At 73.4% G+C, this 55,825-nt stretch carries 49 protein-coding genes and 1 riboswitch (1 of these 50 running past the window's edge); of the genes, 31 read left to right on the forward strand and 18 right to left on the reverse strand.

Going from position 1 to position 55,825, the window contains the following annotated elements; all coding sequences use genetic code 11:
- The first annotated feature begins 103 nt into the window (after window positions 1–103).
- The 4 genes from E7744_RS12700 to E7744_RS12715 are packed head-to-tail and all read left to right on the forward strand — an operon-like array spanning window position 104 to window position 3,447.
- A complete protein-coding gene (locus tag E7744_RS12700) occupies window positions 104–856 on the forward strand; it encodes a CoA transferase subunit A (protein ID WP_137774421.1) in 753 nt (250 codons plus the stop codon).
- A 2-nt stretch (window positions 857–858) separates the two neighbouring features.
- On the forward strand, window positions 859–1,536 hold the full coding sequence (locus E7744_RS12705; protein WP_137774422.1) for a 3-oxoacid CoA-transferase subunit B: 678 nt from the start codon (window positions 859–861) through the stop codon (window positions 1,534–1,536).
- Complete coding sequence (locus tag E7744_RS12710; RefSeq protein ID WP_137774423.1) at window positions 1,533–2,480, forward strand: amidohydrolase family protein; 948 nt, start codon at window positions 1,533–1,535, stop codon at window positions 2,478–2,480. The genes E7744_RS12705 and E7744_RS12710 overlap by 4 nt, the downstream gene beginning before the upstream one ends.
- A gap of 55 nt (window positions 2,481–2,535) precedes the next feature.
- Window positions 2,536–3,447 carry an SDR family oxidoreductase gene (locus E7744_RS12715; RefSeq protein ID WP_137774424.1) on the forward strand — a complete coding sequence of 304 codons (912 nt, stop codon included), beginning with the start codon at window positions 2,536–2,538 and terminating at the stop codon, window positions 3,445–3,447.
- Window positions 3,448–3,453: 6 nt separating this feature from the next.
- On the opposite strand, the gene E7744_RS16250 is transcribed toward E7744_RS12715, so the two are convergent.
- Both E7744_RS16250 and E7744_RS12725 read right to left on the reverse strand, forming a co-directional pair.
- A complete protein-coding gene (locus E7744_RS16250; RefSeq protein WP_137774425.1) occupies window positions 3,454–4,389 on the reverse strand; it encodes an SDR family NAD(P)-dependent oxidoreductase in 936 nt (311 codons plus the stop codon).
- Window positions 4,389–5,309 carry an SDR family NAD(P)-dependent oxidoreductase gene (locus tag E7744_RS12725; protein WP_137774426.1) on the reverse strand — a complete coding sequence of 307 codons (921 nt, stop codon included), beginning with the start codon at window positions 5,307–5,309 and terminating at the stop codon, window positions 4,389–4,391. Before E7744_RS12725 ends, E7744_RS16250 begins: the two co-directional genes overlap by 1 nt.
- 260 nt (window positions 5,310–5,569) lie before the next feature.
- Between E7744_RS12725 and E7744_RS12730 the strand changes: the two genes are divergently transcribed.
- The 9 genes from E7744_RS12730 to E7744_RS16525 all read left to right on the forward strand — a co-directional run bounded on the left by E7744_RS12730 (window position 5,570) and on the right by E7744_RS16525 (window position 14,120).
- Entirely contained in the window at window positions 5,570–6,427 is an 858-nt protein-coding gene (locus tag E7744_RS12730) for an IclR family transcriptional regulator (protein ID WP_137774427.1), read from the forward strand.
- Complete coding sequence (mftG, locus tag E7744_RS12735; protein WP_137774428.1) at window positions 6,424–8,019, forward strand: mycofactocin system GMC family oxidoreductase MftG; 1,596 nt, start codon at window positions 6,424–6,426, stop codon at window positions 8,017–8,019. The genes E7744_RS12730 and mftG overlap by 4 nt, the downstream gene beginning before the upstream one ends.
- Before the next feature lie 62 nt (window positions 8,020–8,081).
- Window positions 8,082–8,198 carry a mycofactocin precursor MftA gene (gene mftA, locus E7744_RS12740; protein WP_210417117.1) on the forward strand — a complete coding sequence of 39 codons (117 nt, stop codon included), beginning with the start codon at window positions 8,082–8,084 and terminating at the stop codon, window positions 8,196–8,198.
- Window positions 8,198–8,500: a mycofactocin biosynthesis chaperone MftB gene (mftB, locus tag E7744_RS12745; RefSeq protein WP_137774430.1), complete on the forward strand. Its 303-nt coding sequence runs from the start codon at window positions 8,198–8,200 to the stop codon at window positions 8,498–8,500. Before mftA ends, mftB begins: the two co-directional genes overlap by 1 nt.
- Window positions 8,501–8,504: 4 nt before the next feature.
- Window positions 8,505–9,731, forward strand: a complete 1,227-nt coding sequence (gene mftC, locus E7744_RS12750) for a mycofactocin radical SAM maturase (RefSeq protein WP_137774431.1) — start codon at window positions 8,505–8,507, stop codon at window positions 9,729–9,731.
- A gap of 73 nt (window positions 9,732–9,804) precedes the next feature.
- Window positions 9,805–10,998 carry a pre-mycofactocin synthase MftD gene (mftD, locus tag E7744_RS12755; RefSeq protein ID WP_137774432.1) on the forward strand — a complete coding sequence of 398 codons (1,194 nt, stop codon included), beginning with the start codon at window positions 9,805–9,807 and terminating at the stop codon, window positions 10,996–10,998.
- The gene (gene mftE, locus E7744_RS12760) at window positions 10,995–11,723 is read left to right on the forward strand and encodes a mycofactocin biosynthesis peptidyl-dipeptidase MftE (RefSeq protein WP_210417118.1); all 729 of its coding nucleotides are present in this window, start codon (window positions 10,995–10,997) and stop codon (window positions 11,721–11,723) included. The genes mftD and mftE overlap by 4 nt, the downstream gene beginning before the upstream one ends.
- A complete protein-coding gene (locus E7744_RS12765) occupies window positions 11,720–13,261 on the forward strand; it encodes a glycosyltransferase (protein ID WP_137774433.1) in 1,542 nt (513 codons plus the stop codon). Before mftE ends, E7744_RS12765 begins: the two co-directional genes overlap by 4 nt.
- A 79-nt stretch (window positions 13,262–13,340) precedes the next feature.
- Window positions 13,341–14,120 (forward strand): IclR family transcriptional regulator, encoded by a 780-nt coding sequence (locus E7744_RS16525; RefSeq protein WP_137774434.1) that lies wholly within the window; start codon window positions 13,341–13,343, stop codon window positions 14,118–14,120.
- A gap of 72 nt (window positions 14,121–14,192) precedes the next feature.
- Here E7744_RS16525 and E7744_RS12775 read toward each other — a convergent pair whose 3' ends face one another.
- From E7744_RS12775 to glyA, 7 genes are all read right to left on the reverse strand, one after another.
- Window positions 14,193–15,605, reverse strand: a complete 1,413-nt coding sequence (locus E7744_RS12775) for an aminomethyltransferase family protein (RefSeq protein WP_137774435.1) — start codon at window positions 15,603–15,605, stop codon at window positions 14,193–14,195.
- 206 nt (window positions 15,606–15,811) lie between these two features.
- Window positions 15,812–17,206 (reverse strand): L-serine ammonia-lyase, encoded by a 1,395-nt coding sequence (locus E7744_RS12780; RefSeq protein WP_137774436.1) that lies wholly within the window; start codon window positions 17,204–17,206, stop codon window positions 15,812–15,814.
- Window positions 17,203–17,883 (reverse strand): sarcosine oxidase subunit gamma, encoded by a 681-nt coding sequence (locus E7744_RS12785; RefSeq protein WP_137774437.1) that lies wholly within the window; start codon window positions 17,881–17,883, stop codon window positions 17,203–17,205. The genes E7744_RS12780 and E7744_RS12785 overlap by 4 nt, the downstream gene beginning before the upstream one ends.
- Window positions 17,876–20,785 (reverse strand): sarcosine oxidase subunit alpha family protein, encoded by a 2,910-nt coding sequence (locus E7744_RS12790; RefSeq protein WP_137774438.1) that lies wholly within the window; start codon window positions 20,783–20,785, stop codon window positions 17,876–17,878. The genes E7744_RS12785 and E7744_RS12790 overlap by 8 nt, the downstream gene beginning before the upstream one ends.
- Entirely contained in the window at window positions 20,782–21,117 is a 336-nt protein-coding gene (locus E7744_RS12795) for a sarcosine oxidase subunit delta (RefSeq protein WP_137774439.1), read from the reverse strand. Before E7744_RS12795 ends, E7744_RS12790 begins: the two co-directional genes overlap by 4 nt.
- A gap of 18 nt (window positions 21,118–21,135) precedes the next feature.
- Complete coding sequence (locus E7744_RS12800) at window positions 21,136–22,353, reverse strand: sarcosine oxidase subunit beta family protein (RefSeq protein WP_137774440.1); 1,218 nt, start codon at window positions 22,351–22,353, stop codon at window positions 21,136–21,138.
- A gap of 3 nt (window positions 22,354–22,356) precedes the next feature.
- The gene (gene glyA, locus E7744_RS12805; protein ID WP_137774441.1) at window positions 22,357–23,703 is read right to left on the reverse strand and encodes a serine hydroxymethyltransferase; all 1,347 of its coding nucleotides are present in this window, start codon (window positions 23,701–23,703) and stop codon (window positions 22,357–22,359) included.
- Between the two features lie 114 nt (window positions 23,704–23,817).
- Here glyA and E7744_RS12810 point away from each other — a divergent pair, with 114 nt between their 5' ends.
- Window positions 23,818–24,486, forward strand: a complete 669-nt coding sequence (locus E7744_RS12810) for a GntR family transcriptional regulator (RefSeq protein WP_137774442.1) — start codon at window positions 23,818–23,820, stop codon at window positions 24,484–24,486.
- Window positions 24,487–24,547: 61 nt separating this feature from the next.
- On the opposite strand, the gene E7744_RS12815 is transcribed toward E7744_RS12810, so the two are convergent.
- On the reverse strand, window positions 24,548–26,065 hold the full coding sequence (locus E7744_RS12815; RefSeq protein ID WP_137774443.1) for a PucR family transcriptional regulator: 1,518 nt from the start codon (window positions 26,063–26,065) through the stop codon (window positions 24,548–24,550).
- Window positions 26,066–26,187: 122 nt separating this feature from the next.
- On the opposite strand from E7744_RS12815, the gene E7744_RS12820 reads away from it, so the two are divergent.
- The 5 genes from E7744_RS12820 to E7744_RS12840 all read left to right on the forward strand — a co-directional run bounded on the left by E7744_RS12820 (window position 26,188) and on the right by E7744_RS12840 (window position 33,168).
- The gene (locus E7744_RS12820) at window positions 26,188–27,843 is read left to right on the forward strand and encodes a cytosine permease (RefSeq protein ID WP_137774444.1); all 1,656 of its coding nucleotides are present in this window, start codon (window positions 26,188–26,190) and stop codon (window positions 27,841–27,843) included.
- Between the two features lie 239 nt (window positions 27,844–28,082).
- Window positions 28,083–29,939 carry a BCCT family transporter gene (locus E7744_RS12825; protein WP_137774445.1) on the forward strand — a complete coding sequence of 619 codons (1,857 nt, stop codon included), beginning with the start codon at window positions 28,083–28,085 and terminating at the stop codon, window positions 29,937–29,939.
- Window positions 29,936–30,850: a creatininase gene (locus tag E7744_RS12830; protein ID WP_137774446.1), complete on the forward strand. Its 915-nt coding sequence runs from the start codon at window positions 29,936–29,938 to the stop codon at window positions 30,848–30,850. The genes E7744_RS12825 and E7744_RS12830 overlap by 4 nt, the downstream gene beginning before the upstream one ends.
- 136 nt (window positions 30,851–30,986) lie before the next feature.
- Entirely contained in the window at window positions 30,987–32,234 is a 1,248-nt protein-coding gene (locus E7744_RS12835; RefSeq protein WP_137774447.1) for a M24 family metallopeptidase, read from the forward strand.
- A 142-nt stretch (window positions 32,235–32,376) separates the two neighbouring features.
- Window positions 32,377–33,168, forward strand: coding sequence for an IclR family transcriptional regulator (locus E7744_RS12840; RefSeq protein ID WP_137774448.1), 792 nt, complete (start codon window positions 32,377–32,379; stop codon window positions 33,166–33,168).
- Between the two features lie 63 nt (window positions 33,169–33,231).
- Here the strand turns inward: E7744_RS12840 and E7744_RS12845 are convergent, their stop codons facing one another.
- Complete coding sequence (locus E7744_RS12845; RefSeq protein WP_246858450.1) at window positions 33,232–33,891, reverse strand: GntR family transcriptional regulator; 660 nt, start codon at window positions 33,889–33,891, stop codon at window positions 33,232–33,234.
- 127 nt (window positions 33,892–34,018) lie between these two features.
- Between E7744_RS12845 and E7744_RS12850 the strand changes: the two genes are divergently transcribed.
- From E7744_RS12850 to E7744_RS12865, 4 genes are all read left to right on the forward strand, one after another.
- Entirely contained in the window at window positions 34,019–35,146 is a 1,128-nt protein-coding gene (locus E7744_RS12850; protein WP_137774449.1) for a 4-oxalomesaconate tautomerase, read from the forward strand.
- Window positions 35,147–35,232: 86 nt separating this feature from the next.
- Entirely contained in the window at window positions 35,233–35,718 is a 486-nt protein-coding gene (locus E7744_RS12855; protein WP_137774450.1) for a hypothetical protein, read from the forward strand.
- 77 nt (window positions 35,719–35,795) lie between these two features.
- A complete protein-coding gene (locus E7744_RS12860; RefSeq protein WP_371415350.1) occupies window positions 35,796–36,632 on the forward strand; it encodes a hydroxymethylpyrimidine/phosphomethylpyrimidine kinase in 837 nt (278 codons plus the stop codon).
- Between the two features lie 71 nt (window positions 36,633–36,703).
- A complete protein-coding gene (locus E7744_RS12865; protein WP_137774452.1) occupies window positions 36,704–37,441 on the forward strand; it encodes a DsbA family protein in 738 nt (245 codons plus the stop codon).
- Between the two features lie 30 nt (window positions 37,442–37,471).
- Here E7744_RS12865 and E7744_RS12870 read toward each other — a convergent pair whose 3' ends face one another.
- Window positions 37,472–38,716: a CynX/NimT family MFS transporter gene (locus E7744_RS12870; RefSeq protein WP_137774453.1), complete on the reverse strand. Its 1,245-nt coding sequence runs from the start codon at window positions 38,714–38,716 to the stop codon at window positions 37,472–37,474.
- A 288-nt stretch (window positions 38,717–39,004) separates the two neighbouring features.
- Window positions 39,005–40,027 carry a sensor histidine kinase gene (locus E7744_RS12875; protein ID WP_168199821.1) on the reverse strand — a complete coding sequence of 341 codons (1,023 nt, stop codon included), beginning with the start codon at window positions 40,025–40,027 and terminating at the stop codon, window positions 39,005–39,007.
- On the opposite strand from E7744_RS12875, the gene E7744_RS15860 reads away from it, so the two are divergent.
- On the forward strand, window positions 40,014–40,223 hold the full coding sequence (locus tag E7744_RS15860) for a hypothetical protein (protein WP_168199822.1): 210 nt from the start codon (window positions 40,014–40,016) through the stop codon (window positions 40,221–40,223). The two genes, E7744_RS12875 and E7744_RS15860, sit on opposite strands and share 14 nt — an antisense overlap.
- Window positions 40,224–40,230: 7 nt before the next feature.
- On the opposite strand, the gene E7744_RS15865 is transcribed toward E7744_RS15860, so the two are convergent.
- Window positions 40,231–40,428, reverse strand: coding sequence for a hypothetical protein (locus E7744_RS15865; protein ID WP_168199823.1), 198 nt, complete (start codon window positions 40,426–40,428; stop codon window positions 40,231–40,233).
- Window positions 40,429–40,525: 97 nt separating this feature from the next.
- On the opposite strand from E7744_RS15865, the gene E7744_RS12885 reads away from it, so the two are divergent.
- The gene (locus tag E7744_RS12885) at window positions 40,526–41,212 is read left to right on the forward strand and encodes a response regulator transcription factor (RefSeq protein ID WP_137774455.1); all 687 of its coding nucleotides are present in this window, start codon (window positions 40,526–40,528) and stop codon (window positions 41,210–41,212) included.
- A gap of 84 nt (window positions 41,213–41,296) precedes the next feature.
- On the opposite strand, the gene E7744_RS12890 is transcribed toward E7744_RS12885, so the two are convergent.
- From E7744_RS12890 to E7744_RS12905, 4 genes are all read right to left on the reverse strand, one after another.
- Window positions 41,297–42,487: a thermonuclease family protein gene (locus E7744_RS12890; protein ID WP_137774456.1), complete on the reverse strand. Its 1,191-nt coding sequence runs from the start codon at window positions 42,485–42,487 to the stop codon at window positions 41,297–41,299.
- A gap of 84 nt (window positions 42,488–42,571) precedes the next feature.
- The gene (gcvT, locus tag E7744_RS12895; RefSeq protein ID WP_137774457.1) at window positions 42,572–43,765 is read right to left on the reverse strand and encodes a glycine cleavage system aminomethyltransferase GcvT; all 1,194 of its coding nucleotides are present in this window, start codon (window positions 43,763–43,765) and stop codon (window positions 42,572–42,574) included.
- A 12-nt stretch (window positions 43,766–43,777) separates the two neighbouring features.
- Window positions 43,778–46,789, reverse strand: a complete 3,012-nt coding sequence (gcvP, locus tag E7744_RS12900; RefSeq protein ID WP_137774458.1) for an aminomethyl-transferring glycine dehydrogenase — start codon at window positions 46,787–46,789, stop codon at window positions 43,778–43,780.
- A 146-nt stretch (window positions 46,790–46,935) separates the two neighbouring features.
- Window positions 46,936–47,059: riboswitch (glycine riboswitch) on the reverse strand.
- A gap of 71 nt (window positions 47,060–47,130) precedes the next feature.
- Window positions 47,131–48,042 (reverse strand): SDR family oxidoreductase, encoded by a 912-nt coding sequence (locus tag E7744_RS12905; RefSeq protein WP_137774459.1) that lies wholly within the window; start codon window positions 48,040–48,042, stop codon window positions 47,131–47,133.
- Window positions 48,043–48,192: 150 nt separating this feature from the next.
- On the opposite strand from E7744_RS12905, the gene E7744_RS12910 reads away from it, so the two are divergent.
- The 6 genes from E7744_RS12910 to E7744_RS12935 form a co-directional block, all read left to right on the forward strand.
- Window positions 48,193–49,764 carry a TIGR01777 family oxidoreductase gene (locus E7744_RS12910; RefSeq protein WP_137774460.1) on the forward strand — a complete coding sequence of 524 codons (1,572 nt, stop codon included), beginning with the start codon at window positions 48,193–48,195 and terminating at the stop codon, window positions 49,762–49,764.
- Window positions 49,765–49,853: 89 nt separating this feature from the next.
- Window positions 49,854–50,606, forward strand: a complete 753-nt coding sequence (locus E7744_RS12915) for a PIG-L deacetylase family protein (RefSeq protein ID WP_137774461.1) — start codon at window positions 49,854–49,856, stop codon at window positions 50,604–50,606.
- A 62-nt stretch (window positions 50,607–50,668) separates the two neighbouring features.
- The gene (locus E7744_RS12920) at window positions 50,669–51,463 is read left to right on the forward strand and encodes an IclR family transcriptional regulator (RefSeq protein ID WP_137774462.1); all 795 of its coding nucleotides are present in this window, start codon (window positions 50,669–50,671) and stop codon (window positions 51,461–51,463) included.
- 229 nt (window positions 51,464–51,692) lie between these two features.
- Window positions 51,693–53,009, forward strand: coding sequence for a cytochrome P450 (locus tag E7744_RS12925; RefSeq protein WP_137774463.1), 1,317 nt, complete (start codon window positions 51,693–51,695; stop codon window positions 53,007–53,009).
- A 16-nt stretch (window positions 53,010–53,025) separates the two neighbouring features.
- Entirely contained in the window at window positions 53,026–54,132 is a 1,107-nt protein-coding gene (locus E7744_RS12930; protein WP_137774464.1) for a PEP/pyruvate-binding domain-containing protein, read from the forward strand.
- A 92-nt stretch (window positions 54,133–54,224) separates the two neighbouring features.
- Window positions 54,225–55,825 carry the 5' portion of a PEP-utilizing enzyme gene (locus E7744_RS12935; protein WP_137774465.1) on the forward strand. 355 nt of this gene lie beyond the right edge of the window, so the window shows 1,601 of its 1,956 coding nt (coding positions 1–1,601); the start codon lies at window positions 54,225–54,227; the stop codon falls past the right edge of the window.

Here is a 55,825-nt window from a genome sequence, read left to right on the forward strand (position 1 = left end):
TTGACTACACCATGACCGGTCCGGCACCGGACGGTCCCACCGCCCGCGGCCTCCCCGCCCCGGCCTCCCCTCTCGACACCGCACACGAAGGAGGACGACCCCGATGGACAAGTTCCGCGCGGATCTCCACGAGCACCTGGACGCCGTCTGGGACGGAGCCTCGATCGCCGTCGGCGGGTTCGGCAGCTCCGGGCGACCGGACGCCCTGCTCAACGCCCTCTGCGACCTGGGCAAGAGGGACCTGCACCTGTACGTCAACAACGTCGGGGACGACTTCACCGGCATCGGCCGGCTGGTGATGGAGGGGCGGGTGCGCCGACTGACCGGTTCCTTCCCCGTGCTGCCGGAGTTCTACGACGAGTACTTCGCGGGCCGGGTGGAACTCGAGCTCATCCCCCAGGGCACCCTGGCGGAGCGGATGCGGGCGGGAGGGGCCGGCATCGCCGCCTTCTACACGCCCTCGGGGGCCGGCACCATGCTCTCGGACGGCAGCTTCCCGCTGGCGTACGCCGCGGGGTCCCCGGACCGGTTCGTCCCGGCCAAGGAGGAGCGCTCCTTCGACGGCCGCCCCCACGTCCTCGAGCATGGCATCCGGGCGGACTTCGGGCTCGTCAAGGCCCAGCAGGCCGACCCCAAGGGCAACGTCCGCTTCCACCTCTCGGCCCGGAACTTCAACCCGCTGGCCGCCATGTCCGGCCGGACCACCTTCGTGGAGGTCGAGCGGCTGGTGGGCACCGGGGACCTCGGCCCGGACGACATCCACCTCCCCGGGGTCTTCGTGGACCACGTGGTGATGACCGCAGCACCCATCCCGGCCGACCTGCCCCGGCGGGCCGCCATGACCCAGGACGGCTGACCATGTCCACGACCGACACCGGCACCGGCGTGCCCACCATCACCGGTCGCAGCCGCGACCAGATCGCCCAGCGCCTCGCGGAGGACCTGCAGGACGGCTACACGGTCAACCTGGGGGTGGGCATCCCGCTGGCCGTGCCCCATCACGTACCGCCCGGCCGGGAGGTGTTCCTCCAGTCCGAGAACGGCATTCTCGGCCTGGGCCCCGCCCCGGAGCCGGGCGCGGAGGACCCCGACCTCACCAACGCCGGCAAGCAGCCGGCCAGCATGATCCCGGGCGGGGCCATCGTGGACTCCGCCACCTCGTTCGCCATCATCCGCGGCGGGCACCTGGACGTGACCATCCTCGGTGCCCTGCAGGTCTCCGAGTCCGCGGACCTGTCCAACTGGTACGTCCCCGGACGCAACCCCGCCGTGGGCGGGGCCATGGACCTCGTGGCCGGGACGCCCCAGGTCTGGGTCTGCATGGAGCACGTGGACCGGGGCGGACGGCCCAAGCTGGTCCGCGAGTGCACCTTCCCGCTGACCGGCCGCGGCGTGGTCACCCGGGTCTACACGGACCTCGCCGTCTTCCACGTGCGCGGCGGCCGGCTGACCCTCGTCGAGTGCGCCCCGGGCATCACCCCGGAGGACGTCCGGCTGCGGACCGAGGCGGCCTACGACGAGGCGATCGGCCGATGACCGCGGTGGGCACGGACCCGCCGCCGGTCCCGTCCCCCGGCCCGGCGGCACCGTCCCTGGACCGGTGGCGGGAGCTGGCCGGGATCGACGTGCACGTGCACGTGCACCGCTCCGTGGAGCACGACGCCGGCCCGGTCGAGTCGGGCGGGCAACTGGGCGAGTACTTCGGCATCGGCACCATGCACGGCCGCACGGTGCCCGAGATCGCCGAGCACTACCGCGCGCGGCGGATGGCCGCCGTCGTCTTCACCGTCGACTCCCTCTCCGCGACCGGCGAGGAGCCGGTGCCCGGCAACCGGGAGGTCGCCGAGCTGGCCGCCCAGCATGCCGACGTCCTGGTCCCCTTCGCCAGCATCGACCCCGCCCGCGGGGCGGCCGGCGTCCGCGAGGCCAGGATCCTCGCCCGCGACCACGGGGTCCGCGGGTTCAAGTTCCACCCCGGCGTCCAGCGCTTCCACCCCGACGACCGCCGGGCCTACCCCCTCTACGAGGTCATCCAGGAGTACGGGTGCATCGCCCTGTTCCACACCGGGCAGACCGGCGTGGGTGCCGGGTCCCGGGGCGGCGGCGGGATCCGGCTGAAGTACTCCCGCCCGCTGGCCATCGACGACGTGGCCGCGGACTTCCCCGACCTGGACATCATCATGGCCCACCCGTCCTTCCCGTGGCAGGACGAGGCCCTGTCCATCGCCCTGCACAAGCCGCGGGTGTACATCGACCTCTCCGGCTGGTCGCCGCGGTACTTCCCGCCACAGCTCGTCCGGTACGCGGACACGCTGCTGCGCCACAAGGTGCTCTTCGGCACCGACTACCCGGTCATCACGCCCGAGCGGTGGCTGGAGGAGTTCGCCCGCCTGCCGATCCGCGACTCCGTCCGGCCCCTGGTCCTGCGGGAGAACGCCGCCCGCCTGCTCCGGCTCCCGGGAGCCGGCGCCGCCGGCTGATCCCCGTCAAGGGCCCCAGCCCCAAGCCCCCCACGTCCCCACGAGAGGAAGCACCATGAAGGAACTGAGCGGCCGCGTCGCGGTCATCACCGGCGGCAGCAGCGGCATCGGCCGGGGCATCGCCCTGGCCTGTGCGCGGGCGGACATGGTCGTCTACGTCACGGGGCGCAGTCCCGCGCACCTGGCCGAGACTCGGGAGGAGTTCACCGCCCGCGGGCTGCAGGTGTCCACGCTGGAGGTCGACGTCACGGACCTGGACGCCATGCGCCGGGCCGCGGCCCGCGTGGAACAGGAACAGGGGCGGGTGGACCTGCTGGTGAACAACGCCGGCATCGGCCTGACCGGTCCGGTGGCCGAGGCCTCCGCCGCCGACTGGGACTGGCTGGTCGACGTGAACATCCGCGGCGTCGGACACGGCATCCAGGCCTTCCTCCCGGCGATCCGGCGCCACGGCGAGGGTGGCCACGTCGTCAACACGTCCTCGATGGCCGGGCTCATGCCGGTGGTGGCCGGTCTGTACTCCATGTCCAAGGCGGCCGTGATCGCGCTCTCCGAGGCCCTGCACATCGAGCTGCTGGCCGAGGGCATCGGCGTCTCGGCGTACTGCCCGGGGCCCACCCACTCGAACATCGCCTCCGCGGTCGCCCGGCGGCCCGAGCGCTATGGCGGCTCGGGGTACACGAGTCCCGGCCCGGAGGCCACCGAGTTCCAGCGCGGCCAGCCGTACATGAGTGCCGAGGAGGCCGGTGAGCGGGTGCTCGAGGGGGTCCGGCGAGGTGACATGTTCATCCTGACCCACCCCGAGTTCAAGGCCGGCGTGGTGCAGCGCCACCGGGCGATCGAGGAGGCCTTCCCGGACGAGCCCCTCGACGAGGAGCGGGCGGCCGCCATCCCCTTCCTGCTCTCCTCGCCCGTGTACGAGCCCTCCCGGCGCCTCCCGGCGCCGGTGCACGCGCGGCTGGGCTGACCCGGTTCACTCCGTGGCGGCCGAACCGTCCAGGCCGACCAGCGGCACCGGGCCGGCCAGGTCCCCGGCCGCGGCCGGCAGGTACGCGAAGTTGCGGGCCCTCGCGCCGCCGTCGACCACCAGGTCCGTGCCCGTGACCAGCCGCGCGTAGTCCGAGGACAGCCAGGCCACCGCGTGGCCGATGTCCGTGGGGGTCCCGGTGGTGCCCATCGGGACCATGGGGGTCCGCTCGCCGCGCCACCGCTCGGGACGGCGCCACGGCTCGTCCCCCGTGGGGCCGCCCAGTCCACCGGCGCCCCGGTCCCCGCCGCGCGGCGGGGACTGCAGCACGCCGGTGACACCGGCCGCCAGCAGCTCCGGATTGTCGGGGGTGGGCGCGGTCGGGGTGAAGGAGTTGACCCGGATGCCGTAGGGCGCCAGGTCCATGGCGGCGGCGCGCACGAAGTTGTTCACGCCGCCCTTGCTGAAGGCGTAGGCGATCACCCCCGCCGTGCCGCTCCAGCCGTTGGACGAGGAGATGCACACGACCGAACCGCGGATCCCGCGCTCGGCCATGGCCCGGCCCACGTGCTTCGTGTTGAGGAAGTACCCCAGGGACGAGACCCGGACCGCACGTTCGAAGGCTGCCGCCTCCTCGTCCAGCACCCCGCGTCCGCCGAGCACGGCGGCGTTGTTCACGAGGATGTCGATCCGCCCCCACCGCTCCAGCACGGCCTCCACGTAGCCCCTGACGTCCTCCTCCTCGGTCACGTCGCCCGGGGCCGCCATCGCGGTGCCGCCGTTGCGCTCGATCCGGCGGATGCAGGCCGCGATCGACTCGTCCGAGACGTCGTTGCAGGCCACCTTCGCCCCGTACCGGGACAGCGCCAGGGCGATCCCGCTGCCGATGTTCGGCCCGCAGCCGGTGACCAGGGCCACCTTGCCCTCCAGGCTGATCTCCATCAGGATGCCTCCCCTCGTCCCGCGGCCACGGGGTGGCGCAGCGGGAACGGCGTGAGCCCGCCCCCGTCCACCGGGATCGCCTGTCCCGTGATGTAGCCGGCCGCGGGGGACGCCAGGAAGGCCACGAGGGCCCCGATGTCCGCGGGTGTGCCGACGCGCCCCACCGGGATGTTCCGCCCCCGCTGGGCCAGGGTCGCCTCCACGTCCAGGTCCGCGGACGGGTCCAGGATGGCCCGGCTCGTGGCCACGAGTCCCGGGCAGACGGCGTTGACGGTGATGCCCCAGGGACCGAGGTCCATGGACAGGGCCCGGGTCAGCCCGATCACGGCCGCCTTCGAGGCCGAGTAGGCCACGGACGAGGGCGCGGCCGTCAGCCCGGCCATGGACGAGATGTTGATGATGCGGCCGTGGCGCTCCCGGCGCATGAGCGGGACCGCCGCGCGGCACATGGCATAGGTGCCCCGGACGTTGACGTCGATCAGCAGGTCGAAGGCCTCGTCCGGGACGTCCTCGATGTCCCGCCGGTCGGCCCCCTGCGGGGCGGCCGCGTTGTTCACCAGGATGTCCAGCCGGCCGAAGTGCTGCTGCACGGCGTCCAGGATGCGGGCCACGTCACCGCGGTCGGCGATGTCGCCGAGCACGGCCAGGACCTCGACGTGCTCGTCCCGGCGCAGCCGTGCGGCGAACTCCTCCAGGCCGGCGGCCGGGGACTGCCCCAGCACCCGCTGCCGGTCGTTGGCGACGCCCCGGGGCTCCCGGTCGGTCACCGCGAGCGAGGCACCGGCGGCGGCGAGCGCCCGGGCGATCGCCTGTCCCATCCCGTCCGGCTTGCCGCACCCGGTGACGAGGGCCACCTGGCCCCGCAGCCCCGGGTCCCTCCCGTCCGTCCCCTCGGTCAGTCCTGGTTGCCGTGGTGTCATCGACTCGCTCCTGTCACCCGTCGGGGACCACCCCGGGCGCGGTGCCGTGCCGGTCCCGGTGCCGGTCACCGGTGTCCCTCCGGGGTGAATCTAGGCAGTCCGGACCTGCCGCTCCCGGCGGCTTCCCCCCGGCGGAAGCCCGGTGTGGCCGCGGCCCGGGTGCAGGGGCGGGAGGGCTTCCGCACCGCGGAAGTCCATGCTCGGCGCGCCCGGTTCCGCCGACCATGGAACGACCCGTACCCGCCTCGAGGAGGCCCGAGATGACCGACCCCGATGCCCGCGCATCCTTCCCGGACGGGCCCCCGGACCAACTCCGCCCGGGGGGCGACCGGCGCACCGCGGCCCGTCGCGTGCTCTCCGTCCTGGACGCCTTCGACCAGGACCACCTCGAGCTGACGCTCAGCGCGATCGGCCGCCGGGCGGGGCTCACGCTGAGCACCACGCACCGGCTCGTGGGCGAGCTCCGGGAGTGGGGCGCCCTGGAGCGCCTGCCGGACGGGCGGTACACCATCGGCCTGAGGGTCCTCGAGCTGGGCACCCTGGAACCGCAGGTGCTGCACCTGCAGGAGGTGGCCCCGCCGTTCCTGGCCGACCTGCAGGCCGCCGTGGACGCCAACGTGCACCTGTCCGTGCGGGACCACCACGACGTCGTCTACGTCGAGTCGCTGCAGCGCCGCCGCGGCGCCCACGTCCTGAGCAGGCTCGGCGGCCGGTGGCCGCTGCACGCGACGGCCACCGGCATGGTCCTGCTGGCCTTCGCCCCGCCCGAGGTGCGGGACGAGGTGCTGTCCCTGCCGCTGAAGCGGTACACCGACCGCACCATCACGGACCCCGGCGTGCTGCGGCAGATGCTGGCGGAGGTCCGCCACCGTGGCTTCGCGGTGCTCCACGACTCCATCACCACGGGCGCCTCCGCCGTCGGGGTGCCCGTCCGGGGCCCCCGGGACCGCGAAGTGGCCGCCCTGAGCGTGACGGTCCCGCGGGACGGGCCCCTGGGGGTCCCGCACGTGCTGCCGGCCCTGGTCGCCAGCGCCCGCGCCCTCTCCCGGGAACTGGGCGCCCCCTCCGCGCTGCGGGCCGGCCGCACCGGCCTCGGCCCCCGGACCGGCGTGGCATGAGGGCCGGGCTCCCCGTGACGGCCCCGGACGTCCTCGTGGTCGGGGCCGGTGGCGCCGGCGCACCCTTCGCCGCCCGGCTGAGCGAGGATCCCGGGTGCACCGTGCTGGTGCTGGAGGCCGGCCCCGTCCCGCGCACCGCGGCCGGCCTGCCGCCCGAGGTCCGCTGCGCCACGGTCCTGCCGACCGTCCGGGGGCCCGGTCCGTACACCTGGTGGCACCGCGCCGAGGTGGCTCCGGGACGGACCCACGACGTCGGCCGGGGCCAGGGAGCGGGCGGGTCCACCTCGGTCAACGGCGCCTACTTCGTCCGGCCCCGGGCAGACGACCTGCGGCGATGGGCTGAGGCCGGCAACCCGGCGTGGGAGCCGGAGGCCGTGCTGCCCCTCCTGGCGGCGGCCGAGCGGGACGTACAGTTCGGCGGCCGCCCCGGCCACGGCGACGCCGGACCGGTTCCCGTGGACCGCCGGGCCTTCCCGGAGAGCCCCCTGGCGGCGGCGTTCGGCGCCGCCGCGGAGGCCCTCGGTCACCCGGTCCTGGACGACCTCAACGACATCACCGCGCAGCACGGCCACGGGGAGCTCCCGCTGAACGTGCACGAGGGCACGCGCATGAGCACGGCCCTGGCGTACCTGTTCCCGGCGCTGGACCGCCCCAACCTCACCGTCCTCGGCGGGGCCAACGTGCTGCGGGTGGTCCTGCGGGACGGCCGCGCCTGCGGGGTCGAGGCCGTGATCGACGGGACGCTCCACCGCGTCCACGCCGGCCAGGTCGTCCTGGCCGCCGGACCGGTCCGCTCCGCGCACCTGCTGATGCTCTCCGGCATCGGCCCGGCACCGGCCCTGGCCGAGGCCGGCGTGGACACGGTGGTCGACTCCCCCGGTGTCGGCGCCACCGTCAGCGACCACCCGGACATCGTGCTCTCCGCGCCCCTGGCACGGCCCCTGCGTCCGGGTCCCGCGGACCCGCTCTTCGCCTGGGCGCTGAACTGGACGGCGTCGGGGTCCACCGCGCCGGGGGACCTGGAGGTCCTGCCGATGCTGCGCCCCTTCCCCGTCCTGGCCGGTCACCCGGCCGGCGCCGAGCTGCCGGTGATCGTGGCCCTGCAGCGGCCGGAGGGCCGCGGCACCCTGGCCCTGGACCCCGCGGACCCCCAACGCCCGCCCCGCGTGCGCTACCGCCACCTGTGCGCCGCGGAGGACCGGCGGCGCATGCGCGAGGGGGTGCGCACCGCCGCGGACCTGCTGTCCTCCACCGCGCTGGCGGACTGGGTGGACGCCGCGGCCTGGGACCGCCGGGTGTTCGACGATGACCGCGGGCTGGACGAGTGGATGACGGCGCACCTGGGCACGGCCGTCCACCTGGCCGGGACGGCGCCCATGGGCCCGGGGAACCGGCCGGGGACGGTGACGGACCAGTGGGGACGCGTGCACGGCGTGGACCGGCTCCGCGTGGTGGACACCGCCATCCTCCCGGACGTCCCCAGCCGCGGCCCGGCCGCCACGGCGGTCCTGCTGGGAGAGCTGATCGCCGCGAGGGTGAGAGGACTTCCGCCCCACGGATGTCCTTCTCCGCGGGACACCGGCCGTCCCTAGCATCGGAGCACGCGAGGACCGGCCGGACGGTCCCACCGATGCCCCTGGAGAGGAAGCCCACCATGCCCGAGCACAGCACCCAGCCCCCACGGCCCGTCACCGAGACCGAGGACGCCGGCCAGGACATCGCCGCGCTGATCGAGGAGGTCTCGATCGACGGGATGTGCGGCGTCTACTGATGGCGACCGCGACCCAGGACACCGCCGGCCTCGGCTCGGCCCGGCTGCGGCTGGCATCCTCCGTGTCCGTCCGTCCCGAGGCCTTCGGCGCGCTGCTCTACGACTTCAGGACGCGGAAGCTGATGTTCCTGAAGACCCCACGGCTCGCGGCCGTGGTGGACCTCATGGACGGGGCGCTCACGGTCGACCACTGCCTGGACGCCGGCGGAGCCCCTCCCGGCGAACGCGCCGCCCTCCTGGCCGTCCTGGACCACCTGCTCGGCATCGGCATGCTGCGGCACGCCCCCACCCCGAAGGACTGAGACGATGACTGCCACCGCCCTCCGAGACCAGCCGGGAACCCGGCTGGTCGACCACTTCGAGCGTGGCCTCGAGGCCCCCATCTGCCTGACGTGGGAGCTGACCTACGCCTGCAACCTCTCGTGCGCCCACTGCCTGTCCTCCTCCGGACGGCGGGACCCACGGGAGCTGACCACGGAGCAGTGCGAGGCCGTCATCGACGAGCTCGAGCGCATGGGCGTCTTCTACGTCAACATCGGCGGCGGCGAGCCGACCGTGCGGCCCGACTTCTGGCATCTCGTGGACTACGCGGTCGCCCACCACGTGGGGGTCAAGTTCTCCACCAACGGCGTCCGGATCGATGAGGCGGCCGCCCGTCGGCTGGCCGGCACGGACTACGTGGACGTCCAGGTCTCGCTGGACGGCGCCACCGCGGAGGTCAACGACTACATCCGCGGGCCCGGGTCCTACGCCACGGCCCTGCGCGCCCTGGAGAACCTGCAGCGGGCCGGCTTCCGGGACGCCAAGGTCTCCGTGGTCGTCACGCGGCAGAACGTGGGCCAGCTGGACGAGTTCAAGGCGATCGCGGACCGGTACGGCGCCACGCTGCGCCTGACCCGGCTCCGCCCCTCCGGTCGCGGAGCGGACGTGTGGGACGAACTGCACCTCGTGGAGGACCAGCAGCAGCGGCTCTACGACTGGCTCGTGGCCCACGGGTCCGAGGTGCTCACGGGGGACTCCTTCTTCCACCTGGCGCCGTTGGGCGGTGCGCTGCCCGGGCTGAACCTCTGCGGGGCCGGCCGCGTGGTGTGCCTCATCGACCCCGTCGGGGACGTCTACGCCTGCCCCTTCGCCATCCACGAGGAGTTCCTCGCGGGCAACGTGCTGGCACCCGGCGGGTTCGCCGGCGTGTGGCGGGACTCGGCACTGTTCACGGAACTGCGCCGTCCCTCCTCGGGTGGCGCGTGCTCCTCCTGTCCCTTCTTCGACTCCTGCCGGGGCGGTTGCATGGCCGCCAAGTTCTTCACGGGACTGCCCATGGACGGGCCCGACCCCGAGTGCGTCCTCGGCAACAGCGAGGGCGCCCTGCAGGGCGAACGGTCCATCCCCGCGCCGGGCCAGGACCACTCCCGCCCCTTCGCCACCCGCACCGAGCCGGTCCTGGTCCAGTTGCTGCGGCGCCGGCCGGACCGGCCGCCGACCTCGCCGTGCGCGGAGAGCCCGCTGGCCGGGTTCGCCCCCACCGTCCCCTGACGAGCCGGGCCGCCGGGCCCCCGGGCTAGGCGGCATGTCATCCTCCACCCACCCCCAGACCCCAGGAGCACCGATGTCCGCGCTGATCAGCAACCCGTGGGCGAGGAACCCATGGTTCGAGACCGTGAGCGAAGCCCAGCGCCGGGCACGCCGGCGGCTGCCGGAGCCGGTGTACTCGGCCCTCATCGCCGGGTCCGAGGCCGGCGTCACCGTCCGCTCCAACGTCGAGGCGTTCTCGGACCTCGGGCTGCGGCCGCGCACGGTCGGGCAGACGCGGGACCACGACCTGGCCACCTCGGTCATGGGGGTGCCGATGTCCATGCCCGTGATGATCTCCCCCACCGGCGTCCAGGCCGTCCATCCCGAGGGCGAGGTCGCCGTGGCCCGTGCCGCCCACCGGCACGGCGTCGCGATGGGACTGAGCTCCTTCGCGAGCAAGCCCATCGAGGACGTGGTCGCGGCGAACCCGGACACGTTCTTCCAGATGTACTGGACAGGGACCCGGGACAGCATGCTGCGCAGGATGGAGCGGGCTCGGGCCGCCGGCGTCCGGGGCCTGATCCTCACCACCGACTGGTCCTTCTCCAACGGCCGCGACTGGGGCAGTCCGGAGATCCCGGAGAAGGTGGACCTGCGCGCGGCCCTCCGGCTCGCGCCCTCCGTGGTCACCCGGCCACAGTGGCTGCTGTCGTTCCTCGCGAGCGGCGGGGTCCCGGACCTGACCGTCCCGAACCTCGTCAGCCCCGGGGACCGGGGCCCGACCTTCTTCGGGGCGTACGGGGAGTGGATGTCCACCCCGCCGCCCACCTGGCAGGACATCTCCTGGGTCATCGGCACCTGGGACGGGCCCGTGATGGTCAAGGGCGTCACCCGCATCGACGAGGCCCGGAAGGCCGTCGACGCCGGCGCCACCGCCATCTCGGTCTCCAACCACGGGGGCAACAACCTCGACGGCGCCCCGGCGACCATCCGCCTGCTGGCCGGGATCGCCGAGGCCGTCGGCGACCAGGTGGAGGTCCTGCTCGACGGCGGGGTCCGCCGCGGCTCCGACGTGGTCAAGGCCGTCGCCCTCGGGGCCCGGGCCGTGATGATCGGCCGCGCCTACCTGTGGGGTCTCGCGGCGAACGGCCAGGCCGGGGTCGAGAACGTGCTGGACCTGCTGCACGGTGGGGTCGTGGCGGCCCTGACGGGACTCGGGGTGCAGTCCGTCCACGAGTTGGGCCCGGAGCACCTCGTGGTGCCGCGGGACTTCCAGCTGAGCCTGTGACCACCACTCCCGGGGCCTCCGAGGGGGCCGCCCTGGCCTCGCTGCGGTCACCGGACGCCGGGGGCACGAGGACGCTCGTGGTGCCGCTGGGCTCGGTGGAGCAGCACGGACCGCACCTGCCGCTGGGCACGGACGGGGTCATCGCCGAGGGGGTCTGCCGGTGGTTGGCCGGGTCCCGCTCCGCGGACCGCGACTGGGTGGTCGGTCCCCTGGTGCCCTTCGGCGCCTCGGGCGAGCACGAGGACTTCCCGGGCACCGTCTCGATCGGCCACCAGCAACTGGCCGGATACCTCGTCGAGCTCGTCCGCTCGGCCAGCCGGTGGGTGCCCCGGGTGCGCTTCATCACCGGCCACGGCGGCAACGCGCCGGCCCTCGGGGCGGCATGCCGGTTGCTGGCGTCCGAGGGCCGCGACGCCGCGTGGACCGGGGTGGAGCTCCCGCGCGCCGACGCCCACGCCGGGCACACCGAGACCAGCCTGATGCTGCACCTGGCACCACGGACCGTGCGGATGGACCTCGCCCAAGCCGGCTGCACCGCTCCCCTGGAGCGGATCCTCCCGGCCCTGGTGGACGGCGGGGTCCGGGCCGTCTCGCCCTCGGGAGTCCTCGGCGACCCCGTCGGCGCCACGGCCCCGGAGGGCGCGCGGCTGTTCGCGCAGCTCTGCGAGGCGGTGGCGGACCGCTTGGCCGCGGGACGCCGGGACGCGGACGGACGCCTGCGGTGACCGCCCCGCCGACCGGCCACGCCGCCACCCTCCCACCGGGGTTCCGCCTGCGCATGACCGCCCGGCGCCACGGCGCCGGACTGCTCGAGTCCACCCAGCGGCCCGCGGTGGCCCGGGTCCCGTCACAGGGCAGCCTCCCCGACGGCGAGGTCCTGGTCGTGGACGGTCCCCGCACGGCCGCGGTGGCCGTCCGGCTCATGGACCTGGGGCTGGCCGTGTCCGACCCCGGCCCCGCAGCGGCCGGCCTGCCCGGGCTCGAGGCGCTCACCGTGGTGGTCCCCGTCCGCGACCGGCCGGCGGGACTGGACCGGCTGCTGACGGGACTGTCCGTGACGGCCGCCCCGGACCGGTCGGCGGGAGGTCCCCGCCCATCCCGGCGACCCCGCGTCCTCGTGGTGGACGACGCCTCGTCGGACCCGGCCCCCATCCGCGAGGTCGCCCGGCGCCACGGCGCGCGGTTGCTCGAGCTGCCCGTCCAGCACGGGCCCGCCGGGGCACGCAATGCCGGGCTCCGGGCGGTGCGGACCCCGTTCGTCGCCTTCGTCGACTCGGACGTCACCGTGCAGGCCGTCACGCTGGAACGGTTGCTCGCGGAGTTCGCCGACCCGGTCCTGGCCGTGGCCGCGCCACGGATCATGCGGGGCGAGACCGAGGGGCGGCCCGGTCCGCTGTCCTGGTACGAGGGCCACGTGGCTCCCCTGGACCTGGGCCGCCGGGCGGGCCTCGTCGGGCCGGGGCGTCCGCTCACCTATGTCCCCTCCGCCTGCTGGGTGTGTCGCACGGAGGCCCTGGGGAGGGGCTTCGATGGCCGGTTGCGGGTGGGCGAGGACGTGGACCTCGTCTGGCGCCTGGCGGGCAGCGGCTGGCGGGTGCGGTACGTGCCGGGGCTGCGGGCCGGCCACGGAACGCGCGAGGACGTGTGGCGGTGGTGGCGGCAGCACGCCGGCTACGGCTACAGCTCGGCTGCGCTCGCCCGGAGGCACCCCGGGCTCCTGGCGCCGGCGCGGTACACGGCCACCGGCCTGGCCGTGGCCGCGGCCCTCGCGGCACCCTGGCCGGTGCTGCTGGCCACGGTGTTCCTGGCGGCTGCGCAGGCGGAGCGGCGGCTGCGCCTCGCCCTCCCGGGCGCCGCGGACCCGGCGTCCGGGGGCACGGCCGGGGCGCCCGTCCCCCTGCCCGGCCTGGCCGGGACCGCCCGCCGGCTGGCGCGGGCGGGGTTGGTGGCCAACCTCGGCCAGACCGCGCAACTGGCCACCCGATACTGGCTGCCCGTCCTGCTGCTGGCGGCCCCGCGGTTCCCCGCGGCCCGCCGCCTGCTGGTGCGCGGCCTCGTCGTGGACGCCGCCCTCGCCGTCCACCGGCGCGCCGGCCGGGGTGCCGGGCTCCGGGCCGGGCTCACCGCGCTGGCCGCCCTGCCCCTGCGCGCCGCGGAGGACGCCGCCTTCGCGGCGGGCGTCCTGGGCGGATGCCTCGTGTACCGCACCTCGGCGCCGTTGCGTCCGCAGTGGGCCGGCGGCGGGCGGGCACGTCGAGGGTGATCAGCGGCAAAATACCTATGCGCATAGGGGCCCCATCAGTAGACTGAGGTGACTCACGTCACAGCAGAGGAGTCCTCCCGTGGCATCTTCGAAGCCCACTGCGGCCGGCCGGGTGCTGGCCATCCTGGACACGTTCAACGACCGGCACGACAGCCTGTCCCTCAGTTCGATCGCCCGCCGTGCGGGCCTGACCCTGCCGACGGCCCACCGCCTGGTGGGCGAGCTGGTGGAGTGGGGCGCGCTGCACCGCCAGCCCGACGGCGAGTACGCCATCGGGCTGAAGGTCCTGGAGCTCGGGTCCCTGGCCGGCCACCGCCTGCGCCTGCGGCAGCTCGCCCACCCCTACCTGCACGGCCTGCACCATGCGACCCGGACGAACGTCCACCTCTCGGTGTCCCTGGAGCGCGACATCCTCTACCTGGAGTCCATGCTGGCCCCGGACGGCGCCAAGGTGGAGAGCCGGTTCGGCGGGCGGTGGCCCATGCACGCCACGGCGACCGGCCGGGTGCTGCTCGCCGCGGCCCCGCCGGAACAGCTGGACCGGGTGCTGCAGCAGCCGCTGACCGCCTACTCCGCCGCCACCGAGACCGATCCCGGACGGCTGCGGCAACTCCTCGCGGAGGTCCGGCAGCGCGGCGTGGCCGTGGCGTACGACCAGATCGCCACGGGGGTGATCGCGCTGGCCGCCCCGGTGACCGGCCCGCACGGCCAGGCCGTGGCCGCCATCGGCATCACCGCCCCCAAGGACCGGTTCACCTCGCACCAGCTCATCCCGCCCCTGACCACCACGGCGCGGAGGGTCTCGGCGGCACTCAACGGTCCGGACGGACCCGCCCCGGAACGGCAGCGCGCGGCCTGAGGGCACCCGGGAACGACGGCGGCCCCCGCGATCCGATCGCGGGGGCCGCCGTCGCGCCGGGCGTGGGTGGGGTCAGACCTGGCCGACCTTGCGCCAGGAGCCCTCGTAGTTCTCGCGCACCTCGGAGGAGTAGGGCACCGGGGAGACCGTCACGCCGACCTCGGTCTGGCGGTGCCGCTCCACCGTGGTCTTGCCCGAGCCGCCGTCGGGCTCCCCCCAGACGACGCGCAGCCGGTCCCCCACCCTCACGTCCGGGTCCACCACGGCCAGCGAGAGCGCGGTGCGCTCGTTGTAGGAGTAGCCGGTGAACATGGACAGGCCCACGACCCTCCCGGACTCGTCCACCACGGCGTCGAAGTTGGAGGACCCGTAGTTGGCGTTGGGCAGGTCGAAGAACTTGTAGGGCAGCTCGTCCTTGCCGTACATGGAGGCGTGGATGCGGGCCATGTCCTCGTCGTCCCACGCGAGGGTGACCTTGTGGCGCTGCGCCGAGCGGTCCATCGCCTCCAGGGCCTCGCGGCCGATGAAGTCGTGGTCGCCCTTGATGAAGTTCCCGTAGCCCAGCTCGAACGGGGTGGTGTAGTAGTCCTCGATGTCCGCCGAGACGAACGAGCCCGCGATGGTGTTGTTGGCCTCGTAGGAGTCCGCGCCCAGCCACGCCCGGTAGTCGGCGAGCATGCCGTCGCCGGAGTAGATGGCCGGCAGCGGCGAGGGGATCCAGCCGGACTCCAGGGTGTTCGAGGAGTAGGCGCGGGCGCCCACGGCGGTCAGCCCGAACTCCTCGCCGGCCTCCATGAACACCTCGCGCACGCGGTCGTAGTCCGCGTAGGGACCCCACAGCTCCAGCCCGGGGGCGCCGGCCATGCCGTGGCGCAGGGTGCGCACGGGCGTGCCGCCCACGTCCATCGTGCTCATGTGGAAGAACTTCAGCTTCTCCACCGGGCCGCCGTTGACCTTCTCGATCACGTCCCAGGCGCGCGGGCCCTGGATCTGCAGCCGCCAGAACTCGCGCGTGACGGCCTTGCCCATGGGGCGGGAGGGCGAGCGCCGGTCCACGGTGAGCTCCACGTCGTAGCCGCCGGTCTCGGCGTGGAAGGTGATCCAGTCGGTGACGGGCGCGCGGCCGACGTAGGTGTACTGCTCCTCCTCGTCGTGGAAGAGGATGCCGTCGCCGATGACGTACCCGGCGGGGGTGACGGGCACGATCTGCTTGGCCCGGTCCACGGGGAAGTCCTCGAGCGAGTTGATCGCCACGCGGGAGAGCAGCCGGTGGGCGTCCCTGCCGCGGATGATGAGGTTGTCCATGTGGTGGCTCTGGTCGAACATGACGGCGGCGTGCCGCCAGGCCGCCACCTCGTCCCGCCAGTTGGTGAACTCGGGGGCCACCACGGGATAGACGTATGCGCCCGTCCTCGCGTTGCGCATGAGCTCCACGGGGTTGCCCGCCGCGTCCAGCACGTCCTGCAGGGTCTTCTTCTCCGCCATGACTGTCTCCTCGGGTCGTCCGGCGGGCGACCGCGATCGCCGCACCGCCAATACCTCTGAGCATAGGTATTGGGGTGTGATCCACGCAACAGTCCTTCGCCGGCCGGGAGCGATCGGGAGGGGGTCGGGAACGGTCTGGGAACGGCCCGGGAACGCCGACGGCCGCCCACGGTCCCGGGGGAACCGTGGGCGGCCGTCGGACGGGCTCAGCACTCCGGCAGGTTCACCGCCACGTTGACGGCCAGGCCGCCGCGCGAGGTCTCCTTGTACTTGGTCTTCATGTCCCGGCCGGTGTCCCGCATGGTCTTGATCGCCTCGTCCAGCGTCACCCGGTGGCTGCCGTCCCCCGCCAGCGCGAGCCGCGCGGCGTTGATGGCCTTCACCGAGGCGATGGCGTTGCGCTCGATGCACGGGATCTGGACGAGACCGGCGATCGGGTCGCAGGTCAGGCCCAGGTTGTGCTCCAGGCCGATCTCGGCGGCGTTCTCCACCTGCTCCGGGGTGCCCCCGAGGACGGCGCACAGGGCGCCGGCCGCCATGGAGCAGGCCGAGCCGACCTCGCCCTGGCAGCCCACCTCGGCGCCGGAGATGGAGGCGTTGCGCTTGAACAGCGTGCCGATCGCCCCGGCGGTGAGCAGGAACTCCACCACCGCGTCGTCGTCGCAGTCCCGGAACCGGTCGAAGTAGTGCAGCACCGCCGGGATGATCCCGGCCGCCCCGTTGGTGGGGGCGGTGACCACCCGGCCGCCCGAGGCGTTCTCCTCGTTGACGGCCAGGGCGTACAGGTTGACCCACTCCATGGCCCACAGGGCGTCCTTGTCGTCCCCGGCCGCCTCCTGCTCCTCGAGCCGGCGGCGCAGCCCCGGCGCCCGCCGGCGGGCCTGCAGCCCGCCGGGCAGCGTCTCCTCCGTGCGGCTGCAGCCGCGCTCCACGCACTCCCTCATGACGTCCCAGACGGTCAGCAGCGCCGTCCGGATCTCCTCGGCGCTGTGCCGGGTGAGCTCGTTGGCGTGCATCACCTCGGCCACGGACAGCCCGTGCGCGCGGCACTGCTGCAGCAGCTCGGCGCCGCTGCCGAAGGGGTACGGCTCGGGCGCCTCCGGGGCGGCGGGCTCGGGGTCGGCCAGGTCCTCGGCCGTCACCACGAAGCCGCCGCCCACGGAGTAGTACTCCTGCTCGGCCAGCACGGCACCGTCCGCCCCGAGGGCGGCGATGCGCATGCCGTTCGGGTGCGCCGGCAGGGACTTGCGCCGGTGGAGCACCACGTCGGCGTCCTTGTCGAACGCCACCTCGTGCGTCCCGCCGAGGCGGAGCCGGCCGGAGTCGATGGCCTCGACCACGATCCGCGGCGCCGCCTCGGCGTCGACCGTCTCCGGGTCGTGGCCCGCCAGCCCCAGCACGACGGCGGCGTCCGAGCCGTGCCCGATGCCGGTGGCCCCCAGGGAGCCGAACAGCTCGGCCTTCACCCGGGTGACCTCCGGCAGCAGGCCGGACTCGTCCAGCCCCCGCGTGAACATCCGCGCTGCGCGCATGGGCCCGACGGTGTGGGACGACGACGGCCCCAGACCGATGGAGAACAGGTCAAGAACGCTCAGGGTCACAGGACCTCCTCGTGGCAGTACTCCTCGCTCGCGTCCAGGATCCAGCGTACGAGGTAGTCCGCGAAGGACGCACGGGGGTAGACGCGGAATCCACCCTCGGCGTAGCGGTGCAGGACCACCGGCACCGGGCCGAGCTGGGTGACGACGGCCGTGCCGACCGCGAAGGCCCGCGGGTGCAGGTCCACGTGGCAGCCCTTCTCCAGGACCTGGCGGGCCCGCGGGCCCGTCAGCTCGAGGATGGTGCGGTTGGCGGACAGGTCCACGGCCTGGCCCGGCAGCCCCTCGAGGGCCTGCTCCAGGGCGTCGGTGTCCCCGGGGGCCTGCTCGCGGGAGACGTCCACGGCGAGGAACTCGTCCGGGGACATCCACACCACGTGCTGGCCGAGCGGGTCGCCCGAGACCTGGCCGACGCCGGTGGGCAGCGGCAGCCCGAGCACCTTCTCCAGGGCCTCGGCGGACGGCGTGCCCGGCCGGGCCCGCAGGCCGGCCTGGACGGCGAACGCGAGTTCCTGCAGCGCCACGGCGCCCTCGGAGCGCTCGCCCAGGCCCGCCATCTCGGCGGCCAGGTGGGCCGCCGGGGACTGGCGGCGGCCGGTGGCCGCGCCGCGGGGGGCAGGAGCCGGCGTGGCGTCCCGCGTGGTCTGCACCTTCTCAGCGGTCAGGGTGTTCTCAGCCATCACGACGGCTCCCTTCGGGGTCAAACAGGATGGGGGAAGTGATCTCGACGTCGACCGTGCCGTCGCCGAACGGCGACTTCACGATCTCGCCGAGCCGGTTGCGCCCGTTGTCCACGAGCGCCAGCCCGAACGTCCGGCCCAGGGCGGCCGAGTGGTAGGACGAGGTCACGTGGCCGATCATCGGCACCGGTCCCGCCTCGGGCGTGATCGCGGTCTCGGCGGCGACCAGCTGGGCGCCCTCCTCGAGCCGCGTGGTGCGGTCCACCGGCAGCACGCCCACGAGGTGGCGGCGGTCCGGACGGGCCGAGTACGGGCGGGAGTAGGAGCGCTTGCCCACGAAGTCCTTGACCGTCGAGACGGCCCACTCCATGCCGGCGTCCTGCGGGGTGACGGTGCCGTCCGTGTCCTGGCCGATGATGATCAGCCCCTTCTCGGCGCGCAGCACGTGCATGGTCTCGGTGCCGTACGGGGTGATCCCGAACTCGGCGCCGGCCTCGGCCACGGCCTCCCACGTGGAGAGCCCGTAGAACGCCTCCACGTTGACCTCGAAGGCGAGCTCGCCGGAGAACGAGATCCGGCAGATGCGCGCCGGGGTCCCGTTGGCCAGCGTGGTCTCGCGGAAGGCCATGAACGGGAACGCCTCGTTGGAGACGTCCAGCTCGGGGGCCAGCTTGGCGATGACGGCGCGGGACTTCGGCCCCACGACGGCGATCGTGCTCCACTGCTCGGTCACCGAGGTGAAGACGACGTCCAGCTCCGGCCACTCCGTCTGGTGCCACTCCTCCAGCCAGTCCAGCACCTTCGCGGCGCCGCCCGTGGTGGTGGTCATGAAGTAGCGGTCCTCGGCCAGGCGCAGGGTCACGCCGTCGTCGAAGAGCATGCCGTCCGGGGTGCACATCAGGCCGTAGCGGCCCATGCCGACCTTGAGCTTCTTGAAGCCGTTGGTGTAGATGCGGTTGAGGAACTCGCCCGCGTCCGTCCCGCGGATCTCGATCTTGCCCAGGGTCGTGCCGTCCAGGAAGCCGACCGACTCGCGCACGGCCTTGCACTCGCGCAGCACGGCCGCGTCCATGTCCTCGCCCGGCTGCGGGTAGTACCACGGCCGCTTCCACTGGCCCACGTCCTCGAACTCCGCACCGTGGGCCACGTGCCAGGGGTGGATCGAGGTCACGCGCGCGGGGTCGAACAGCTCACCGCGACGGCGGCCGGCCACGGCCGCGAAGGCGACCGGCGTGAACGGGGCCCGGAACGTGGTGGTGCCCACCTCGCCCAGGTCCGGCTCGTTCAGGGCGGCGGCGATGACGCCGATGGCGTTCACGCCGCTGGTCTTGCCCTGGTCGTTGGCCGTGGAGATGGAGGTGTAGCGCTTGACGTGCTCCACGGAGCGCATCCCGGCGCCCGTGGCGCGCAGCACGTCCGCCACGGTCTGGTCGCGCTGCAGGTCCACGAAGTGGGTCCGCCAGTCACGGGCCTCGCCCTCGAGGCCCGGCACCAGCCACAGCGGGCGGACCGGCCCGGACTCCGCGGCCGGCGCCTGCGGGACGCGGACCTCGGCCGAGTACCCGGTGCGGCCGGCGGCCTCGCCGCCGGCGGCCGCGCCCTCGGCGAGGACCCCGGCCAGCGTGTAGGTGCCGTTGAGGGAACCGGCGGTCTGCTGGTCCTTCACCGGGGCGGCGGGCACGAAGGCCGCGATGTCCTGGTCCCAGCGCAGCCGGCCCTGGCGCTGGCTGTGCAGGTGCACCACCGGGGTGAAGCCCCCGGCCACGGCCAGCAGGTCGGTGGAGATGCGCTCGGTCTCCCCGGCGAGCTGGCCGGCGTCGTCGAGCGGGGCCACGGTGACGGCGCTGACGCGGCCGGCCGGGCCCTCGCCCTCGGTGTCCACCACGGCGGCACCGAAGATGCCGCGCACCCCGGTGGCCTCCAGGACCTCGAGGGCCACGGTGGAGGCCTCCGGGCGGGAGTCCACGACGGCGGCGACGCCCACGCCGGCGGCGTGGAGGTCCTCGACCAGCTGGTAGGCGCTGTCGTTGGTCGTGGCCACCGTGACGTTCGTCCCGGCCGCCGCGGCGTACCGGTTCAGGTAGGTGCGCACGGCGCCGGCGAGCATGATGCCCGGGCGGTCGTTGTTGGCGAACACGAGCGGGCGCTCGTGGGCGCCGGTGGCCAGGACCACCTGCAGGGCCCGGATGTGCCAGATCCGCTGCCGGGACACCCCGGGGCGCTCGCGCGCCGGCAGGTGGTCGGTGCGGTGCTGCACGGCGACGACGAAGTTGGCGTCGTAGCTGCCGAAGGCGGTGGTGCGCGGCAGGTAGGTGAAGTCCTCGCCGGCCTGGGCCTCGGACAGGGCGGAGTCCACCCAGTCCAGGGCGTCCACGCCGTCCACGGTCTCCCCGCGGCCGGAGAGCAGCGAGCCGCCGGCGGCCGGCTGGTCGTCCAGCAGCATGGTGCGGGCCCCGGTGCGGGCGGCCTCGCGGGCGGCGGCCAGGCCGGCCGGGCCGGCGCCGACGACCAGCACGTCGGTGTGGACGTACTTGTGGTCGTAGACGGCCTCGTCCTTGCGGGGGTCCAAGACGCCGAGCCCGGAGAGGTACGTGGCCTCCAGGCCGTCGGTGAGCTCCACGGTGGTGGCCGGGAGCATGGACTCGTCCACGTGGCCGGGGAAGCGGGCGGAGACGGTGGCGAGGGCGTTGGGCTCCTCGACGCCGGCGGCCAGGATGCCCCGCGGGCGGCCCAGGTACATGGACTGGCCGCAGTCGAGGCGGCCGGCGGCCACGAGGGCACTGGCCAAGGTGTCGCCGTGCAGGCCGGTGTACTGCTGGCCGTCCACGGTGAAGGTGATCTCGCGGGAGCGGTCGATCGAGTGTCCGACCGCCCGTCCGGCGTCGAGTCGTGCGGTGCTCACAGGGTGCCTCCCTTGGGGCTCGAAGGGCTGGTGGCGGTGGCGTGGGTCGCCTCCGCGGGGATGTCGGGCCGGGGTTCGCCGACGCGGTAGGTGGCGGTGAACTCGTAGGTCCAGGTGTCGCGCAGGGCGTTGAACCACTTGCGGCAGCCGGCGGAGTGCTGCCACCGCTCGGCGAACAGGCCCTTCGGGTTGTCGCGGTAGAACAGGTACTCGGCCCAGCCGCGGTCGTCCAGGCTGTGGGGGTCCTCGGGGTAGGCGATGTGCGCCTGGCCCCCGTAGTGGAACTCGATCTCGTCGCGCGGCCCGCACTCGGGGCAGGGGATGGAAAGCATGGGTGGCTCCTCGGTGTCTCAGTGGGCCACGGCGGCGGCGCCGTGCTCGTCGATGAGGTGTCCGGTCTCGAAGCGGTCCAGCGCGAACGGGGCGTTCAGCGGGTGGGCCTCACCGGTGGCGATGGTGTGGGCGAAGGTGAATCCGGAGGCGGGGGTGCCCTTGAACCCGCCGGTGCCCCAGCCGCAGTTGACGTAGAGCTCGTCGATCGGGGTGGTGGAGACGATCGGGGACGCGTCGAACGTCGTGTCCACGATGCCGCCCCAGGTCCGCAGCAGGTGCGCCCGGGCGAAGATCGGGAAGAGCTCGACGGCGGCCGCCAGCTGCTCCTCGACCACGTGGAACGCGCCGCGCTGGCCGTAGCCGTTGTAGGAGTCGATGCCCGCGCCCATGACCAGCTCGCCCTTGTGCGCCTGGGAGACGTACACGTGCACGTGGTTGGACATCACCACGGTCGGGTGCACCGGCTCGAACAGCTCGGACACCAGGGCCTGCAGCGGGTGCGAGGAGATCGGCAGCCGGAACCCGGCCAGGTCCGCCAGGACCGAGGAGTGGCCGGCCGCGGCCAGGCCCACCTTGCCGGCGTTGATGCGCCCGCGGGTGGTCTCGACGCCGACGACGCGGTTGCCGTCCTTGACGAAGCCGGTGACCTCGCAGTTCTGGATGATGTCCACGCCCATCTCGTCGCACTTGCGGGCGAAGGCCCACGCCACGTGGTCGTGCTTGGCGATGCCGGCGCGCGGCTGGTAGGTGGCGCCCATGACCGGGTAGCGGATGTCGTCCCCGGTGTTGATGATCGGGCACAGCTCCTTGACCTGCTGCGGGTCCAGCCACTCGGCGTCCACGCCGTTGAGGACGTTGGCGTTGACGCGGCGCTTGGACTCGCGCACGTCCTGCAGGGTGTGGGCCAGGTTCATCACGCCGCGCTGGGAGAACAGGAAGTCGTAGTCCAGTTCCTCCGGCAGGCCCTCCCACAGCTTGAGGGAGTGCTCGTAGATGGCCGCGGACTCGTCCCACAGGTAGTTCGAGCGGATGATCGTGGTGTTGCGGGCCATGTTGCCGCCGGCCAGCCAGCCGCGCTCGAGGATGGCGATGTTGGTCATGCCGTGCCGCGAGGCGAGGTAGTAGGCGGTGGCCAGGCCGTGGCCGCCGCCGCCGACGATGACGGCGTCGTAGCTGGACTTCGGCTCGGGGTTGCGCCAGAGGAAGTCGGGGTGCTCGGGAAGCAGGTCAGCCATTGGTCAGGCTCCCATCGGGTCGAGGTTCGGGTACAGGGGGTGGGTGGTGGCCAGGGCGGTGACGCGGTCGCGCAGGCCGGCCAGGACGGTGTCGGGGACCTCGGTGCCGTTGGCGGCGGCGGTGGCCCCGGCGACCAGGGTGGCGGCGATGATCTCGGCGACCTCGGTGAAGGCGGCCTCGCCGAACCCGCGGGTGGCCAGGGCCGGGGTGCCGATCCGCAGCCCGGAGGTGACCATCGGCGGGCGCGGGTCGAACGGGACCGCGTTGCGGTTGATGGTGATCTCCACCTGCGCCAGCAGGTCCTCGCCCTGCCGGCCGTCCAGGGACGAGTCGCGCAGGTCCACCAGCACCAGGTGCACGTCGGTGCCCCCGGTCAGCACGGTGATCCCGTGCCCGGCCACGTCCTCGGCGGTGAGCCGCTCGGCCAGGATCCGCGCCCCGGCCAGGGTCCGGGCCTGCCGGTCGGCGAACGCCTGGCCGGCGGCGATCCGGAACGCGACCGCCTTGCCGGCGATCACGTGCTCCAGCGGCCCGCCCTGCTGGCCGGGGAACACCGCGGAGTTGACCTTCTTGGCGATCTCGGCGTCGTTGGTCAGGATGATCCCCCCGCGCGGGCCGGCCAGGGTCTTGTGCGTGGTGGAGGTCACCACGTGGGCGTGCGGGACCGGGTTCGGGTGCAGCCCGGTGGCCACCAGCCCGGCGAAGTGGGCCATGTCCACCATCAGGTACGCCCCGACCTCGTCGGCGATCGCCCGGAACGCGGCGAAGTCCAGCTGGCGGGGGTAGGCCGACCAGCCGGCCACGATCAGCTTCGGCCGGTGCGCCCGGGCCAGGGCGGCGACCTGGTCCATGTCCACCCGGTGGGTGGCCTCGTCCACCCCGTAGGCGACGATGTCGTAGAGCCGGCCGGAGAAGTTCAGGCGCATCCCGTGGGTCAGGTGCCCGCCGTGGGCCAGGTCCAGGCCCAGCACCGTGTCCCCGGGACGGATCAGCGCGTGCATCACCGAGGCGTTGGCCTGGGCCCCGGAGTGCGGCTGGACGTTGGCGAAGCCCGCCCCGAACAGGGCCTTGGCCCGCTCGATCGCGATCGTCTCGATCGCGTCCACGTGCTCGCACCCGCCGTAGTACCGCTTGCCCGGGTAGCCCTCGGCGTACTTGTTCGTCAGCACCGAGCCCTGGGCGGCCATCACCGCCGCGGCCGTGTGGTTCTCCGAGGCGATCATCTCCAGGCCCGAGCGCTGCCGGTCAAGCTCGGCATCGATCAGCCCGGCCACCTCCGGATCCAGCTCCCCCAGCGACCGCGTCAACTCCGCCGGAACGGCCACGGTGCCCAGTGCAGACTGCGTCATGGTTACTCCTCGTAGATCTGTTGTCGAAGACTGATATATCAATCTGCGACTCAGAGTATGATGTGGATCACAGGGCGTCAACCCCCTGACCAGAACTCCCGGATTGGAGCACCCATGAGCACCCGGCTCGACGTCGCACCGACCAGCACCTCCCTGGCCGACCAGGCCTACCAAGCGATCCGCGACCGCCTGATCATGCTGGACATCGCCCCCGGCGAGCCCATCAACGAGGGCCGGCTCTCCGAGGAGTTCGGCTTCGGCCGCACCCCCGTCCGCGAGGCCCTCAAGCGCCTGGAGACGGACCACCTCGTGGCCTCGTTCCCGCGCCGGGGCACGTTCGCCACCACGGTGGACATCACGGAGCTGGCGGCGATCTCCGAGGTCCGCCAGCTCCTCGAGCCACTGGCCGCCCGCAAGGCCGCGCTCAACACCAACGAGGCGGTCCGGGACCAGCTGCGCGAGGTCTCCGCGGCCCTCGAGTCCCTGGACTCCCTCGAGGCAGGCCGGGGCCGGCGGGAACTCATGGAGTACGACCTCGAGGTGCACCGGCTCATCTACCGGGCCGCGGGCAACCACCACCTGCAGGAGCCGCTGATCCGGTTGGACAACCTGGCCACCCGCATCTGGTGCGTGGTCCTGGACCGGCTGCCCTCGGTGCAGGACCACATCGTGGAGCACCGGGACCTCATCCAGGCCATCCTCGAGGGCGACGCCGACCGCGCGGCCCGGCTGGCCGCCGACCACGTGGGCCACTTCGAGTCCATGGTGCGCGCGGCCCTCTAGGCCCGACGGCGGCGCCCGCCCCGCCGGCCGCAGGCCCACGGGCCGGCGTCGAGCGCCGGCGTCAGGTGTCGGTGCGCAGCAGCGCCACCCGGACGGCCACGTGCAGGGGGAAGACGTCGCCGCCCTCCCGCGGGTCCTCGCCGAGCAGCTCGAAGCACTTGGCCAGCCGCTTGTGGAGGGTCTGGCGCTCGACGTGCAGGCGTGCCGCCGCGCCCGTGGCGTGGCATCCGGTGTCCAGCCAGCGGCCCAGCGTCTCCACCAGTGCCGTCCCGTGCCGCCGGTCCCAGTCCTGGACCCGCCCCAGGGCGGCCCGCACCTGCACGGGGACGAAGTCCTCCGCCTCCAGCCGGGCGGCCACCCGGGCCGCGAAGCGGGCCGAGACGTCCACCACCCCCGGGTCGTCCCCGCCCTCCTCCAGCAGGGCGCGGGCCTCGAGGAAGGACTCGTGGGCGTCGATCCCGTCCCACACCAGGGGGCCGACGGCGCAGCGCACCGGGAGCCCGTCGACCGCCGCGCGCAGCGCGGAGACCACGGCGGCCCGCCGGCGCGGGGGCTCGCCCTCGCCGAGCGGGACCAGCACGGCCCGCCCCCGCCCCCACTGGGTGCCGGCCCCCACGGGGATCGCGCGCCGCAGCACCGTCTCGTGGGCCGACGTCGGGCCGAGCGTCCAGCCGACCACCACGCAGGCCGGCCCGCGCGGCACGGCCGTGCCGGCCCAGAGCCGCTCCACGGCGTCCCGGGGGGCGCCGTCCAGGACCGCCCGCATGAGCCGCACCTCGGCCACCTGGTCCGCCGAGGGCCGGAAGGACTGGACGAGCGCGAGGGCCAGCACCTCGGCCAGCCGGCTCGCGGCCGCCGCGAGCACGTCCTCGGCCGTGACCGCGGACGCGATCCGCAGCCGGGCGGCCACGTGGCCGGCCACGATGACCCCCGCCTCCTGCACCACCCGGTCGCCATCCGTACCACCCTCCACGCCCCCGCCCAGGTCCTCCTCCGGCTCGCCGCCCGGACCGGGCTCCCCCGCGGCGTGCTGCACCTCGCCGCCGGGCCCGATGAGGGACACGCGTGCCCGCAGGGACTCGGCCGCCAGGCGCAGGACCTCCGGCAGGTCCGGGCCGTGGACCGAGATGTGCTCGGCGATCCGGTGGGAGAGGTCGTCCACCACGGAGCGGACCCGCGCCTGGCGGTTCACGATGGCGCTGTTGAGCTCCTCCGCGATGTCCACGAAGCGCACGGTCCGGCGCAGCTCCACGAGGGTCAGCCCGGCGGCCTCCGCCTCGGCCGCGAGCACCTCCACGTCGGCCGGCTCCCACCGCGCGGTCTCCACGGCCAGCGCGGCCACGCCACGGGCCGCCAGGGACCGGACGTACGCCCGGCGCTCCGGGGCAGCGAGGGAGGACAACTGGGCGCCCCCCGTGAGCAGCACCTCGCCGCCGCGCAGCAGCGGGGCGATCTCGAGCACCTCGCTCGAGTGCACCCAGCGGACCTCGCGCCCCAGCCCCCCGGGGGCGGCGCAGCGCAGGACCGGCTGGGCGGCGGAGAGGGCGGGGAAGCCCATGGCCTCCTGCAACGTGAGCATGCTGACCCCTGACAGTCTGTCCCGCGATCGGGCACCCAGAGTAGACAGGGTGAATATAGTCTGTGACCCGTCTCACACCTACGCTGGATCCGACCGATCCCCCCTCGAGAATCGAGACCACCATGAGTGCACCCGCCTCATCGCAGGACCACGATGCGATCGAAGAGGTCCTCCAGCCGATCCCGGAGTCGCACCGGACGCGCAAGCTCTCCGGGCAGTTCTGGATCTGGGCCGGCGCGAACGTCGCCCCCATCAACTGGATCCTCGGCGCCCTCGGCATCCAGCTCGGCCTGGGCCTGGCCGACACCCTCATCGTCCTGGTCGCCGGCAACGTGATCGGCATGCTCGGCTTCGGCTTCTTCGTCCTGCTCGGCCAGCGCACCGGCGCCACCGGCATGCTGCTCGCCCGCGGCGCCTTCGGCCGCCGCGGCGCCTACCTCCCCGCGGCCATCCAGGCGACGATCGCCATCGGCTGGTCCGCCGTCAACACGTGGGTCATCCTGGACCTGATCATGGCCATGTTCGGCACGATCGGCTGGGTGGACCCCACCCAGCCCAACATGGCCTGGAAGATCGGCACGGCCGCCGTGATCATGGCGATCCAGGTCGCCATCTGCTACCGCGGCTACGGTGCCATCTCCAAGTTCGAGCGGCTGACCATGCCCCCGACCATCCTCGTGCTGGTCGCGATGTCCGTGGTCGCCTGGACCCAGCTGGACATCGACTGGTCCTACGTCGGCCCGCCGGGCGCCGTGCTGGAGGGCATGCCGCGCATCGCCGCCATGTCCTCGATCATGACCGCCATCGGCATCGGCTGGGGCATCGGCTGGTTCACCTACGCGCCGGACTACTCCCGGTTCGTCTCCCGCTCCGTCCCGCCAGTGAAGCTCTACCTCGTCAGCGTGCTCGGCCAGTTCATCCCCGTCGTCTGGCTCGGCGTCCTGGGCGCCAGCCTCGCCACCCGCAACGGCAGCGCCGACCCCGGCGAGCTGATCGTCTCCAGCTTCGGCGTCCTGGCGGTCCCCGTGATCCTGCTGGTCATCCACGGCCCGATCGCCACGAACATCATCAACCTGTACACCTTCGGCGTGGCCGTGCAGGCGCTGGACATCAACGTCTCCCGCAAGAAGATCTCCATCATCGTGGGCTGCCTGTCCATGTCCGCCGTCATCGCGTTCCTCTTCGCCTCGGACTTCGCCCACCTGCTCCACAACTGGATCATCGCCATCGCCGCCTGGGTGGCGACGTGGGGCGGCATCATGGCCGTGCACTACTTCGTCTTCGAACGCCGTCACCGGGACTTCTCCTACCTGTTCCACGCTCCGCGGAACACCATGCTCAAGGCCGTCAACCCGGCCGCGATGATCGCCTTCGCCGGCGGGATCGTCATGACGTGGATGTGCATGTACGGCTCCTTCCCGGCCCTGCAGGGCCCCATCGCCACCGCCGTCGGGGGGATCGACTTCTCCTGGCTGGCCGGCACGGTGACCGCCGCGGGCCTGTATTTCGTCCTCGGGCTGCGGAGGTTCCGCGACCGGATCGACGCCGGTGTCCCGCTGGGCCTGAAGCCCACGGTCAGCGACGAGGAGGCCGCCCTGCGCCAGGCGGTGGACGGCCCCCTCGAGGACGCCCCCGCGGTGCCGGCTGCCCCCGCCGCGCTCGCCGCGGAGGCACCCCTGGTGGCCGTGGCCGACGCCGGCCCGGGCGCCGGCGCGGGCGGCGCCCCGGGGGTCGAGGACCAGGCCGCGCCCTCCCGCGCGACCACCCCCCTCCCCTGACCCCCATCCCCCCACCACCTCGCGGGCCGGTGCGCCCGGGACCCCACGTCCCGGCCGCACCGGCCCGCCGCACGTCTCCGCCATCTCCCGCCCGCGCCTCGACCACGACCCTTGACTGTGACGACAATCACTGCGACGATCGGTGCAACTTAGTTGCCTTCAATGCAACAGCGGCAGGGAATCGCCGCCGCGCCAGCCACCATCCCCCGGCACCGCGCCGGGCCGATCAAGGGGCCTCCATGCCACACCGTTCCCATCCCCCCACGGACCTCACCACGGACACGACCCCCCGCACCGAGGAGCCGGCACCGCCGGCGCCCGGACCCGACGGGAGCTCCCCGGCCACGGGAGCCGAGCGCACCGTGGACCTCCCCCGCTTCCGGGGACGGCTCATCCCCCAGCTGGACCGGGTCATCATCATGGTCCTGCCGCCCGTGCTGATCATCGCCGCCGTCGCCGCGGTGACCGCGAACCCGGAGGGGACCGCGGGCCTGATCAACCGCCTGCGCACCTTCGTGACCGGCGGCTTCACCTGGTGGTTCGTGCTGTACTCGCTCGTCGCCGTGGTCGTCTGCCTGTGGCTGTGCTTCAGCCGGCTCGGCCGCATCCGCCTCGGCGGCCCCCAGGCCCGGCCCGAGCACAGCAAGTTCGCGTGGTACTCCATGCTCTTCGCCTGCGGCCAGGGCATCGGCCTGATCTTCTGGTCCCTCGCCGAGCCGATCATGCTGCGCGAGGAGACCCCCGTCATCCCCACCGGGGCCAATCCCGGCGAGGGCGGACTGGTCTGGACCTACTTCCACTGGGGCCTGACGGCCTGGGCCATGTACTGCGTCGTCGCCATCTGCCTCGCCTACTCCCACCACAACCTGGGCAAGACGCTCACGTTCCGGGAGGCGACCGTGGACCTGCTGCCGGCCCGCGCCCAGCGCCCGGCCGGCGTCGTGATCGAGCTGCTGGCCATCATCGCCACCGTGCTGGGCTTGGCCACCTCCTTCGGCTTCGCGGCCATGCAGTTCTCCTCCGGCGCCACGAACATCCTGCCGCTCGAGGCCGGCCCCGGCGTGTGGGCCATCGTCATCGTGGCCCTGGGCGGCCTCACCGCCGTCTCGGCGTTCCTGGGCGTCAACAAGGGCATGAAGCGGGTCAGCGAGCTGAACTCGATCCTCAGCATCGTCCTCGTGGTCGGCGTGTTCGCCCTCGGCCCCACCGTCTACATCCTGTCCAACATGTCCCAGACCTTCGGCTCCTTCATCGCCCACTTCGTGCCGATGAGCTTCTGGACCGGCGCCGAGACCACGGGTGCCCCGCTGGCCCAGTGGCAGGACAGCTGGAACGGCTGGTGGACCGTGTTCATCTGGTGCTGGGTCATCGCCTTCTCGCCCTTCGTGGCCGGCTTCATCGCCCGGATCTCCCGTGGCCGCACCATCCGCGAGTTCGTGCTCGGCGTGACGATCATCCCCTCCCTCATCGTCATGGTGTGGGTCGCCGTCATCGGCTCGGCCGGCATCCACTACGACAACGAGTCCGGGCAGATCTCCGCCGACGTCGCCGAGGACACCTCCACGGCGCTGTTCTCCATGCTCGAGATGGTCCCGTGGATCGGCACGCTGCTGGTGATCGTGGCGACCGTCCTGGTGGCCACCTACTACGTCACGAGCCTGGACTCCGGGACCTACGCCCTGGCCGAGTTCGTCTCCGCCCCCAAGAAGTCCGGGCCCTGGTTCCGCGTGGTGCTGGTGGCCAGCATTGCCACGGTCGCCCTCGTGCTGCTGTCCATCGGCGGCGTGAACGCCGTGGACACGGTCCAGACCGGCACGATCATCGGCGGGTTCCCGTTCTCCTTCGTGATCATCCTGATGATCATCAACCTCGTCCGCCGCCTGAAGGCCCGGGACGCCGAGACGCGCCGGCTCGAGAAGGAGATCAACGACCCGGAGCCGCGGCCCGAGGACGCGTTCTGCGACGAGCACGGCATCCCCCAGGTGGACCCGCGGCGCGGCGTGGGCCCCGGCACGCTCGTCCCCCCGCAGGACCTGGACACCCACCCCCGCGGCCGCACCGCCGCCCGCCCCGCCCGAGAGGACACCACCCCATGAGCACCCCCCAGACCACCGCCGCCCCGGGCCCCTCCACCGCCGGGGAGGAGGTGCGGCTGGCCCACCTCGACGCCCACGCCTACCGGGACTGGGCGGCCTCCGGGGAGGCCACCGTCATCATCCCGGCCGGGGCGTTCGAGCAGCACGGCCCGCACCTGCCGCTGGGCACGGACGCGATCCTGTCCACCGCGATCGCCGAGGCCATGGCCCGGCGGATCGGGGCCAAGGTGGCCGAGCCGTTCACCTACGGGTACAAGTCGCAGCAGAAGTCCGGCGGCGGCAACCACCTGGCCGGCACCATCAGCCTGGACGCCACGGCGGTGATCGCCATGACCCGCTGCCTCGTGGCCGGGTTCCTGTCCCAGGGCATCCGGAACGTGGTGATCCTCAACGGCCACTACGAGAACTACCAGTTCCTCTACGAGGGCGTGGACCTGGCCCTGGCCGACCTCGGCATCGGCCCGGGCGACGACCAGTGCGCCCTGCTGCTGTCCTACTGGGACTTCGTCACGGACGAGACGCTCGCCACCGTCTACCCGCAGGGCTTCCCCGGCTGGGCGATCGAGCACGGCGGGGTCCTGGAGACCTCGCTGCTGCTGCACCTGCGCCCGGAGCTCGTGGCGATGGACCGCGCCGTGAGCCACCCGCCGGCCGAGCCCCCGCGGTTCGACCGCCTGCCCGTCGTGCCGGGCCGGACCCCGGCCACGGGCTGCCTGTCCGCCCCGGACGGCTCCGACGCCGCCAAGGGCCGCCTGCTGTTCGAGCAGGTGGTGGCCGACCTCGCGGCCGACGTCGCCGGGGAGCTGGGCGCCGCCGTCGGGCCCGCGGGGAACGCCTCGCGGGCCACCTCGGCAGGCCCCTCCGCGGCCGCCGTCGGGGCGGGCGCGAACATGCCCGTTTCCGCCTCTTGACGAAACGTGAAACACATCACACACTGAATGCAACCCAGTTGCATCGAATGCAACGCGACCGCCGGGATGGCCGCCGCACGGGACCCCGAACCGCCGCTCCGCGGCAACAGAACACCAGCCTCCAGAGGAGACAACCATGACGACCATCCCCGCCAACTCCGTCGCCGAGCTCGAGCGCCTGAAGACCCTCCACAACGGCGAGAAGCAGCAGCTGACCTTCTCGGACGCCGAGTTCGAGCGCCGCCTGGCCGGCCTGCGCCAGATCATGGCCGCCAAGGGCCTGGACGCGGTCATCCTGACCAGCTACCACGGCATCAAGTACTACTCGGACTTCCTCTACACCACCTTCGGCCGCAACTACGGCCTGGTCGTGACCCAGGACCAGTCCGTCACCGTCACTGCCAACATCGACGCGGGCATGCCGTGGCGCACCAGCTACGGCGACAACATCGTCTACACCGACTGGCAGCGCGACAACTTCTACTTCGGCCTGCAGGAGGCCCTGCGCCGCGCCGGCGTCTCGGCGAAGCGCATCGGCGTGGAGGACGACGCCCTGCCGCTGATGGTGCGCCAGCGCATCCAGGACGCCTTCCCGGGCGCCGAGCTCACCGACGTCTCCCAGGACGCCATGCGCCAGCGCATGATCAAGTCCGCCGAGGAGATCGAGGTCATCAAGCACGGTGCGCGCATCGGCGACCTGGGCGGCGAGGCCATCAAGGCCGCCATCCGCGAGGGCATCACCGAGTACGAGGTCGCCCTCATCGGCACCGAGGCCATGGTCCACGAGATCGCCCGCACCTTCCCGCACCGCGAGGTCCGCGACACCTGGGTGTGGTTCCAGTCCGGCATCAACACCGACGGCGCCCACAACTGGGCCACCACCCGCAAGCTGCAGCGCGGGGACATCCTGTCCCTGAACTGCTTCCCGATGACCTCCGGCTACTACACCGCCCTGGAGCGCACCCTGTTCCTCGGCCAGCCGGACGAGGAGAGCCTGCGCCTGTGGAACATCAACGTCGAGGTGCACCGCCGCGGCCTGGAGCTCATCAAGCCGGGCGCGGTCTGCAAGGACATCGCCGCCGAGCTCAACGAGATCTACATCGGCTACGGCCTGCTGCCCAACCGCACCTTCGGCTACGGCCACTCCTTCGGCGTCCTCTCGCACTACTACGGCCGCGAGGCCGGCCTGGAGCTGCGCGAGGACATCGACACCGTGCTCGAGCCGGGCATGGTCGTCTCCATGGAGCCGATGATCACCGTCGCCGACGGCCTGCCGGGCGCGGGCGGCTACCGTGAGCACGACATCCTGGTGGTCGGCGAGGACGGTGCCGAGAACATCACCAAGTTCGGCTTCGGCCCGGAGAACAACATCATCGACGCCTGATCCACGGGCGCACGACCCTACCGAGGGGGTGGACGGACCGGCTCCCCGCCGGACCGCCCACCCCCTCGCCGTCCACCCCCTCCGGGCGCCCCGCCGGGCGTCCGGACCCACCGGGCGCCACGCCCCACGACCGAGGAGCACCATGACCCCCACGTCCGAGAACGGCGCCGAGAACGGCGCCCGCGGAGCCTCCGTGATCGTCAACGTCCTGCAGGTGATCCGGTGCTTCACGGTCGAGGAGCCGCTGCAGGGCGTCACCGAGATCGCCGCGCGGGTGGGGCTGCACAAGTCCAGCGTCTCCCGCATCCTTGCCACGCTGGAGGAGGAACACGTGGTGGAGCGGGACGAGGCCTCCCGCAAGTACCGCCTGGGGCTCGGGCTGATCGCCGTCGCCGGCCCCCTGCTGGCGAACCTCGACGTGCGCCGCGTGGCCATGGACGACCTCCAGGCGCTGGCGGAGCGCACCGGAGAGACGGCGGCGCTGGCCATCTGGGACGGCGAGGCGGCCGTGACGGTCGAGCAGATCCCCAGCCGCCAGCAGGTCAAGCACACCTCCGTGCTGGGCAGCCGGTACGCCACCGCCCTCAGCGCGAGCGTCCAGGCCTTCCTCGCCGCCGAGGACGACGAGCGCGTGCGCGCGCTCCTGGGCTCCGGCCGCATCCAGCTCGGGGACGGCTGCGGCCCGGAGGACTACCTCGCGCTACTGGCGGACGTCCGCCGCAACGGGTACGCCGTCAACCGCGGGCGGACGGCCCCCGACGAGGTGGGCGTCGCCGCCCCCGTCCACGACCATCGCGGCTGCGTGGTCGGCGCCGTGCTCGTCGCCGCCCCCGCCTACCGGGTCACCGACGAGCTGGTCCCCCGGTACGCCGAGGACTGCCGCCGCGCCGCGCGGCGGATCTCGGCGCGGCTCGGGGCGGTCGTGCCGGCCTAGCGAGGGGACCGCTCCCCCGGCGCCGCCCCGCCCCCGGGCCCGGCCCCCGGAGTCCCCGCCGGCTCAGTCCCGCGCCGACTCCGCGATCGCCCGGGCCACCGAGGCCAGGTGCTCCCGCATCGCCCGGGCCGCCGCCTCGGGGTCCCGCGCGCACACGGCCTCGATGATCGCCAGGTGCTCGGGCAACGACGTCTGGGACCGCCCCGGCCGGGCGGAGAGCCGGTACTGGAAGCGCACCGCCTGCGCCCGCAGCCGGTCGATCGTCGCGGCCGCCGTGCGCTGGTCCGCCAGCCCGATCACCGCGCCGTGCAGGTCCTTGTTGCCCTGCGCGTAGGCGGCCTGGTCGCCCTCGCGCACGGCGTCCTCCATCCGGCGGCCGATCCCGCGCAGCCGCTCGGCCTGCTCGTCGGTGACCCGCTCGGCCGCCCGGGCGGCGCACAGGGCCTCGACGGCGGCGCGCACCTCCACGATCTCCAGGGCCTCCTCGAGGGGCACGGACCGCACGCGGGCGCCCCGGTTCTGGATGCGCTCCACGAGCCCCTCCACGGTGAGCTCGCCCAGCGCGGTGCGCACGTGGCCCCGGCTGGCCCCGTAGGCCTCGGCCAGGTCCGCCTCCACGAGCCGCTGGTTCGGCACCAGCTCCCCGGCGAAGATCGCCTCGCGGATGCGCGTGGCCACCTCCGCGGCGCTCGCCCCGGTCCGGGATCGGGTTCCGGCTGCCACTGGCGCCTCCTGGACTCGTCGGTCATGATGGACTCGATTGTCAGCAATATTGTCACAGATACGCCGCGGCGGAGCCCCTCCGCCCCGACGGCCCGCCGTCCGGTCCGCCGGAGAGGGAGGACGCGTCATGGCCCCCGAGAGCCCCCGGGCAGGGACCGACCACGCCGGGACCACCCCGCCCGGCGCCACTGCCCCGGAGTCGGGCATCCGCTGCATGCTGATGCGCGGCGGGACCTCCAAGGGACTGTACGTCCTGGCCGAGGACCTGCCGGCGGACCCCCGCGAGCGCGACGCCCTGCTGCTGCGCCTCATGGGCTCCCCGGACCCGCGCCAGGTCGACGGCCTCGGCGGGGCACACCCGCTGACCAGCAAGGTCGCGGTGGTCTCCGCCCGGCCCGACGGCGGCGTGGACTACCTCTTCCTCCAGGTCGCGGTGGACGAGGCGCTCGTGACGGACCGGCAGAACTGCGGCAACATCCTCGCCGGGGTGGGCCCCTTCGCGATCGAGCGCGGCCTGGTGCCCGCCGCGGAGGGGACGACGACGGTGCGCATCCACATGGTCAACACCGGATCCGAGGCGATCGCCACGGTCTCCACCCCCGGCGGCCGGGTCACCTACGCCGGCGAGGCGGAGATCGCCGGGGTGCCCGGCACCGCGGCGCCGGTGGTCCTGGACCACCGGGACACCGCCGGTTCCAGCTGCGGCGCCCTGTTCCCCACCGGCCACCGCGTCGACACCCTCGCCGGGGTGGAGGTGACGTGCGTGGACAACGGGATGCCCGTCGTCGTGGTGGAGGCCGCCGCGCTGGGCGTGGACGGCACCGAGGACCCGGCCGCGCTGGAGGCCGACGCCCAGCTGTGCGCCGCGGTCGAGGCGGTGCGGCTGGAGGCCGGCCGGGCCATGGGACTGGGCGACGTCGCGGACGCCACGGTGCCCAAGGTCTGCCTCGTCTCCCCCGCCCGCCACGGCGGCACGTTCGGCACCCGCTGCTTCATCCCGCGGCGCGTCCACGAGGCGATCGGCGTCTTCGCCGCGGCCTCGGCGGCGGTCGCGTGGGCCGTGCCCGGCACGGTCGTGGCCGGGATGCCGGGGGACCACGGCACGGAGCAGCTCCGGGTGGAGCATCCCACGGGGCACACGGACCTCGTGGTCTCGGTGGATCCTGCCGGGGCGCCCGACGGCGGCCCGCAGGTCCTCGTCACCGGCACCGTCCGCACGGCGCGCAAGCTGATGGACGGCGTGGCGTTCGCCTGACCGGAAGGCCCGGCGGGCCGGTTGGGCCGGGCCGAGCCGGTAGACTGGCACGGCCCTCGCGCCCCCTGCCAGTACTGGAGACAGCCATGACCACGCCCCTCCCGGTCAAGCCGAGCCGCCGCCGGCGGACCGCCGCGGCCGGCCCGCGACCGCGACTGCGGATGTCCCTCTACGGGTTCCTGGTGGCCTGGCTCGCGCCGAACCTCGTGATGGCCGCCCTCGTGGTGGTCCTGAGCCTCGTCCCCGCACTGCAGGCCTACGGCTCGCTCACCCCGCTCATCAGCATCGTCGGGCTCGCGGGCATGGTCATCGGCCTGCCGCTGTGCCTGCTCGTGAACAGGCTCTTCCGCCACCGCCTCAACCAGTGGGTGCACGTCCTGGGCTACGCCCTCGTCGGCATGCTCTACGGGCTGGCCGTGCTGTTCACCGGCGTCGGGGGCCTGCTGCCGATGCTCATCCCGGTCGTCGGCTTCCCCGCCGCCATCCTCATGGCCCTGGGCCGCACCCTGGCCCGCCCGCTCGTGACGGTCGTCCGCCCCGGGGACGAGGGCGCCTCCCCCGCCGGGGCCTGAGCCGCCCGCCCTGCCGGGGCGCCGACGTCGGGCCCGCCCGGCCGCGCCCGGCGGCGCCGAGGCCTACCATGGTGGGCATGCCCACGACTGACCAGTACGACGTGCACGCCCCCGCCCTCGCCCTGACGATCGCCGGGTCGGAGGCCACCGGCGGCGCCGGGGCCCAGGCCGACCTGAAGACCTTCCAGGAGCTCGGCGCCTTCGGCATGGTGGCCCTGACCTGCATCGTGTCCTTCGACCCGCAGGACGACTGGAACCACCGCTTCGTCCCCGTGGACCAGGACGTGATCGCCCACCAGCTGGAGGCCATCCAGGCCAACTACGCCGGGCAGTTGCGCACCACCAAGCTCGGCATGATGGGCTCCCCGAGCACCATCGCCACCGTGGCCACCGCCCTGCGCAGCCAGGACTGGGACCACGTGGTCCTGGACCCGGTGCTGATCTGCAAGGGACAGGAGCCCGGCCACGCCCTGGACACCGACGAGGCGCTCAAGGCGGAGCTGTTGCCGCTGGCCACCTTCACCACCCCGAACCACTTCGAGTCGGAGCAGCTCGCCGGGATGGCCATCGAGACGGTCGAGGACCTGCAGGAGGCGGCCCGCCGCATCCACGAGGCCTCGGGTGCCGCCGTGCTGGCCAAGGGCGGCGTGCGCATCGCCGGGCCGGACGCCGTGGACGTCTACTACGACGGCGAGACCCTCGAGGTCCTGTCCACGCCCAAGATCGGCGAGCACGCCGTGTCCGGGGCCGGCTGCTCGCTCGCGGCCGCCGTGACCGCCGAGCTGGCCAAGGGGGCCACGCCCCTCGAGGCCGCCCGCCGGGCCAAGGAGTTCGTCACGGAGGGCATCCGGCAGCGCGTCGCTGGCAACACCCCCTTCGACGCCCTGTGGCAGGGCGGCCTGCGCCGCCCCTGACCCCCGCGAGGGCCGGCGTGAGGCCGCGCACACGCGGAATACCGGCACCCCCGCCGCGGGTTGTGCCCGGTGTGAAGATCGAGATTTTCTCTGACGTGGCGTGCCCGTGGTGCTACATCGGCAAGCGGCGGTTCGAGACGGCCCTGGCCGCCTTCGAGCACCGCGACGAGGTCGAGGTGGAGTGGAAGAGCTTCCAGCTGGACCCCACCCTGCCGGAGCACGACGACCGGCGCGAGGTCGACTACCTCGCCGAGGTCAAGGGCCTGCCGCGCGAGCAGGTGACGCAGATGCTCGCGCACGTCGGCGAGCAGGCCCGCGGCGAGGGGCTGTCCTACGACTTCGAGAACCTCGTGGTCGCCAACTCCTGGCGGGCGCACCGGCTGGTCCAGCGCGCCAAGGCCGTGTCCCCCGAGGCCGCCGCGGCGCTCGAGGAGGAGCTGTTCCGCGCGCACTTCGAGCAGGGCCTGGACATCGGCGACGAGCAGGTCCTCGCCCGCCTCGGCACCGCGGCCGGGCTGACGGACGAGCAGGTCCGCGAGGCGTTCACGGACGCGCAGTGGGAGGCCGCGGTCAAGCAGGACCTCGCCGCGGCGCGGGCGCTCGGCGTCAGCGGCGTGCCGTTCTTCGTCCTCGACCGCAGGTACGGCATCTCCGGGGCACAGCCGGCCGAGCTCTTCGCCCAGGCCCTCGAGCAGGCCTGGGCCGAGTCCCGCCCGCTGCAGATGGTGCGGCCCGCGGGTGCCGGCACCGGTCCCGACGGCGACGCCGGGCCCACCGGGCAGGCCTGCGGCCCCGAGGGCTGCGACTGATCCCCCCGCGGGCCCGGCGCGGCCCGGCGCTCAGCCGCGGTGCCGGAAGTCCAGCCCGAGGCGGCGGGCCGAGAGGAACCGCCCCGCCAGCAGGGCGCCGAGGAGCGCGGCCGCCCCGGTCATGGTCCAGGACAGGTGCCATCCGCCGGCGGCCGTGGCGATGGCCGCGATGATGATGGGGCCCACGAAGTTCGCCCCGTTGTAGATCTGCACCATCAGGCCCATGACGGCGGCCGGGGAGCCGTCGGCGGGGGCGATGTCCACGGCGATGCGGTTCAGGCTCGCCGGGATCAGCGCGCCGACGCCGGAGAACAGGCCCACGGCGAGGACCTGCACGGCCAGCCCGCCCGGGACCGCGGACCAGTCCGGGGCGAAGGTGATCACGGAGGTCACGCCCATGGCCACGAGGCCGGTGAGGATCAGCGGCCGCATCGGCACCCCGCGCTGGTGCAGCCGTCCGGTGAGGATGTTGCCCACCCCGTTGAGGCCGCCGACGACGGCCGTCACGATCCCGGGCCAGAGGCCGCCCACGCCCGCCTCGTCGAAGATCGTGGGCAGGAAGCCGATGACCGACCCCCACTGCAGGGTGTAGCAGGCGAACACCAGCCCGGCGATCCACGGCGTCGGCGTCCGGACCGTGGCACCCACGCGCCGCAACGCCCCGCGGAGGTCGGCGCCGTGGGCGGCCGGGGGCGGGGACACGAAGAGCACGACCAGCGGGATCGTGCCGGCCGTGACCACGGCCATGGCGATCCACCACGCCTGCCAGCTCACGGCGGTGAGCAGGAGCGTGGAGGCGAGCACGGCCAGGAACGTGGCCAGTCCCTGGAAGCCGCCCCACCAGCCCATCGCGATGTTCACGCGCGCCGGCTGCGTCGTCACCCGGATCAGCGGGGGTGCCACCACCGTGGCCATGAGGAAGCCGACGCCCTCGAGGGCGCGGGTGGCCATGAGGACGCCGGTGGTCTCGGCGAAGGCCCCGGACAGCGAGCCGAGGGTCAGCAGGGACAGCCCCACGAGCAGCGTGCGCCGCAGGCCGATCACCTCGGAGAACAGGGAGACCGCGAGCCCCAGGAGCATGGAGCCCACCTGGACGATGCCGAGCAGCACCCCGGACTCGATGAGCGTCATGCCGAGGTCCCGCTGGATGAACTCGAGGGCCTCCGGGACCTTCCAGATGTGCATGGCCGCGGCCACGCCCGCCATGACGATGGGGATCCAGGAGGAGCGCGTCCGCGGCGGCAGGCCGACGGACGCGCGGGACGGGGCGCTCATTCCAGCCACTGTAGTACCGGCCTGCCGGGCCCTCGCCTTCCTGCCGCGGGCCGCGAGTGTGGTGGTAGGGCGCCGTGCACCGGGTGCCGTTAAACACCTGAGAGGCGGTGGCTTGGCCACCGCCTCTCAGCGGATATTGGTTGGTGGGCCCGTATCCCCCCGGGCTGATTCCACCGTCCGATCCGTGTGCACCGTCTCATGGGGCTCCTTCAGGTTACCGGGCGGGGGTGCCGGACCACTATTGGACCTTTGGACAGTATTTGGATTCGTGATGTGACGTAGATCACACTAGGCGGGCAGGCCCTGCATCGGCACCTCCGCGCGGACCCGCCACCACGTGCCGTCCCGCTCGGACGTCATGGTCCCGCCGAAGGCGTCCACGCGGTCCCGCATGCCGATCAGCCCGCTGCCGGAGGAGTTCCAGCCGGCGCGCGTCCGCTCCCCGCGGCGAGGCATGGTGTTGTCCACGGCCAGCTGCAGCTGTCCGTCCTGGACCCGGATGCAGATGCGGCACTGGCCGCCCTCCCCCGCGTGCTTGGCCACGTTGGTGACCGCCTCCTGCAGCACGCGGTAGAGGGCCGTCTCCACGCTCTGCGGGATGGGCCGGTCCAGTCCGTCCAGGTCCAGCTCGGTCTGGATGCCCAGGCCCTCGAGCATGCGCTGGAACTTCACCGCACCGTACTCCAGGTCCAGGGCCGCGGCGCCGTCCCCGAGGGCCACCTGCGCGGCCTCCTGGTCCCCGGCCAGCAGGCCCTCGGCCTGCAGCAGGGACAGCATGCGCCGCAGGTCCGCGAGGGCCTCCGTGGCCGAGTCGCCCACCACCTCCACGGCCTTGCGCGCGGCCTCGTCCGTGCCGGCGTACTTCGCCGCGCGCGCCTGCATCGAGATGATGGTCAGGTTGTGCGCCACGATGTCGTGCAGGTCGCGGGCCAGGGACCGCCGCTCCTCGGCCGCCGCCAGGGCGGCACGGCGGGTGGCCTCGGCGACGCGCAGGCGGTCCTGCTGCCCCCGGTCCAAGATGTACCGGATGAACATGCCGACCGCCCAGGACACCAGGAGCAGCGGCACCACGACCCAGACGGAACTCCCGTTCCGTGGCGACGTCAGGGGCACCAAGAGGGCCCAGACGACTGAGATGCCGAGGGCAACGGCACTGAAGGACCGTCGCGCGGTTGCCGTCACAGCGCCCAGCATGAAGGGCAGCGCGAACGACGTGAGGTTGAAGGACTGCAGCAGGTGACTCGACAGCAGCGCCGGGATCATCGCCGCGAAGGCGAAGGTCGTCCGTGCCCACAGCATGAAGAGGGCCATCGATACGAGCAGGCTGACCAAGACCTCATTCGGTGTCGACGGACCGGATCCGTCGATCCTTGAGATGACGTCCGAGGCCGCCGAGATCGCGACGAAGATGCTCACGACCACGAGAAAGGCCTTGCTCACTGGCCGAGCAGACCAGAAGCCGGCCGGCTCCACGGGGAGGCCGGCCGGCGCGGTGTTGTCCATCTAGCGGCGGATCAGCAGAAGAAGCCCCACCAGTTGCACCAGAAGACCTTCGAGCCATTGCTCATGCCAGTGGTCGTGGCGGTGTCCTTGGAGGTCGTGGTGGTGGTCGGGGAGATGAGCGAGGTCGAGGTCTCGGTGGCCGCGGCCGGCGAGACGATGAGGGCGGAGGAGACGAGCACAGCGGCCATCGAGGCCAGGAAGCGGTTCATGACTCCATTATCAGGCTCCGACCTGCGGTTTACCAGAGTCTGGACGATTTAATCGACACGGCGGTGCAATCGGTGATAGGGCCGCTACGCTGAACCCATGCCCCACCGGTCCGTGTCAGTGCTCATCGTGGATGACCAGCCCCTCATGAGCGGTGCCCTGCGGGTCCTGGTGGAGAACTCCCCCGGGATGTCCTGCGTGGGCATCGCCGCCAACGGCGCGGAGGCCGTGGAGGCGTGTCGCGCCACGCGGCCCAACGTGGTGCTGATGGACATGCAGATGCCGGTGATGGGCGGCGTGGAGGCCACCGAGCGCATCACCGCCGAGTTCCCGGAGACCAGCGTCCTGGCCATCACGACCTTCACCTCCGAGCCGTACCTCATCCCCGCCCTGCGGGCGGGGGCGGCCGGCTACCTGCTCAAGGACGCCGAGCCCGAGTCCATCGTGAGCGCCATCTGGGGCGTCCACCGCGGGGAGTCCGTCCTCTCCCCCGCCGTCACGCGCAAGCTGCTGTCCTCCCTCGAGGAGGACCGGCCCGGCGTCGGGACCGTGCCGCGCGCCCCCGGGGACCCGGACGGCTCGGACCTCACCCCGCGCGAACTGGACGTGCTGCGCCTGCTGGCCCGCGGCCGCTCGAACACGGAGATCGCCGAGGAACTGCACGTCTCGGAGTCCACGGTGAAGTCCAACCTCACCCGCATCATGGACAAGCTCGAGGTGCGCGACCGGGTCCAGGTGATCATCCGGGCCGCCCAGCTCGGGCTGGTGACCCTCTCGCTCGACTGAGCCGCCCCGTCGGACGGTCCGGGCCCTCGACGCCGGCGCCGTCCAGTCGGTGCCGTCCGGCCACTGCCGGCCGGCCGGCGCGGTTCAGTCCGCGCCCGCGCTCCCCGAGGCGTCGGGGGAGGCCGGGGCGGACGACTTCTTGGGCTTGGGCTTGGGCGTCGCCTTCGGCGTGGCCGTGGGGCTGGGCTTCGCCGTCGTCGCGGTGGGCGTCGGCGTCGGGCTCGCCGTGGTCGGCGTGGGGGTCGGCGTCGCCTGCTCCGCGCGGCGGCTGGCCTCCTGCCGGGCCGCCTCCTGCTGACGGGCGGCCTCTGCCTGCCGCGCCGCCTCGGCCTGGCGGGCGATCTCGGCCTGCCGGGCCGCCTCCGCCTGGCGGGCGGCCTCCTGCTGCCGGGCCAGCTCGGCCTGCCGCGCCTCCTCCGCCTTGCGCTCGACCTCCTCGCGCTCCCGGGTCTGGAGCACGTTGCGGGTGGACTGCAGCGAGGCGAGCTCGGACTGCGCGGCGGACAGCGCCTCGCCCAGCCGTTCGCGCAGCCGCGGCACGTCCCGGGCCCAGGCCAGGGAGGACAGCGAGGACCCCTCGGGATCGATCGTGGCGAAGGCCTTCTCCGCGGTCACGCCCTGCTCGACGGCGGCGGTGACGGCCTCGATCTGCTGCTCGGCGTCCGCGGTGGTGGCCGGTCCCGCCTCGGGCAGGGCGCGCAGCACCTCGACCACGGGCTCCACGCGGCCGGCGAGGGTGCACGGGGCGGAGGGGGAGTACAGGCCGGCCTGCTCGGAGCGGGCGGTGCGGTGGGCCTCGCGCAGTTCGGAGCCGAGGTGGTCGATCGGCTGCTCCGGCAGGGGGACGGCCAGCCCGGCCTCGGCCTGCTCGATGTTGACCACCACGCCGCCCGAGCGGACCAGGGCCGCGCGCGGGCCGCGCGAACCGGGGGCGTCCTCGGCGTACTCGAGCTGGACGGCGTCGCCGGGCTCGAGCATGGCGGACAGGTTGTCCGCCGCCTCCTCGGCGAGGCAGTTCTCCGCGCTGGCCTCCTGGCCCTCGGCGGGGGGCACCGGAGCCATCAGCCCGGCCAGGGCGACGGTCTCCTCGGTGCCGTCCATGGTGACGACGAACGTCTGGCCGTCCTCCACGCGCACCACCTGGCCGGTGGCCTCGGCCGTGCGCACGCCCTTGAGGGTGCTGAGGACGGCCAGGGTGAGCAGGAGGGCGGCGAGCAGGGCGAACGCGATGAGGCCGAGCACGGGAGGGCGTCCGGCGGTTCGCTGTGAGGTCATCGTCTTCCTGCGCTGGTCGGTGGCCCGGGAGGCGGGCCCGCGGACTCGGTCGAGTCTAGCAAGCGGGCCCGCCCCGGGTTCCCGTCAGTCCTGCCGCTTGTAGAACGGCAGCTCGACGACGGTGAACGGCTCGGCCTTGCCGCGCAGGTCCACGGCGACCTCGGTCCCGGGCTCCCGGAACGCGACGTCGACGCGCGCCAGCGCGATCGGGTAGCCCAGCGTCGGGCTCGGGATGCCGGAGGTGACCTCACCGATCCGGTTCCCCTCGCCGTCGACCACGGGGTAGCCCCCGCGGGCCGCGCGGCGGCCGTTCGCCCTCAGGGCCACGAGCGCCTGGCCCGTGGTGGTCCCGGTGCCGGCCTCGCGGGCCGCCAGCAGGGCGTCCCGGCCCACGAAGTCCGTCTCCTTGGACTTCAGCGGCACGGCCATCCCGACGCCGGACTCGCTGGGCAGGTGCCCCAGGTCGAGCTCGTTGCCGTACAGCGGCATGCCGGCCTCCAGGCGCAGCGAGTCGCGGCTGGCCAGCCCGCACGGCAGCAGTTCGACGCCCACGCCGGGCGCGGCGGCCGCGAGGGCGTTCCACACGGACGTGGCGGCGGCGGCCAGCTCCTCGGGGTCGGCGATGGGGCCGACCATCAGCTCGAAGCCGTCCTCGCCGGTGTAGCCGGTGCGTGCCAGCAGGACCCGCACCTCGCCCTCGGCGGTGCGCACCGTGGCCGGGCGCGAGGAGTAGTACTTCACCTCCGGCAGGTCCTCGGCCTCGGCCAGCACGGCGCCGAGCACCCGGGCGGCCTGCGGCCCCTGGACGGCCACCATGGCCGTCTCGGCGGACTCGTTGCCGACCGTGGCGTCGAAGGACCCGGCGCGCTCGGCCAGGGCGGCGGCCACGGCCGGGGCGTTGCCGGCATTGGGCACCACGAGGTACTCCTTCGCCGACTCGTCCGAGCCGTCGTCGAGCCGGTACACGATCAGGTCGTCCAGGATGGTCCCGGACTCGGTGAGGATGAGCGTGTACTTGGCCTTGCCCGGGGCCACGGCGGACACGCGCGCGGTCAGCGCGTAGTCCAGGGCCTCGGCGGCCTGCGGACCGGTGATCCGCACCTCGCCCATGTGGGAGAGGTCGAACAGCCCGGCGGCGGAGCGCACGGCCTTGTGCTCGGCGAGCTCGGAGCCGTACTTCAGCGGCATCTGCCAGCCGCCGAAGTCGGTGAACGTGGCACCGGCCTGCTCGTGGACGGCGTGCAGCGGCGTGTACTGGGTGTCGGTGGTCTGCGTCATGACGGGCTCCTGTCAGTGGGAAACGGAGGAGGAGGACACGAGGTTGTCCGCCACGGAGGTCGCGGACGCCGCCGCGGCCTCGGGGTCGGCCTTCTCGAAGGACTCCACCGGCGGGCAGGAGCAGAACAGGTTGCGGTCGCCCCACGCCCCGTCGATGCGACCGACCGGGGCGAAGTACTTGTCCATCCGCAGGCCCTCCACCGGCCAGGCCGCCTGGGAGCGCGAGTAGCTGCGCTCCCACTCGTCCGCGGTGAGCACGGAGGCGGTGTGGGGGGCGTTGCGGAGGACGGACTCGTCCAGGGTCTCCGGCGTGGTGGCCTCCATCTCGCCGTGGATGGCGATCATGGCCTCGATGAACCGCTCGATCTCGGCCAGGTCCTCGGACTCGGTCGGCTCCACCATGAGGGTGCCCGCCACCGGGAAGGCCAGGGTCGGGGCGTGGAAGCCGTAGTCGATGAGCCGCTTGCAGACGTCCTCGGCGGTCACCCCGGTGCGGGCGGTCAGCTCGCGCAGGTCCAGGATGCACTCGTGCGCCACGAGGCCGGACTTGCCGGTGTAGAGCACCGGGAAGTAGTCGCCGAGCCGCTTGGCCAGGTAGTTGGCGTTCAGCAGCGCGTACCGGGTCGCGTCGGTGAGCCCCTCCGGGCCCATCAGGTGCAGGTAGGCCCACGAGATGGGCATCACGCCGGCCGAGCCGTAGGGAGCCGAGGTGATCGGCGCCTCCGCGCTCGGCAGGAACGGCTTGAGGTGCTCGGCCACGGCCACCGGGCCGACGCCCGGGCCACCGCCGCCGTGCGGGATGCAGAACGTCTTGTGCAGGTTCAGGTGGGACACGTCGCCGCCGAACCGGCCCGGCTGGGCGAGGCCGACCAGGGCGTTGAGGTTGGCGCCGTCGATGTACACCTGGCCGCCGGCGTCGTGCACCTTGCGGCACACCTCGCGCACGTCGGCGTCGTACACGCCGTGCGTGGACGGGTAGGTGATCATGATGGCCGCCACGCGCCCGGCGTTGGCCTCGAGCTTGGCGTCCAGGTCGGCGCTGTCGATGGTGCCGTCCTCGGCGGTCTTGACCACGATGACCTTCAGCCCGGCCAGGACCGCGGAGGCGGCGTTGGTGCCGTGCGCGGAGGCGGGGATGAGGCAGATGTCCCGCTCGCCCTCGCCGTTGCCCAGGTGGTACTGGCGGATGGCCAGCAGGCCGGCGTACTCGCCCTGCGAGCCAGCGTTCGGCTGGATGGAGACCCCGGCGTAGCCGGTGATCTCGGCGAGCTTCTCCTCCAGGTCGTTCAGCAGGTACCGCCAGCCCTCGGTCTGGTGGTCCGGGGCGAACGGGTGGATGGAGCAGAACTCGGGCCACGAGATGGACTCCATCTCGGCGGTGGCGTTGAGCTTCATGGTGCACGAGCCCAGGGGGATCATGGTGCGGTCCAGCGCCAGGTCGTAGCCGGACAGGCGCTTGAGGTAGCGCAGCATCTGGGTCTCGGACCGGTAGGTGTTGAACACCGGGTGGGTCATGTACTCGCTCGAGCGCTGCAGCTCCGCCGGGATGTGCCCGGTGGTGGAGCCGGTGCCCGGGGTGCCGGTGTCCCCGGCCTCGCCGGCGCCGACGCCGGCGGGCAGGGAGTCGGCGGGGGCGCCGAAGGCGGAGAGCACGGCCAGCAGGTCCTGGTCCGTGGTGGTCTCGTCACAGGAGATGCCGACGGTGCCGGCGTCCACGAACCGCAGGTTCACGCCGGCGGCCTCGGCCGCGTTGACCACGGTGCGGGCCAGGCCCGGGACGGAGACCTGCAGGGTGTCGAAGAAGGCGTCCTGGCCCAACTGGAACCCGGCCGAGCGCAGCGCGGCGGCGAGGCGGGAGGCCTGGCGGTGGGCGTGCTCGGCGATCGCGCGGATGCCCTCCGGGCCGTGGTAGACGGCGAACATCGAGGCGGTGATCGCCAGCAGCGCCTGGGCGGTGCAGATGTTGGAGGTGGCCTTCTCGCGGCGGATGTGCTGCTCACGGGTCTGCAGGGCCAGGCGGTAGGCCGGGCGGCCGGCGGCGTCCTGGGACACGCCCACGAGGCGGCCCGGGAGCTGGCGCTCGAGGCCCTTGTGGACGGCCATGTAGGCGGCGTGCGGGCCGCCGAAGAACAGCGGCACGCCGAAGCGCTGGGTGTTGCCGATCGCGATGTCCGCGCCCTGCTCGCCCGGGGGGACGACCAGCGCGAGCGAGAGCAGGTCGGCGGCGATGGCGACCATGCCGCCGCGCTCCTTGGCGGCGGCGATGGCGGGGGCGTGGTCGTGCAGCTTGCCGGAGTCACCGGGCTGCTGCAGCAGGATGCCGCACAGGCCCTTCTCGTCCAGGTCCGCGGAGAGCTCCTCCGGCAGGCCGGCGGAGAGGTCGGCGACGCGCACGTCCAGGCCGACGGCCTGGGCGCGGCCCTCGACCACGGCGCGGGTCTGCGGGTACAGGTCGGCGTCGATCAGGGTGATGCCGTTGCCGTTCTTGCGGTTGCCGCGGTGCATCAGCAGCACGGCCTCGGCGGCGGCGGAGGCCTCGTCCAGCAGGGAGGCGTTGGCGATCTCCAGGCCGGTGAGGTCGGCGACCATGGTCTGGAAGTTCAGCAGGGCCTCGAGGCGGCCCTGGGAGATCTCCGGCTGGTACGGGGTGTAGGCGGTGTACCAGGCCGGGTTCTCCAGCACCTTGCGCAGCACGACCGGCGGCGTGACGGTGTCGAAGAAGCCCTGGCCGAGCATCTGGGTCTTGACCACGTTGCGGTTGGCGATGGAGCGCAGCTCCTCCAGGACGGCCGCCTCGGTCATGGCCTCGGGGAGGTCCAGGGGCTCCTGCTGGCGGATGTCCGCCGGCACGGCGGCGTCCACGAGGGCCTCGAGCGAGTCGTAGCCGAGGTAGGACAGCATCTCCTCGGCGTCCGAGGCACGGGGGCCGATGTGGCGGCTGGTGAACGGCGCGGAGGCCGCGTCCCGCGGCTCGTGGCGCGGGCCCGCGGTGGGCGCGGCGATCGGGCTGACGATGGCATTCATGGGGTTCTCCTCCAGAGCACAGGGGGCACGGACCGGTCCCTCCCCGCTCTGTCATGAACCTGAGAGATTCCGCCCGCATCTGGAGGATGCGGGCTTGCACCGTCGGTGGCCGTGGCAAAGGGAGCCGGGCACTTTTCAGAGACGCCGTTCCCATCGCGGTACGGGGGCCTGAGAGATTCTCGGGGAGAACTTGCTCCTTCGGCGGCCGGACCGCGGTCCCGGGCGGCGTGCCCGGGGTCCTCGGCGCCGGCACTCTCCCGCGCTGGGCGTGTGGCGTGCATCCCATTCTGGCACAGCCGGGGCGATGTCGCCTCTCCCTGTTGCGGCCGGGGACGGACGGCTCAGAAGACGGGCAGCCCGCCGGTGACCCCCACCACCGTGCCGGAGACGAAGCTCGCCTCGGCCGGACTGGCGAGGAACACGTAGGCCCCGGCGAGCTCCGCCGGCTGGCCGATCCGGCCCAGCGGGGTGTCGGCGCCCATGTGGGAGACCGCTTCCGGGGTCTTGGTGGCCGGCTGCAGCGGGGTCCAGACCGGGCCGGGGGCCACCGCGTTGACCCGGATGCCCCTCGGCCCGAGTTCGCCGGCGAGGTTCGCCGTGACGTTGTTCAGGGCCGCCTTGGTGGCCGCGTAGTCGATCATCGTCTCGGAGGGCTGGTAGGCCTGCACCGACGTCGTGTTGATGACGCAGTCCCCCGCCCCCAGGTGCGGCACGCACGCCCGGGTGAGCCACAGCGTGCCGTAGAGGTTGGTGCGCACGGCCCGCTCGAGGTCCTCCGTCCGCAGCCCCTCGATCCCGGGCTCGCCGCGCGCCCAGTGGTACCCGGCGTTGTTGACGAGGATGTTCAGCCCGCCGAGGCCGGCCACGGCCTCCGCGGCGATCCGCTCGCACTCGCGCTCGTCGCGCAGGTCCCCGGGCACGGTCACCGCGGTGCGCCCCGCCTTGTCGATCCACCCGACCACGTCCTGGGCGTCCTCCTCCTCCTCGGGGAGGTAGGTGATGGCCACGTCCGCGCCCTCCCGGGCGAAGGCGATCGCCACCGCCCGGCCGATGCCGGAGTCACCGCCCGAGATGAGGGCCTTCAGCCCCTCGAGCCGGCCCCGGCCGACCCAGCTGGACTCCCCGTGGTCCGGCACGGGGTCCATCGCCGCGGTCAGCCCCGGCGGCTCCTGCTGCTGGGGCGGCATGGTGCCGTCCCGTCCCGCCATCGACTGCGCGTGCCGGGCCACCTGCGGTTCCTCGTGGTGGGTCATCGCCGCTCCCTCCGTCGTCGTCCGCGGGGCCGGCGCGCCGCCGCCCCTCCCCTGGCACCCTAGGCCGCGGGGCCACCGCCCGGAACACCTGTGCCCCCGCCCACCTCACCCGCTGTTCCAGAGCGGGTCCCCGGGTGCGAGAGTAGGGGCATGCCCGTCTTCGAACGCCGCGCCCTGCTCCCCCACCGCCGCTCGGACGTCTTCGCCTGGTTCACCCGCCCCGGCGCGCTAGTCCGCCTCACCCCGCCGTTCGCCGGCAGCGTCCGGCAGGAGCCGGACGGGATCGACGTCGGCTCGGTCGCCCGGCTCGGCATCGGCGTCCCCGGCTCGCTGGGCCTGGGACTGGAGTCCGCGGCCGGGCTGGCCCGCACCGTCCTGCCCGTGCGGCTGCCCGCGTGGCTCTCCCCGGAGGTGCCCTGGACGGCCCGGCACACCGCCCTCGAGCCGGACCGCATGTTCCGGGACGAGATGGCCTCCGGCCCGCTGCGCTCGTGGGTGCACACCCACTCCTTCGAGGACGCGGCCCCGGGCGAGGCGGACGCCCCGGACGGCTCCCCGGGCTGCCTCATGGTGGACCACGTCGAGTACGAGCTGCCCGGCACCTCGCTCCTGGACCGGGCCGGCCGGCTGGGCGTGCGCACCGGCCGGTGGACCCGGGAGCAGTTCGAGGCCGAACTCGACCGCCAGTTCGCCTACCGGCACGAGCAGCTGCGCGCCGACCTGGACTTCCACGCCGCGCACGCCGCCGGGGACGGGGCGGGCCGGTCCCTGACGATCGCCATGTCCGGGGCCAGCGGCCTGATCGGGAGCCAGCTCGCGGCCCTGCTCGGCGGCGGCGGCCACCGGGTCGTCCCGCTCGTGCGGCCCGGCCGCACCCCCACCACGCCCCGCGGCATGGGGATCACGTGGGACCCGGCCGCCGGGGTCCTGGACCCGGAGCAGCTGCGCCGGGCCGACGTCGTCGTGAACCTCTCCGGGGAGACCATCGGCGGGCGGATGACCGAGGCCCACCGGGCCGAGGTGCTGCGGTCCCGGCAGGCGTCCACGTCCCTGCTGGCGCGCACGCTCGCGGACCTCGCGGCGGACGGCCGGCGGCGCGCGCTCGTCAGCGCCTCCGGGATCGGCTACTACGGGGCCGACGCCGGCGCCGGCCCCGACGGCGAGGGGCTGCGGGAGACCGACCCGGCCGGGACCGACTTCCTGGCCGACGTGTGCCGGCAGTGGGAGGGCGCGACGGCGCCCGCCGCCGAGTCGGGGGTGCGCACGGCCATGATCCGCACCGGACTGGTGCAGACCCCGGCCGGCGGGATCCTGCAGCAGGTCCTGCCCCTGTTCGTCGTCGGCGCGGGCGGCCCGCTGGGCACCGGCGGCCCGCTCGGCGGCCAGGACCGGGACCCGTGGCAGAGCTGGATCTCGATCGACGACATCGTGGGCCTGTACGCCCACGCCGTGCTCACCGAGGCCGTGGAGGGTCCGCTCAACGCGGTGGCCCCCGCCCCGCTGCGCGCCCGGGAGTACGCCGAGACCCTGGGCCGCGTCCTGCACCGCCCCGCGGCGCTGCCGCTGCCGCGCGTGGCCCCGCAACTCGTCCTCGGCGCCGAGGGCAACCGGCTGCTCGTCGAGGCGGACCAGCGGGTCCGCGCCGACCGGGCGCTCGCCGCCGGGTACCGCTTCCGGCACCCGGAGCTCGAGGACGCCCTGCGGCACGTGCTGGGGCGTTGAGGCCGGCCGGACACGGGCAGCGGGGCCGGCGCGCGCCTCGCGGAGGTGGGTCCTCGACCGCGGTCCGCGGCCTCGGCGAGACTGGTGGCGTGAGCGAGCACACCGCCGGCCCGGCCGTCCCCACCGTCCCCCTGCCTCCCGTGCCGGACGCGGACTGGTCGCGCGTGCTGTGCATCGCGCCCCACCCGGACGACCTGGAGTACGGCACCTCCGCCGCCGTCGCCACCTGGGTCCGCGGCGGCACGGAGGTCACCTACCTGCTGATGACCTCGGGCGAGGCCGGGATGGCCGAGCCGCCGGACGTCGTCGGGCCCCTGCGGATGGCCGAGCAGCGCGCCGCGTGCGCGGCCGTGGGCGTGGCCGACCTGCGCGTGCTCGACCACCCGGACGGGATGCTGGAGTACGGCCTGCCCCTGCGCCGGGACATCGCCCGGGTGATCCGCCAGGTCCGGCCCCACGCCGTGGTGACCGGCAACTTCGACCTCGAGGCCTACGGCGGGCTGAACCAGGCCGACCACCGGGCCGGCGGGCTGGCCGTCGTGGACGCCGTCCGCGACGCCGCGAACCCGTGGGTCTTCCGGGAACTGGCCGAGGACGAGGGCCTGGGGCCCTGGCACGCCTCCGCGCTGCTGGTCGCCGGGCACGAGCGTCCCACCCACGCCCTTCCGGTGGACGCGGAGGCGGTGGCCGCCTCCGTCTCCTCGCTGGAGTGCCACGCCGCCTACCTGCGGCACGTCACCGGCCATCCCGCGCCCGGCGTGATGATCCCGGAGATCCTGCGCGCGGGCGGGCAGGCCGCGGGCACGGAGTACGCGGTAGCCTTCCGCCACTTCGGCACCTGAGACGGGCCCTGCGATGATCGACCCATGACGCGAGGCACCCAGCAGGCACCGGAGGCCCCCTGATGGCCGGGGGCAGCAGGGACCCGGGGCGCTCCGTCACGGACAAGGTGCTGTCCGTCCTCACCGCCTTCGAGAAGGAGCGCCGCGCCCTCGGACTGTCCGAGATCGCCGTGCTGGCCGACCTCCCCGTCAGCACCGCCCACCGGCTCGTGGGCGAGCTCACCGAGTGGGGCTTCCTCTCGCGCACCCCGCACGGCCGCTACCAGCTGGGACTGCGCATCTGGGAGCTGGCCCAGAACGTGGGGCGGCAGCTGCGCGAGACCGCCCGGCCGTTCGTCCAGGACCTGTACTCCCTCACCGGGGAGAACGCGCAGCTGGCCGTCCGGGACGGCAGCGAGGTGCTCTACATCGACCGCGTCTACGGCACCAAGCGGGTGCCGAGGGCCTCGCGTGTGGGTGGCCGGCTGCCCATGCACTCCACGGCCGTGGGCAAGGTGCTGCTGGCCTACGAGGAGCCGTGGGTGCTCGAGGCCTACCTCAACCTCGAGCTGGCCGCCGCCACGCCGCGGACCATCACGGCCCCCGGCCGGCTGGCCGCGGAGATCGCCCAGGTGCGCGAACAGGGCTTCGCGGAGACGTTCGAGGAGATCCGGGTCGGGGCGTGCTCCATCGCGGTCCCGGTCTTCCACACCGGCCGGATCGGGGCCGCGCTGGGCCTGGTCATCCCCTCCGAGCAGTCGGGCACCATGCAGAAGCACCTGCCGGCCCTGCGCGCCGTGAGCGCCCGGATCGAGCGGGCCACCGCCCACATCCCGCTGGAGACACTCCTGGACTCGCACCAGGTGTTCCGCCGCTGACCCCGCACGGGCGCCTCCCGCGCCGCCGGGTCCCCTCCGGCACCCCGCGGCGCCGCCCGCATCCATTTCCACTCAGTGGAACGCCTATGGTGCATCTCACACCCTCCGGGGACCACGATGGAGCCCAGGCCGCCGCGTGATCCGGATCACGCCTCACGGGGCGGCCGCCCACCTCAGCCACGTTGCCAGACCGACCGGTCGCCCCCGGCGGCCACGGACAGGAGACGAGATGACCACCGAGTCACCCACCACCCCGGCATCCACCGGCACGTGCCCCTTCGGGCACGGCGGCGGGGACGGGGCCGCGGACCGCGCGGACCACCACGGCTTCGAGCCGTTCCGGATGAAGGACCCCTTCCCCTCCTACGCGGCCCTGCGCGCCGAGGAGCCGGTCATGTTCGACGAGCGGATCGGCTACTGGGTCGTCTCCCGCTACGACGACATCAAGGCGGTGTTCGACGACTGGGAGACCTTCTCCTCCGAGAACGCCCAGGCCCCCGTCCGCGAGCGCGGCCCGCAGGCGCGGAGGATCATGGAGGAGGGCGGCTTCACCGCCTACTCCGGGCTCTCGGCCCGCGTCCCCCCGGAGCACACCCGCATCCGCGCGATCGCCCAGAAGGCGTTCACCCCGCGCCGCTACAAGGCGCTCGAGCCGGACATCCGCGCCAACGTGGTCTCCCGCCTCGAGGCGCTGGCCGCCCGCCCGGAGCGCACCGGGGAGATGGTGCGGGACCTGGCCTACGAGATCCCCACCATCACCATCCTCACGCTGATCGGGGCGGACGTGTCCCAGATCGACACGTACAAGCGCTGGAGCGACTCCCGGGCGGCCATGACGTGGGGCGACCTCACGGACGAGGAGCAGGTCCCGCACGCGCACAACCTGGTGGAGTACTGGCAGGAGTGCCAGCGCCTGGTGGCCCTGGCCCACGAGCAGGGCGGGGACCACCTCACCGCGGACCTCGTGCGCCTCCAGCAGGAGGGCGGGGAGATCTCCGACCACGAGATCGCCTCCCTGCTGTACTCGCTGCTCTTCGCCGGGCACGAGACCACCACCACCCTGATCTCCAACTGCTTCCGGGTCCTGCTGGCCCACCGCGAGCAGTGGGAGGCCCTCCTCGAGGACCCGAAGCGGATCCCGGCGGCCATCGACGAGGTGCTGCGCTACTCCGGCTCGATCGTGGGCTGGCGGCGCAAGGCCCTGAGGGACACCGAGGTGGGCGGCGTGCCGGTGAGGGCCGGCGACGGGCTGCTGCTGCTGATGGGCTCGGCCAACCGGGACGAGTCCCGCTTCGAGCACGGCGAGGACTTCGACATCACCCGCGCCAACGCCCGCGAGCACCTGTCCTTCGGCTTCGGCATCCACTACTGCCTCGGCAACATGCTCGCCAAGCTCCAGGCCAAGATCTGCCTCGAGGAGGCGGTCCAGTTGCTGCCGGGCCTGCGCCTGGACGACTCCGCCGGCGCCGACGGCTCCGGCATCGACTTCCGCGAGAACCTCTCCTTCCGCGTCCCCGTGGCCGTCCCGGTCACCTGGGACGCCTGAGCACCAGGACCCAGACATGACCGACATCCAGCACTCCCAGTACGTCCAGGCCTTCGACGACGGCCGCGAGCCGGCGCTCGAGACGCTCGGCGGCAAGGGCGCCTCCCTGGTGTCCATGACCGCCGCCGGCATGCCCGTCCCGCCCGGGTTCGTGGTGACCACGGCCTCCTTCGACGCCTTCGTGGCGGAGGCCGGCATCGCCGAGCACGTGCACTCCCTGCTCGAGGGCCTCGACGCCGAGGACGTGGCCGAGGTGGACCGGGTCTCCGCGGCCATCCGCGAGGACCTGTGCAGCCGCCCCGTGCCCACCGCGGCCCGCGAGGCCGTCCTGGCCGCCGTGGCCGCCCTCATGGAGCAGTGCGGCGGCGAGGTGCCGGTGGCCGTGCGGTCCTCCGCCACCGCCGAGGACCTGCCCGAGGCCTCCTTCGCCGGCCAGCAGGACACCTACCTGTGGCTCACCGGGCAGGACGCGATCACCGAGCACATCCGCAAGTGCTGGGCCTCCCTGTACACCTCCCGCGCCATCATCTACCGGCTGCGGAACGGCATCCCCAACGAGGGGCTGTCCATGGCCGTGGTGGTGCAGAAGATGGTCAACGCCCGCGTGGCCGGGGTGGCCATCACCATGAACCCCGCCAACGGCGACCGCTCCAAGATCACCGTCGACGCCTCATGGGGCGTCGGGGAGATGGTGGTCTCCGGCCAGGTCACCCCGGACAACGTCCTGCTGGACAAGATCACCCTGCAGGTGGTCTCCGAGCACCTCGGGGACAAGCACGCCGAGCTCGTGCCGGACGCCACCGCCGGCGCGCTGGTCGAGCGGGAGGTGCCGGCCGAGCGCGCCGGGATCCGGTGCCTGACCGATGCCGAGCTGACCGCCGTGGCGCAGATGGCCAAGCGCGCGGAGAAGCACTACCGGTGCCCCCAGGACATCGAGTGGGCCCTGGACGCCGACCTGCCGGCGGGACAGGACCTGCTGCTGCTGCAGTCCCGCCCGGAGACGGTGCACTCCCACAAGGCCGCCACGGCGAGGCCGGCGGCGCAGCCGGCTTCCCCCGCCGCGACGACCGGTGGCTTCGACCTCAGCTCGATCACCTCCTCGCTCACCGGCGCCGGGAAGTAGCCCCTCCCGTCCCCCTGCCACACCGCAGTCCCGCAGTCCCACCCTGACGACCCACCCCGGAACCCGTGGTTCCGTATCCCGTTGGAGAGACCATGACCGCCAAGAAGTCCTTCCCGAAGCCGTCCGAGCTGCCGGTCCCCGCCGGCGCCGAGGGCTGGGAGAAGCTCTACCCCTACTACCTCACCTTCCAGGAGCGGCGGAAGGAGGAGGACGACGCCAAGTTCTGGTTCTGCGACTCCCAGCACTGGCCCACCGTGTTCAAGCCCTTCGAGACCATCGGCGGGGAGTTCGCCGTGAAGTGCCTGGGGCAGTACAACACCCGGCACCTGATGATCCCCAACGCCAACGGCATCGAGTTCCGCGTGCACCTGGGCTACCTGTACATGTCCCCCATCCCGGTGCCGGAGGAGGAGATCGCCGCCCGCGTCCCCGAGTTCCAGGCCCGGATCGGCCACTACTTCCAGAACTGGGACACCCTGCTGGAGCAGTGGCGGACCAAGGTGCGCGGGACCATCGACGAGATGGAGACCCTGGAGTTCAAGCCCCTGCCGGACATGGTCCCCCTGGAGGACATCGTCTCCGGCAAGGCCAAGGACGGCACCGAGGTGCTGCTGGAGAACTACGACCGGCTGATCCAGCTGGCCTACCAGAACTGGCAGTACCACTTCGAGTTCCTCAACCTCGGCTACATCGCCTACCTGGACTTCTTCAACTACTGCAAGGAGGTCTTCCCGGACATCCCGGACCAGTCGATCGCCACCATGGTCCAGGGCGTGGACATGGAGCTGTTCCGCCCGGACGACGAGCTCAAGGCCCTGGCCACCCTGGCCGTGGAACTGGGCCTGCAGCAGCACTTCGCCGCGGCCCCGGCCACCGGGGCGGACGCCGAGGCCACCCTCGCCGCGATCGGCGCGGCCCCCGGCGGCCGGCAGTGGCTGGACCGCCTGGAAGAGGCCAAGGACCCGTGGTTCAACTTCACCGTGGGCAACGGCTTCTACGGCCACGACAAGTACTGGAACGAGCACCTCGAGATCCCGCTGGGCTACATCGCCGACTACGTGCGCCGCCTGGAAGAGGGCCAGCAGATCATGCGGCCCAAGGAGGAGCTCATCGCCGAGAAGGAGCGGATCGTCGAGGAGTACCGCGAGCTGCTCGACCCCGAGCAGCAGGCCGTCTTCGACGCCAAGCGCGGCCTGGCCGCCACCGCCTACCCCTACGTGGAGAACCACAACTTCTACATCGAGCACTGGACCATGGGCGTGTTCTGGCGCAAGGTCCGCGAGCTCTCCCGCACCCTGCACGGCTACGGCTTCTGGGAGCACGAGGACGACCTGCTCTACCTGGGCCGCAACGAGGTCCGGGACGTGCTCTTCGACCTGGCCACCGGCTGGGGCGTCGGCGCCCCCTCCGGTCCGGTCGGCCCCACGTACTGGCCCGAGGTCATCGCCGAGCGCACCGCCCTGGTGGACGCCCTGAAGACGGCCCGGCCCGCCGCGGCGCTCAACACCCCGCCGGCCTCCATCACCGAGCCGTTCACCCGCATGCTGTGGGGCATCACCACCGAGCAGGTGGAGTCCTGGCTCGGCGCCGGCGAGGAGGGCACCGAGGGCGTCCTCAAGGGCATGGCCGCCTCCCCCGGCGTCGTGGAGGGCGTGGCCCGCGTGGTCATGGACGCGGACGACCTGGCGCAGAT

It is taken from the genome of Citricoccus sp. SGAir0253, assembly GCF_005877055.1.
Taxonomy (GTDB): domain Bacteria; phylum Actinomycetota; class Actinomycetes; order Actinomycetales; family Micrococcaceae; genus Citricoccus.

What these genes read in the sequence shown, in the direction of transcription:
- E7744_RS12810 (WP_137774442.1), top strand. Translation starts at nt 23,818, where the DNA reads ATGAGCACCCGGCTCGACGTCGCACCGACCAGCACCTCCCTGGCCGAC.
- E7744_RS12905 (WP_137774459.1), bottom strand. Translation starts at nt 48,042, where the DNA reads ATGACCCACCACGAGGAACCGCAGGTGGCCCGGCACGCGCAGTCGATG.
- mftB (WP_137774430.1), top strand. Translation starts at nt 8,198, where the DNA reads ATGGCGACCGCGACCCAGGACACCGCCGGCCTCGGCTCGGCCCGGCTG.
- E7744_RS12885 (WP_137774455.1), top strand. Translation starts at nt 40,526, where the DNA reads ATGCCCCACCGGTCCGTGTCAGTGCTCATCGTGGATGACCAGCCCCTC.
- E7744_RS12870 (WP_137774453.1), bottom strand. Translation starts at nt 38,716, where the DNA reads ATGAGCGCCCCGTCCCGCGCGTCCGTCGGCCTGCCGCCGCGGACGCGC.
- E7744_RS12825 (WP_137774445.1), top strand. Translation starts at nt 28,083, where the DNA reads ATGCCACACCGTTCCCATCCCCCCACGGACCTCACCACGGACACGACC.
- E7744_RS12840 (WP_137774448.1), top strand. Translation starts at nt 32,377, where the DNA reads ATGACCCCCACGTCCGAGAACGGCGCCGAGAACGGCGCCCGCGGAGCC.
- mftA (WP_210417117.1), top strand. Translation starts at nt 8,082, where the DNA reads ATGCCCGAGCACAGCACCCAGCCCCCACGGCCCGTCACCGAGACCGAG.
- E7744_RS16250 (WP_137774425.1), bottom strand. Translation starts at nt 4,389, where the DNA reads ATGGAGATCAGCCTGGAGGGCAAGGTGGCCCTGGTCACCGGCTGCGGG.
- E7744_RS12890 (WP_137774456.1), bottom strand. Translation starts at nt 42,487, where the DNA reads ATGACCTCACAGCGAACCGCCGGACGCCCTCCCGTGCTCGGCCTCATC.
- E7744_RS12835 (WP_137774447.1), top strand. Translation starts at nt 30,987, where the DNA reads ATGACGACCATCCCCGCCAACTCCGTCGCCGAGCTCGAGCGCCTGAAG.
- E7744_RS12930 (WP_137774464.1), top strand. Translation starts at nt 53,026, where the DNA reads ATGACCGACATCCAGCACTCCCAGTACGTCCAGGCCTTCGACGACGGC.
- E7744_RS12775 (WP_137774435.1), bottom strand. Translation starts at nt 15,605, where the DNA reads ATGGCGGAGAAGAAGACCCTGCAGGACGTGCTGGACGCGGCGGGCAAC.
- mftC (WP_137774431.1), top strand. Translation starts at nt 8,505, where the DNA reads ATGACTGCCACCGCCCTCCGAGACCAGCCGGGAACCCGGCTGGTCGAC.
- E7744_RS15865 (WP_168199823.1), bottom strand. Translation starts at nt 40,428, where the DNA reads ATGAACCGCTTCCTGGCCTCGATGGCCGCTGTGCTCGTCTCCTCCGCC.
- E7744_RS12800 (WP_137774440.1), bottom strand. Translation starts at nt 22,353, where the DNA reads ATGGCTGACCTGCTTCCCGAGCACCCCGACTTCCTCTGGCGCAACCCC.
- E7744_RS12920 (WP_137774462.1), top strand. Translation starts at nt 50,669, where the DNA reads ATGGCCGGGGGCAGCAGGGACCCGGGGCGCTCCGTCACGGACAAGGTG.
- glyA (WP_137774441.1), bottom strand. Translation starts at nt 23,703, where the DNA reads ATGACGCAGTCTGCACTGGGCACCGTGGCCGTTCCGGCGGAGTTGACG.
- gcvT (WP_137774457.1), bottom strand. Translation starts at nt 43,765, where the DNA reads ATGACGCAGACCACCGACACCCAGTACACGCCGCTGCACGCCGTCCAC.
- E7744_RS15860 (WP_168199822.1), top strand. Translation starts at nt 40,014, where the DNA reads ATGAAGAGGGCCATCGATACGAGCAGGCTGACCAAGACCTCATTCGGT.
- mftG (WP_137774428.1), top strand. Translation starts at nt 6,424, where the DNA reads ATGAGGGCCGGGCTCCCCGTGACGGCCCCGGACGTCCTCGTGGTCGGG.
- E7744_RS12715 (WP_137774424.1), top strand. Translation starts at nt 2,536, where the DNA reads ATGAAGGAACTGAGCGGCCGCGTCGCGGTCATCACCGGCGGCAGCAGC.
- E7744_RS12820 (WP_137774444.1), top strand. Translation starts at nt 26,188, where the DNA reads ATGAGTGCACCCGCCTCATCGCAGGACCACGATGCGATCGAAGAGGTC.
- E7744_RS12925 (WP_137774463.1), top strand. Translation starts at nt 51,693, where the DNA reads ATGACCACCGAGTCACCCACCACCCCGGCATCCACCGGCACGTGCCCC.
- E7744_RS12910 (WP_137774460.1), top strand. Translation starts at nt 48,193, where the DNA reads ATGCCCGTCTTCGAACGCCGCGCCCTGCTCCCCCACCGCCGCTCGGAC.
- E7744_RS12850 (WP_137774449.1), top strand. Translation starts at nt 34,019, where the DNA reads ATGGCCCCCGAGAGCCCCCGGGCAGGGACCGACCACGCCGGGACCACC.
- E7744_RS12725 (WP_137774426.1), bottom strand. Translation starts at nt 5,309, where the DNA reads ATGACACCACGGCAACCAGGACTGACCGAGGGGACGGACGGGAGGGAC.
- E7744_RS12875 (WP_168199821.1), bottom strand. Translation starts at nt 40,027, where the DNA reads ATGGCCCTCTTCATGCTGTGGGCACGGACGACCTTCGCCTTCGCGGCG.
- E7744_RS12700 (WP_137774421.1), top strand. Translation starts at nt 104, where the DNA reads ATGGACAAGTTCCGCGCGGATCTCCACGAGCACCTGGACGCCGTCTGG.
- gcvP (WP_137774458.1), bottom strand. Translation starts at nt 46,789, where the DNA reads ATGAATGCCATCGTCAGCCCGATCGCCGCGCCCACCGCGGGCCCGCGC.
- E7744_RS12705 (WP_137774422.1), top strand. Translation starts at nt 859, where the DNA reads ATGTCCACGACCGACACCGGCACCGGCGTGCCCACCATCACCGGTCGC.
- E7744_RS12785 (WP_137774437.1), bottom strand. Translation starts at nt 17,883, where the DNA reads ATGGCTGAGAACACCCTGACCGCTGAGAAGGTGCAGACCACGCGGGAC.
- E7744_RS12730 (WP_137774427.1), top strand. Translation starts at nt 5,570, where the DNA reads ATGACCGACCCCGATGCCCGCGCATCCTTCCCGGACGGGCCCCCGGAC.
- E7744_RS12710 (WP_137774423.1), top strand. Translation starts at nt 1,533, where the DNA reads ATGACCGCGGTGGGCACGGACCCGCCGCCGGTCCCGTCCCCCGGCCCG.
- E7744_RS12855 (WP_137774450.1), top strand. Translation starts at nt 35,233, where the DNA reads ATGACCACGCCCCTCCCGGTCAAGCCGAGCCGCCGCCGGCGGACCGCC.
- E7744_RS12795 (WP_137774439.1), bottom strand. Translation starts at nt 21,117, where the DNA reads ATGCTTTCCATCCCCTGCCCCGAGTGCGGGCCGCGCGACGAGATCGAG.
- mftD (WP_137774432.1), top strand. Translation starts at nt 9,805, where the DNA reads ATGTCCGCGCTGATCAGCAACCCGTGGGCGAGGAACCCATGGTTCGAG.
- E7744_RS12830 (WP_137774446.1), top strand. Translation starts at nt 29,936, where the DNA reads ATGAGCACCCCCCAGACCACCGCCGCCCCGGGCCCCTCCACCGCCGGG.
- E7744_RS12815 (WP_137774443.1), bottom strand. Translation starts at nt 26,065, where the DNA reads ATGCTCACGTTGCAGGAGGCCATGGGCTTCCCCGCCCTCTCCGCCGCC.
- E7744_RS12860 (WP_371415350.1), top strand. Translation starts at nt 35,796, where the DNA reads ATGCCCACGACTGACCAGTACGACGTGCACGCCCCCGCCCTCGCCCTG.